The organism is Nitrosopumilaceae archaeon (assembly GCA_035631875.1).
Lineage (GTDB): Archaea > Thermoproteota > Nitrososphaeria > Nitrososphaerales > Nitrosopumilaceae > TA-20.
Genome location: DASQHX010000006.1, coordinates 1 through 57,671 on the forward strand (window position 1 = coordinate 1; position 57,671 = coordinate 57,671).

Sequence of the window (57,671 nt, forward strand, 5' to 3'; positions counted from 1 at the left end):
ATCCAAGTTTTCGATTCAGCTGGCAACATTCGCTTCCAGTTCGGAACACTTGGTACTGACATTGGGCAATTTACCAGTCCACAAAGTATAGCTGTAGACAGCTCTAACAGAATTATTGTTGCCGACACAAACAATAACCGCATCCAAGTTTTCAGCTCAGCTGGTAACCCTCTCTTCCAGTTTGGAACGTCTGGTACTGGCATTGGGCAATTTAATCATCCAGACGGCATAGCAGTAGACAGCTCTAATGAAATTATTGTTGCTGACACAAACAATAACCGCATCCAGGTTTTTGATTCAGCTGGCAATGTTCGTTTCCAGTTTGGAACAGCTGGTACTGGTGCTGGACAATTTACCAATCCACAAAGTGTAACAGTAGACAGCTCTAATGAAATTATTGTTGCTGATACAAACAACAACCGCGTCCAAGTCTTCAGCTCAGCTGGTAACTTTCTATTCAACTTTGGAACAGCTGGTACTGGAGATGGGCAATTTTCCAGTCCACAAAGTGTAGTAGACAGCTCTAATGAAATTATTGTTGCTGATACAAACAATAACCGCATCCAAGTTTTTTCAAGTCAAACACCTACTCTTACGGTAAATCCAACCTCTGGTCCTCCTGGAATGCAAGTTACACTTAATGGCGATGGTTACGATCCTGGTGTACAAGTTGAGATTGATTTAATCGAGCCTAATGTACTGGTTCTTGCTGATACAACTACAGATAATTTAGGACACCTTACAGCTACGGTTGTAATTCCAGCTAATGTGATTGCACCATTTTCAGCATCAATTAGTGCACATGAAATTGCAAATCCAAGTATGACTGCAAGCATTCCGTTTAATATTATATTACCAACCATACCTCCATCTGTTTCTATTACCATATTTCCAGCTCCTGCAGTGGTAGGTACACCAGAGACTCTAATTGCAAGCATAAATGATCCTGGGTGCCCGACATGTACAACATTTTCATATGCATGGACTCTGGTTTCTAGACCCGCAGGCTCTTCATCTGCTCTGTCAGATCCTAGTGTTTCAAGTCCATCGTTTACACCAGATCTGCCTGGCGCGTATCTAGCCAGTTTGACTGTTACAGACCAGCTTGGTGATGTCTCAGCACAAACATTTCTGACAATTTCAGCTTCATCATGTGGTACATGTGTACCAACTGTCTCACCTACCGCATCACCAAACCCAGATACAGTAGGAACTGTAGTAAATCTTGATGCAAATCCTGGTGACACTGGGTGTCCAGCTTGCATTCAATTCTTTACATATCAATGGACTCTGACAAGCCCTCCAGGCTCGTCATCTGTACTTTCAAATCCCACAATTCGCAATCCGACATTTGCACCTGATATGACTGGTACTTATCAGCTCAGCGTAATTGCAAAAGACTCGCAAGGTCAGAACTCATCACCAATGTTCATAACAGTCTCTGCTGTTCCATCAGCATCTAAGCTGGTCTATACAGCAGGTACGGCCCAGACACTTATTGCTGGTATGGTATCAAATGCAATAACAGTACAGATGCAAGATTCTGCCGGTAACCCAGTTAACGCACCTGCTGGCGGTACAACAGTAAACCTTGATAGCACATCAGGTGGCCAGTTCTCTGCCTCATCATCTCCATTTACTGCAGTTACGTCAGTTACAATACCAGTCGGCTCTAGTTCGATATCATTCTACTTTAAGCACACAGAATCAGGCCATCAAATTATAACTGCATCATCTCCAGGTCTGACATCAGCTTCTACAACATTTACAGTAATAGCACCACTCTCAGTCACACCTGCAATAGCGCCCACTCCTGTTATAGTAGGTACTACAGAAACTCTTTCTGCGAGCATAACTGATCCTAACTGTCCAACATGTAGCCCAACATCATTTTCATATGCATGGTCTCTGGTTTCTAGACCTGCGGGCTCTTTAGCTTCACTTTCAAGTACAACCTTTTTTAGTCCAACATCTATACCAGATGTACCTGGAACTTATGATTTCAGTCTGACTGTTACAGACGGACAGGGTTTTAGCTCAGCACCTAGTGTGCTGCATGTTTTAGCTTCGCCATGTGGTACATGTGTGCCAACTGTTTCACCTACTGCCTCACCAAATCCAGATACAGTAGGTACGGTGGTAAAACTTGATGCAAATCCAGGTGATGCTGGCTGCCCAGCTTGTATTTCATTATTTACATATCACTGGAGTTTGACAAGCCCGCCAAGCTCAACATCTGTACTTTCAGATCCTACTATACGCAATCCAACATTTGCACCTGATACGGCTGGTACTTATCAGCTTAGTGTGACTGCAACAGATTCAGTAGGTCATAGCTCAGTACCAATGTTCATAATAGTTTCAGGTGTTACAGCACCAATACCTCCAACGATTACAGCACCAATCACAGTCACTCCAGGACAATCCTATATCGCCTCGGTCACTGCAAGACCGGGAATGACATATGCTTGGACCATATCTGGAGGAACAATTCCTGGTTCTGCAAATACTCCATCGATAATATTTACTGCAGGTACGACAGGTACCTTGACGCTCTCTGCTACAGAGAAAAATGCAGCAGGTGATACTAGTGCTCCCGGATCGGTCAGTATTGCAGTTGTTGGTAATGATAATGAAAAAGGAAAAACTCTCAAAGCTAATATTTTAAAATATAATTTGGATGTAGACGTCAATGGTATCACAACTGGTAGCAGCTGGTTTCACGAAGTAACAGGCTTGGGTAAAGATACAGATATCACTGAATACAAAGAGGGAGGAAAAAATAATGGTCCTCCAAAGCATACCGGACCTGCAGTTATTACCAAAATAACTCTCAATGGAGAATTTGCTGCAACGACCAGCGTGCCAGATAATTATGTAAAGAATTTGTTCAAAGATACAAAACTAAAGAATGAGAAAAATAATAATCCAACTCAGCTAAGCTCAAATGTTTTGAATATATCACTAGATTGCAATTCCATCACAGCTGGGGGAGTAACCTTTCAGAGAGTAACAGATCAAAACAACTTGCAGGGTAATTTTGTGATAACAAAGTTTGTTTGGTCTAACTTACTGATAAATACTGATAAGGGCAAGAATGGTTTGTCTGATTGGATTTCTGATGTGACAAATGGGAAAAATATCCGCAAAAACATCTCAATTACACTTTTGAGTTCAAATCCAAACACCGCAGGGCATGATTATAATTTCCATGAGTGCTTTCCTTCCCAATTTAGCAACCCACGCTTTGATTCTAAAGCCTCAGATTTCGGAATGGAATCAATTACATTGCAACATGAAGGCGCAAGTAGGATTAAATAATAATTTAAAATTAATGATAAAATTCTAGATGGTCTGTAATTAAACCAAAATGATAACGTATCTTACAGGATTCGAATCATAGGGTTCAGACATGTGGGATTTGAATCTTACAGGATTTAACCTGATTCAAAATGCAAGTACAATATCTTAGAATCACAATTGATAATTTACAGTTACATAATATATGATCAAACAGTAAATCATTCATGGTAAATTATCAAGCCCTAAAGTCATGCCTAGAAAAGAACGGTGAAGTCATGATAAAAACTGATAACGGGCAACAAATAGAATTGCATAAACACAATGTCAAATTTGATGATTCTACAAAAGAGATCATTGTTGATGCTTCTAGCGAGACCTATTGGATTGATTCAGACAAAGTATCCTATTATTGGATACACAGAGAAGGATTCGAATCAAAAGAATAACTTCTACCTAATTCTTTTTAGATTATCTTTATCTGTAACTAGTCTTTTTTCTTAAAATAAAAAATTTGTAAAGTTTTGTAGCGAACCTTACAGGACCCAAACCTTCAGTGGGTTCAGACCTGTGAGAGTTTGTCAGAATATAACCCAGATCAAGTTGTACTCTGTGTCTGATTGTTCTTCTCTACTGTAAATAGCGCCAACATGCCAGCCTTGATGTGATCATTGACATGACAGTGGAATAACCAAATTCCTGTATCGTCAGGTACCATGTCTAAAACTTTCATGCTCATTGGAAGCAATTCCACCATGTCAGTCCTCATACCATTCATCAAGAGAGTCTGTCCATGCCAATGAGGAGTGTGAATGTCTGTTTCGGTACCCATCCCTGCTACATACCAGCGAACATGAGTATTTTCTTTCATTTCTAGTCCTGGAAGATTACCGAAAATGTAACCGTTGATCGAATGCTTTTTGTTGCTTTCAATAAAATCAGGATCATTTTGGTTTACACTTTTTGGATCCTGCGGAAATGTCTGACTGTTGTAATCAAGATAAGGACTACGGTTTTCATCAAAGATTGTAAACAGTGTTACAAATTCTTGATCAACATCCCTTGGAGTGCCGTCAGGATTTGCCATCCCATGTCGTGTGACAATTATAGGACCTACAAGTCCAGCATATGTGTCCCCCACTTCATCTACATGAGAATGATACATCCAAAGAACTGAGCTTGGATCGTTAGGTCCCGGACCAGCTCGTTGAGGCACCTGCCAAGTATAGGTATAGTTTTCTCCAGATAATACAACGGCACCACCTTTGTCTGAACCAAAAACATTGTCGTTGTATTGTGCCCCTTCTGATTCTTTCAAATAAAACAGACCGTGAGGATGCATGCTGGTTGGAATGCGACAATTATTCTTGAATACGACCTTGACTGTATCTCCAACTTCGGCATGAATCACTGGTCCCATCACACCAAGATGTTTCCATTTGTCAGTTACAGGTTGTAGTGTTGTAAAGGTGTCATCAGTATATCCTTGGTAAAGACATTTTAGATATACACTTCCGATGTGGTCTTTGGTGTTTTTTACATAAAGACCTGTATCGTTATCATAAGGTTTTCCAGTAATTAGATTGATTTGTGCTGGAGCAAAATTCCATTTTACTTCATCTGATGCAATATAGTATGTGCGAGTTGTACCTTGAAGTTGGGAAGGTGCTGATGTTTCCATCATGGTATTTTGATGTGAGTTTTCAGTAAACATGTAAACAACAACTCCTGTTAATGCTACAGCAAGTACGATAATTACGCTAAACATTATAGTAGAAGATACCATTGAAATTAGTTCAGCCTAACAAGAATATCTATGATGTGTCTTTTCTAATTTTTAATTCTTGTTTGATAGAATATGCTCTTGAAATTACTAATTCAAAAATAATGCAAAAACAGAACTGCGATCATGGTATTGGGTATTTGCACATTAAACTGTATCCATATCATAGAATAATGTTTAGCTTGTTCAGATCAGAATAATGTTAGCATATCCAAACCAGAATAATGTTAGCATATCCAAATCAGAATAATGTTAGCTTGTTCAGATAACCATTGAAAGCAATTAAGAAGTAACTTGAAAAAAGCATATCGGTATTTGATCCCAATTGTGATTTTTGTCCTTTTGATACCATCATTTGCGAGTCTGTATTCTGTAAATGCACAACTTTTACCTGTAGCACCTAGTCCTCCAACAAATCTAGTTGCAAACGCAGTTTCATCATCTGAGATTGATCTGAGCTGGGCTGCTCCATCTAACCTTGGTGGCTTGATACTATCAGGCTACCAGATTGAGAGATCAGCCAATGGCGGCATCAGCTGGTCTACTATTGTGCCAAATACTGGCTCTACAGCTACAACATATTCTGATACTGGACTGAATCCAAGCACCAGTTACATGTACAGAGTATCTGCAATTAATGCAGTAGGAACAAGCTCACCATCAAACACTGCATCTGCTACAACCAAAGCTCCGCCAGCTACAGCTCCTCAACCGCCAACCAGTCTTACAGCTACAGGTATATCATCATCGCAGATCAACCTATCATGGACTGCTCCAAGCAATAACGGCGGCTCTGCAATAACTGGTTACAAGATAGAGAGATCAACTGATAGTGGAACTACCTGGTCTACTGTTCAATCAAATACAGCAAACACAGCTACAACTTATTCTGATACTGGACTTGCTGCAACTACAACCTACACATACAGAGTATCAGCGATAAACTCAGTTGGTACAAGCTCTCCATCAAACACAGCCTCTGCAACTACAGGTACCACATCTACAGCACCACAACCACCAACTGGATTAACAGCCACAGCTGCATCATCATCACAAATTAATCTAAGCTGGACTGCTCCTGCAAACAACGGAGGTTCAGCAATCACAGGTTACAAGATTGAAAGATCAACTGACAGTGGTACAACATGGAGTACAGTAATAGCAAATACTGGCTCTACAGCTACGACATATTCAGATAATGGACTTGCAGCAAGTACCACATACACCTACAGAGTTTCAGCAATTAATAGTGTAGGTGCCAGTCCTCCATCTAACACTGCATCTGCAACTACATCTAGTGCAACTATATCTGGTTCTAGTATCTCACTTAATACAAACTCTGTTAATGTAGGCACATCAGTTAGAATCACAGGTGCCAAGTTTGCACCAAACTCTCCAATTACCATATCGTATGATTCCTATACATATGCATTCAACTCTGCAAGCGACGCACCGACTCCATCTAATATTCAAACCGATTCTAATGGTGGTTTTGTTGGAATAATTTCAGTACAGCATTCTGTTGCAGGAACTCACACCATAATAGTTCAGGATGCAGCAAAAAATACTGCTACTGCCAGTGTCACAATGACACCTCATGTATTTACCTATCCGACATCAGGAGCTGCCGGCTCCCAAGTACTGATTCCAGATTCCAACGGTAATGGCTTTGCAGCTAGTTCTCCAATTACCATATCATTTGATGGTGCGACAGTTGCGACTTCAAGTACCATAACTACTGATACCACTGGTAACTTTGGAGGAACCTTCACCATACCCAGTGCAGCTTCACTTGGCACACACCAGATTCAAGTATCAGATGGTATGGGTAACGTCTATCCTATTTCATTTACTGTAGTCAGCTCGTCTACTCCTACATTTAACATTCAACCTATAGCAACAGGGCTCAGTATTCCAGACAGAATGGCCTTTATTCCAGATAACGGACCTGGCGTAGATGGCACTGGAACATTTATGGTTCTTGAAAAAAATACTGGAAATGTAATCGTATATAAAAATACAGGTAGCCAATTTGCAAAACAGGCAACACCATTTGTAACAATACCGAATCTTCTAACAGGATTTGAAGACAATGGACTATTGGGAATTGCATTTGATCCAAACTGGACAAACTCAAAACTAGTTTACTTTTATGTTACAAGAACTGTATCAGGATCTCCAGTAAATGAGGTTATCAGATATCATGCTACAACAGATTCATCTGGAAATATAGTAGCAGATTCTTCTGTAGGTGAGCAGCTCATACTTAGTTCTCCAGGTTGGCAGGATGGTCATAACGGAGGCTGTCTCAAGTTTGACTCTGCAGGAAACCTCTACATTACTGATAGTGACGGATGGACATTCAAGGGACAGGACTTGACAATATTGCAAGCAAAGATGCTTAGAATCACTCCACTTGCATCCCCTGACGCTAGTGGAAAACTATATTCAATTCCAAGTACAAATCCATTTGCATCAAGTACTGATACATCAATCAAAAAAGAGATCTGGGGTTATGGAGTAAGAAATCCATATACATTTGATATTGATTCAAAGTCAGGCAGAATTTACGCATCAGATGTGGGTTACAATGCATGGGAGAGCATAAAGGACTTTACTACTGCTGGTGCAAATGCTGGATGGTCAAACTATGAGAGCCCACCATTTGGTAATCCACAAAACTTGGCAAGCTATACACCACCTGTATACTGGTATCCACACGAAGGAGTAGAATCGCAGACAGCGCCAGAGGGTCTTCAGGCTATCACAGGGGCAGCCTTTTACCATGGTACCTATTATCCAAATCTCGAAGGTGCCTACTTTTTTGCAGATTATGGAGTGCACATGATTTCTGCACTCTTGCCATCAAGTACAGCTCCACCTACAATTGATCCTGCAAGTGGAGTTCCAAAAGGACAGGTTGTACCAATATACTTTGATAAATCTACTTTGCCAATTGATCTTGAAGTCTGGAACGGAGCACTATACTTTGTTGACCTTAGTGGAAGCATCAATGTACTAAACTATGGATCTAGTCAACCACCTAGTGGAGGAGGTTCTGGAAGTACACTCTCTCCAACAAGCCTTACAGCTACTGCAGTATCATCATCGCAGATCAATCTATCCTTGACAGCACCAAATAACATTGGTGGTTTGGTAGCAGGATACAAGATAGAAAGAGTAACTGGTAGTAATACAAATTGGGTCACTATCGTACCCAGCACTGGTTCCACAGCAACAACATATTCAGATACTGGACTTTCTCAAAGTACAATCTACACCTACAGAGTATCTGCACTGTATGTTGGTGGAGTAACAAGTGACCCGTCTAACACTGCATCTGCAACAACACAATGTGCCATATGCAAGTTGACCGTGACAACCAAACTGACAACAGGAGTATCTCTTGATGGGATGTATTCAGAGTTACGCAATTCCACTGGAGGATTGGTCTCATCAGGATTCACTCCTATTGTGTTTGATCTAAAGACTGGAGAGCAGTATACAGTTGGGATGGGAGATTACAACACATTTGTGTTTGATCATTGGAGTGATACTGGTTCATCAGTGAATCCAAGATCAGTATCTATAACAAACAACACTCAGATTACTGCTGTTTATCGCGATACAGCACCGCTAGTTCTCAGTCCATCACAAGGACCTGCAGGTACCACTGTGACTGTAACTGGTACTGCATTCTCACCTAATCAAACAATTACCATATCCTATGATGGTGGTACAATTGCCACAAATCCAGCTACTATTACTTCAAATCCAACAGGAGGTTTTACAGCTACATTCCAAGTACCTCTAGGATCAATTGGTAAACATACAGTTCTAGCAACAGATGGTATCAATACCCACTCTGCTACATTTATGGACACTCAAGGCCCCTAAATAATATCTTGATTGTAATTGTTTATCAGAAGGTTGATACAGAGAAAACCTACACCAATTTTTTAATCAAGATAATCAGCATTAAAGCAAATTGAAAACTCTACATCTTTCAATAATCATAGTACTTGTAATAATAATTTCAGGTACTGTGAAGGAAGTATACGCGTATGGATCGGATGGAGGAAACATGATACCATCTCCACAACCTATTCAAAATAATACAAACAATATAGAGATTCAAAATATCGGAGTCCAGCCTTCAACCATTAAGGTTGGAGATACCTTTACAGTCACTGCAACTTTGGTCAACAACTCTCCAAACCCAATATTTGTGGATCATGGTGCATGCGAGGCTCCCTTCTCTGTAACCTTTGATAACTACGTTCTAGTCAGCGAAAATAACATAAATTGTACTACTCAAATGATATTGCAAAAACTAGATGTAGGTACAAAGATCACTGCGACAAGCCCATATCTAGATCTTGTTTATCACGCAATAGATGTTGGAAATACAAATGCTACAATAACTTTCCGATATGGTATGTGGGATCTAGCTACACAAGGAAATATTGAAAAGACAATTTCAAAATCGTTTCAATTTATGATATACGATCACAATACAGGAATTCCATCTCTTAATTATGTAGAACATCCTGTCATGATTCTAATAGATTCACCATTAAAACAGGTTCAATCTGGAATTGCTGCAAACGATGTCAAGTGCAATGCAGGATTTCAGTTAATTTTCAAGGCAGAAGACTATACTACTCCAGCTTGCGTCCAACCTGAAACTGCAACCAAACTTATTCAAAGAGGTTGGGCTCTGGACACAACTTCACCAGTGCCTTTTATCAAGAAAATGGAGATAGAAGGATTACAACAAACTTACACGGTCGGTCAGCCAATTAATGCTACAGTAAAGTATACTGGATATTCTTGGTATCGAGAGCCTGATGTAAAAATCTTGGATGCAAACGGTACTCAGATCTGGTTCAATTGTGCATATTGTTATACCCGTTCAGAAGCAATACAATCTCCTTCACTTGGAACTTTTATCTATCATGTGAGAGAATATAGCAGCAATAATCCTCCAGTGATTAACAAAACAGGGACTTACACTATGGTTGCCACACTTGACAACAAAACAGCAGAAGCAAAGTTTGACATTATTCCGGCAAGCTTACAGCAAACAATTCCAAATCCAATCTACAATTCAACCTCTTCTAATGGTCCAGAGTTCAAGGTCGGTCCAGATCTTCTAGGTCCATTACCACACCAATTGGTATTTTTTATGAAATCCAATTCAACTGCAAAGATATTTGTCGAATATACATCCAATGAACCAAACACAGGAACACTTCCAAGTTATTCTAGCGTTTATGTTGGTAAGGGGGGAAACTTTACTCCACTTATGACATCGGATGTAACCATAATTGCAGATCCATCATCAATTCCTAAGAACAAAGGTTCGGATACTAGAGTTGTGTACACTGTAACTGCAAAGGAAGGAGTCAAGGGAGTTTATTGGATATTTCTGGTACAATTTTGCAGAGTAATGCCTCTTGCCATTGATATCAATAGTTTGACTATTAGTCCATTTGACATACCAGTCCAGACGGGAATAATGCATTGTCCAGCTCAATTTCTTGAAGGAAAAATTCTTGGAATTTCAGGGGGAACTGCAGAATACAAGATAGGACAACCTGTGCAATAAGAAAAATGAAAACTTTACATCTTTCAATTATTCTAATTGTTTCAAAAATTTAGTGGTTTAAAATAATACAAATTATTTTGATAAAAACGCAATCTAATCCAAGATCTTTTAAAATTTCCAAAATGGGAAAGATCGGTTTTATATATTTGCAGAACTAATATCATCACGGGTTTGGGGTTTGAATAGAGTTCTTGTTATTCCGATAATTATATCTCTAGGGCTGATTGCAGGACTACATACACCTGCATTTGCAAATCCTACCATCTCCACTTTTAATGACAAGACAACTTTTCTTACCGCAACTGGGGCCACACCTGCAACGGGCCCATTGCCAGATCTAGGACGAATTCCTGGAGGAGCTGCTGCAAGCCAGACAGTTGGGAGTGCGACATTTAGCATAGCAGCTCCTAGCAGCGAATTGTTCATAGGAACATCTGGAGTAGGTGGCATCACTAATAATGATTGGACACTACGACTTCCAGGTCCTGACATTGCAATCTCTGATGTTGAAAATCTCAATATTGATCTTGCTAGCCCTGTTTTTTCGCTTGGTTTTGACTTTGTCAAACCTCAAACAGATCCTAACATTAATGCACCTTTCGGTCCTTCAGTGTTTACAATCACGCTCAAAAACGGTGCCACGTTTGTTGACTCTTTTACAGTTACCTCGCCATCTGCTGCTTTTCCAACTGACTCTGCTGATTTTGTTGGAGTATCAAGTGATACGGCCTTTAACAGAGTAGAAATCAGAGAGACCACTGGAGGAATCGACAATGAATTCTTCGGCCAAGTATATACAGGAACAACCCCACTACATGGTCCATCAATTCCAGACTTTCCATTCTCGTATAGCTTGGTAATCATGTTTGTTGCAGTAGCTGCGGTGTATGTTGCAATAAGACAAGGAATGGTTCCAAACTTCAAGCGTTTTTAACTAGATTAATTTTTAAAATAAAAAATTTGAAAAGTAGTTTTGTAGCAAGCCTATCTCGCTAAATCACTTTACAATCCAAGAACTTTTAATTTCAAGCAAGTCTATGGTATGATGTGACAAAAACTTCAGAAAAACTTTCAGAGAAGGTAAGCGATTATTACTTTTTAGATTCCGAAAATCAAAAAATTAATCTCTCTAAATTATTTGGCAAAAAGAACGATCTAATTCTTATCCATAACATGGGCAAAACCTGTCCTTACTGTACAATGTGGGCTGATGGCTTTAATGGCCTGTTGCCTCATCTGGAGGATCGTGCTACGTTTGTAGTCTCATCACCAGACGAGCCTGCAACCCAAAAAGAATTTGCAAACTCACGAAGATGGAAGTTTAAGATGGTCTCTACCAAAGGAACATCCTTTGCAAAAGATATGGGATTTGAAAAAGATGGAATGCCACAACCTGGAGTTTCCGTATTCTACAAAGACGGTGACAAAATAATACGTGTTGGCCATGATAACTTTGGGCCAGGAGATAGATTTTGTCCAACTTTCCCTTTGTTTGATCTATTAAAAGACGGTACAAATAACTGGCAAGCGAAATTCAAATACTAGTGTTATTCAAATTTCTAGTGCATGCAGTTCAAAAACCATTCAAACTAGAACTCTGTTAGTGACTGGATTCATAGCTGTCAATAATTAAATACGAAAGCATGAATTATCAATCAAGGAGAAAAAAATAATGAAAGTTAATGGGTATGCAGCACAAAAAGCAAAGGCATCTCTTGCACCATACTCATTTGAAAGACGCGAGCCAGGACCCTTTGATGTTCTAATCGATATTAATTACTGCGGAATCTGCCATACCGATATACACCAAGTAGGTGACGAATGGGGAGGCTCGCAATTTCCAATGGTTCCAGGTCATGAGATTACTGGAATAGTGTCACAAGTTGGTCCCAAAGTGACTAGATACAAAAAAGGCGACAGGGTGGGAGTAGGATGCTTTGTAGATTCGTGTCGCAAGTGCGAGCCCTGCAAAAAAAACCTAGAGCAGTATTGTACGGGTGGAATGGTAACAACATACAACGGATTTGAAAGAGATGGAACTCCAACCCAAGGCGGATATTCAAACAATATAGTTGTAGATGAAAACTATGTGCTAAAAATTCCAGACAATCTTCCACTGGATAGGACAGCGCCACTTTTGTGTGCTGGAATAACACTCTACTCTCCTTTAATGCACTGGAAGGCAGGACCAGGAAAAAAAGTTGCAATAATTGGTCTTGGTGGCATAGGCCACATGGGAGTAAAAATTGCACATGCATTGGGTGCCGAAGTTACAGTTCTTAGTCACTCACTAAAAAAACAAGAGGACGGAAAAAAACTTGGAGCTGATTATTTTTATGCCACATCTGATCCTGCAACGTTTGAAAAACTAAAAGGACATTTTGATCTTATCATAAATACCGTATCAGCAGAGCTTGACTGGAACCAGTACCTGGAACTTTTAGCCCTTGATGGTGCAATGGTTGTAGTTGGAATTCCAGAAAAGCAAACACCTGTTGGTTCGTTTCCACTGGTTGCAGGCCGCCGCAGTCTTGCAGGTTCATTAATTGGTGGAATAAAAGAGACACAAGAGATGCTTGATTTTTGCTCTAAACATAACATTGCAAGCGAGATAGAAATAATACCAATTGAAAAGGTAAATGAAGCTTACAAGCGCGTACTAAACAGCGATGTTCGATACAGATTTGTCATTGATATTAAATCACTTGAAAAACAGTGATCCAAAACAAGACCCTGATGGTTTTGTTCCTTAAACTATTCGAATCTAAAAAATATATCAACTAGATTTTTGTGGATCCGGGCCTTGTGGCTTCATTGGTGCTGCCATGACTACCTCGGTAATCCACTCGCACTTGATGTCAGCTTTGGTATGATGGTCCTCAACCATCTCTTTGTTAGGAGCCTCAAGTAAACAAAAACATACACGTGATTCTCTGTTGTAGAACAGGTTGATGTGTCTGACACCAAACTCATCGCGCGGTGATTGACATAGTTCTTTTAGATTGTCTTCTGAAAATGGTACCTTGTGAACATCAAGAAATATTGGCAATATGTTGTGAGAGATTCTTCTAGTTTATATTATTTATTATCATTTTTTCATTTTCATTTAATTTTTGAATTTTAAATTATTTTGTTAAAAAATAGGCGTCTGTGTTTATATTTATGAATTTTATAACATATGTGAATTTGGAAGCCCCAACAAACATGAATTCTGAAAAATTAGAAATTGAGCATGGTGCTGAAAATTCAGAAGAGCAAGCATTACAAATAATTTCAAAGATAAAGGAAAAACTTGATTGCTGTTATGATAAGAATGGCCCAGCAGCCCAAATAGGCAGCGAACCGCTATGGAATGCAATAGCACAGCTCAAGTATAAAGGAACAAAATTAAGATTGATCACAGAGATTACCAAAGAAAACATTGCCTACTGCAAAACCATGATGAGATATTTTGATGTCCGTCACATGGATGGCGTTAAAGGAAACTTTGGAATATCTGATGGAGTGGAATATGTTGGCAATATGCTTGCATTTGATGGCAAGCCAGAAACGCAACTTATCCACATGAATGATAAACCATTCATAGAGTTACAACAATTTCTGTTTGATACTCTATGGAGTAAGGCAATTCAAGCTAGAGAAAAAATTAAGGAAATCGAACTAGGCCTTGATAAAGAGTTTATTGAAACAATTAAAGATCCTTTAGAGATACAACAGCTTGTTCACAATCTTTTAAAATCTGCCACATATGAGATACTAATATTATTTTCCTCAATCAACTCGTTTTATCGTGCAAAACAGGAAAACATTTTAGAAATGCTAAAAGAATCTGTAGAGCGCGGCGTTAATGTAAGATTGCTAGCACCAGCAGAAGAAGATACCATAAAAGAAATATCTGAAAGAAAATTAAAGGAAAGGCGAAAGCAAATTCACATCCAACACATTCGAAAGCCTTTACAAACTAATATTATTACTCTGATAATAGATCAGACAATTTCACTTTCTATAGAAATTAATGATGACACCAAAGAAACACTCAAAGAATCTACGGGACTTGCCACCTATTCAAACAGCGAATCAAATGTTTCCTCATGCGCATCCATATTTGAGAGCCTTTGGATACAATCAGAACTGGATAAACAGAACAAAATAAAGCAAGTCTATTTTCAGGTGTTCAAGGGGTTTGGGCTCAAAGACGAAACTTACAAGCGTAGTTGGCAGAATGAAAACAGCTAGATCAAAAAATCTAATCTTTATATCATATTATGATTTGAATTAATTATGCTAAAAATTACATGGGACGATAAAATTTGTACACATTCAGGTAATTGTGTAAAAAGTCTTCCTTCTGTATTTCAAGTAAAGGATGGAAAATTTGTTATCATTCCAGACGGTGCACCTGAGGATCAAATTCGTAAAACTGTACATGCATGTCCATCTGGTGCCTTGCAAATTCGAGAATAATGATTAATTACAATAATATTAAAAAATAAGGACAGAGGACGATGCAAAATGATGAGCAGAAAAATACATGTGCGATGTGTGGAAAAAAAATTGACGAACCAAAAAAACAAGTTTTAGTCGAGAAAATTGATAATGCAAATTATATTTTTGATAGTGAAGATTGCGCATTGATCTTCAAGAGATTTAGAAGCTTGTATGGAAGCAGTTTCGGATAATGTTTTGATTTTCATATTTTCCAAATACTCTTTAGAAATTCCTAAATACATATGACACAATTTTAGAACGATGGCCAAGTGCATTGCTTTTCATTCATACAAGGGCGGTACTGGAAAAACAACAATAGCATGCAATTTTGCAGCTGCATTGGTAAAAAAAGGATACAAAGTATTTCTGCTCGATCTAGATGTTTCTGCCCCTAGCATACAGGCCTATTTTGAGAAATCACCAAAGAGATGGGTTAATGACTTTTTAATTAATGAAGCAGATGTTGATGATTTAGCCACTGATATGACAAATGTCATTACTGAACATGACAAACAAAATGCTTCATCAAATGAAAATAGTAAGAAAGGAAAACTATGGGTTGGTTTTTGCAATCCAAAAAAAGAAGAGATATACAAACTTGAGGGTGGAAAAGAAGAAATTTCAAAGATGCAACTGCTTCGCAAGTTTATACTTTTAAGAGAACAACTGATTTCGGAATTTGGAGTAGACTATATAATAATTGATACTAGTCCTGGCATAAGATATTGGTCAATTAACGCATTGGCAGTAGCTGACATATTATTTCTAACACTCAAGATGGGTGATTTGGATATTGATGGCACAAAAAAGATGGCAGATGATATCTATGGCTCCTTAACAAAGTTTGGCGCCAAATCATATCTAATTTTAAACAGAGTTGCAGGCTTTTGTGTCCCTAATATAATAACCAAATCCTTGTCTGAAAATAATCCAAGTGTTCTAGTTCAGCAAGGATCTGATGTTAATGATAGGATTTCTAAAACGGTAGGAATGGACGTGATATCTGCAATTCCATGCTATTGTGATATTCAATTTAGCAGAAAGGAATTTCTGACCGTACTAAAACATCCTGATCATCCTTTTGCGGATCAAATCAAACGTCTCTCCGAAGATGCTCAAGTTAAAGTTTAAGCATATCTTTTTTCACTAGCAAGTATCTTTGACATCGATTACTTGCATGTTATGCGGAAACACAATTTTAGGTGAACCAATATTAGATTCTGATCTTGTTTTTGATACCGAACAATGCAGGCAAACATATAGAAAATTATCAGGAGTATACGGGCATAATATTTCAGATATGGGATTGCCAGACGTACTTAATGCCAATTTTTTCTTTATTGATGTGATTGGTCTTTCAGACCCATCTTTATCAGTAAAGAAACAGATAACAAAGATAGATGTTCTTAACAAATTAATTGGTTCTTGTAACGTTTTTTTTACAACGCCAAAAAGCAGAAAAATTATTTTACCAACTGGAGATGGAATGGCCATCGGATTCCTTTTGAATCCTGAATTACCACTACAACTTGGCATACAATTTCAACAAAAACTTGCTGAATATAATAAAGACAAACCTGCAGAGGATATAATTGGTGTACGAATCGGCTTGAGCTCTGGTCCTGTGTTTGTACATAATGACATTAACAATAACAAAAATTTGTGGGGACCTGGAATGGTATTGGCTCGGCGTGTCATGGATTTAGGTGATAATCTGCATATATTGATTGCAGACAGACTAGCTGAAGAATTAATTGGATTAAAAGACGAGTATAGAGAGATTATAACACCAATAGCGGAATATGAAATTAAACATGGACAAATAATAAAGCTATATTCTGTGCATTCTAAAGAATTTGGCAATCCAAAATTGCCTGAAAAAGTTATTGCGTATATTGCTAAAAAAAATCAAGGATAATTTTTAAAAGATATTTTTTATAAAAAAATTGGAAAGGAGTTTTGTAGTGAACCTTACAGGACGCGATTCAAAAACTATGAATGAATCAACATCTATTTCTATGAATTATTTTGAGAAAAATGAGATTTAAATTATAAAATTTTAACACCTTCCAAAAATGGAAAGATCATCTATAAATATATACAAAATATTGTAGATCTGGGTTTGGAATTAAAGTATACATCAATTAGAATAATTTTTCCATCTACGATAATTAGCATGATTGGATTTCCAACTCATGACACTGATACAATGGTGATATTATGAAGGGTATAAATTCAATAACTAAACTAAAGGGTAGAAAAACAACTATTCTGTTTTCAATACTTGTGATATCATTGCTTACTTTGATAATTCCAGGAAAAGCACTTGCGACTACTCCAGGGGGTATTTATTTAACAGGTCACGACCCAGACTTTCATGCTTACTTTGGTGCAAGCAATCCAGCAGGTGCACAACACATCATCCAAGATGCCATAAAATATGTAACCTTTAACAAAGTCAATCCAAAAATTTTGCTTGTAATGGATGTGAGCGATCCAGGTGGTGGGTTTAGTGACCCGCGATTTGGTATGGTTGCTTCTGGATTTGTTTCATTTGATGTTGCAGACTATGGTTCAGGTGCACCAGGAATTAAAGATCTGCATACGGTTGTTTTTAGCAATTATGATGTCGTGGTTGTGGCCTCTGACTTTGGCGGTTGGCTCAGACAATCGGAGTTGGATGTTTTGAATTCTCGCTCTGCTGATATTATCAATTTCTTAAATGCAGGTGGAGGTGTTGTAGCTTTTGCCGAGTCAGGACAAGGAGGCCTTACAACACATAACCAATTCAAATTCCTTCCATTTGTAGTAAGTACTCTTCCAGTTAATGCTTTTGAATCTGGAAACACAGTCACCCCACTTGGAACTTCAATAGGATTGACAAACGGTGATATTAACGGTAATTTTTTTCATAACGTCTTTACTTCAGGTGGGGGGATGGGCATTGTTGATCTAGATCCAAATAATGAAATTCTTAGCCTTGCAGAACGAGGTGATGCCGTTGGAAATGGAGGTGTAACACCACCAACATCAATTCCAGACTTTCCATTCTCGTACAGCTTGGTAATCATGTTTGTTGCAGTAGCTGCGGTGTATGTTGCAATAAGACAAGGAATGATTCCAAACTTCAAGCGATTTTAAAATCTCAGCACCAAATCTTACAGGACTCGGATCTTTAGATTAATTATTGATCTGAAATAAATCATATCCAATGTATGAATCTGAATTCTACTACGATCATATTTTTATATGTCTGAGCAGAATAAGAGCCGATTACGTGGATTGAGAAAAATGTTTACGATGAATGACAAGAGAATTCTTATTGCAGGTGTAGCAATAGGAGCAGTCTTGTTTATTGGCGGCTTTTTGGCATACCCATTTTTCACACATTCATCTGGACCAAGTCAGTCAGAAAAGTTTGGTGTTAGTGGATATGCAGTCATCAAAGCATATCATAGCGATGGAACACTTTATGCAACTTGGGAGGGCCACAACTCTTTGACTGATAGTGCACGAAGTTTTATTGCAGACTGTGCTTCAGGGCTGGCTACTAGCTTTCCCTTTTCACCACCTGTTGGTTGCTCGTCTTGGATGACGGCAATTGACCTGAGGGATTCAGGAGGATCTCGTGTGGGACAATCAACTACAACCAATGCTGGTCTTCCAACTGGCTGTGTTCCTGGAAGCTTTCCTGCTTGCACTGGATGGAAGAGCACTGCTACGTTTGATTTTAATACTTATCTTGGTGGGTCGGGAAATAGTGCTGGCTGTACAACCTATCCATGTAACATTGGACAGGTACTTGGAGGTTCTAGTGTTCAGGCCGAAAATTGGGATCTGATAAATGTGAGCCCAGCTATAACTGTCAATTCAGGAGACAGGCTGATAACAACTATAACATTCACAATATCCTAGTAGATGAAATCATCAATATGAAGCACAAAGTAGCCAAACTAGTGCTAATTACCTTACTTGTTCCCTTGTTTGGAATAGCATACGCTGTTGTTACAAGCCAGAGTTTTGATGAGACATTTGGTATAAACGAATCTCTTAGTACACAATTACTTGCAACAATAAAGCAACCATTTGGTGAAATTATTGGCGTGGGTGATTCCCTTAGTACACAATTGCTTGCAACAATAAAGCAGCCATTTGGTGAAATATTTGTTGTAGGTGATTCTCTTAATGCACAACTCTTAGCAGCTATAAGGCCAGCAATGGGAGAACCGCTTGGAATAGGTGATCAACTTACGGCACTGGTTGTTTCAAATGTAATTTCAGGAACATCTTCTACCGCAGTCACAACTGATAGTGCCGGGCATACAATTTTGACAGGAAAAGATAGCACAGGCAAAGTTCTTGCGCAGATAGTTCTTCCTCTAGGAACAATAGGAACTCCAAGCATAACTTTTACTACAAGTGGTGCAGACATGATGACCCAGACAACTGGTATTACCGTGCCATATCCACCAGGAAAATCAATAAAGATGAATAGCAATCCGGGATCTACTAAAGCTTGCATTGTTGATAGCCCAACTAGCGTTTCATTGCAAACTGTTTCCTGCATAGAGAATAAAAGTACATCAACGATTGTTTTGGATTGTAGCACAACTGGTATTACCAGAACAGTTTCAGGCTTCCCAAATACTCCAGCTTCTCGTACCTATACCTGCACCATTTCAAACGAGGGTGGGCAGAACTACATCAAAGTCGATGGTCTAGCTTTTAGCACTGTAATCATAGATAACACACCACCAGAAGCTTACAACCAATTTGATCCTCTAACCAAGAATGACCTAGTCTTTGGTCGTGATGCTCTCTCTGGTGTGCAACCAGGATCAGTAACGCCGCTTTCTGTGATTCCAACTAGATGGGGTGATGATGGAGATAAGCAAGAATCAAGTGATCAAAACGAGAACCAGAATGGACCAAATAATCAAGGTAATGCTGAACTAAGAACATATCTTGTTTCTGATCTTTTAGGAAATACAATTAGTCTTGTAGAAAAGGTCAAAAAACAAGATCATGAAATAGATGTAAAGATGGTTAGTGTAAAATACAATAATGGTGTAGTGATTAAACTTGGAGAAAATGAGAAACAGTTCAAGTGGTCACTTGGCAAAGACGGCACGCTAAAAGAACTAGATCAAGAAATGAAAATAGGACGCGATGGAAACAAACAAACTGTAAAGGCAGAATTTGACTCTAAGAAAAATAAGACCACAGTCACAGTAGAAAAGCCAAGACATGAAACAAAGAAAGACTTTGCAGGATTGGTGTTGTTAAGGATGGCTACAAGCAATGGAAATCTTGGTATAGAATTCCCATAGAATTTTTCAAATAATTCCTTTAATGCTATTAGAGTTAAGATCTACTTTTTATTACAAGTTTTGTCTTGTGATAAAGACACAATAGTTTATGAAGAGTCCAAAATTCAAATCATGATGGTATCTGGGTCTCCATAAGGACTCGAACCTATTTTCTATCTTTGAGAATTTTATAATCATTAATATTGCATAAATCTCAAAAACTACAATGCGTCAAATACAATCGTTAGACAAACTGATGAATAGTAAATTTATCGCAATTACACTTGCCATAATTATATCAATTATTGCACTCGATCAATTTCATTCTGTTAATGCCGAACTTCAGACGGGAAAAAGCTATATCATATATGCAAACGGGCATGACGTTGGAAATAACATAGCATACACACTAGAACTGCAATTATTGATCGGATCAGGATCTTCCAATAAAATTCCGATCTACTTGGTAGAGGGATTGATAATTCATGATGGTCAAGATTTTATAACTTCTAGTAATTGGAAAGGCACTCTTCTAAAAAATGACGGATTAATTATGCTTTCAGGAAATGCTACCACTTATGATGGAACTCAACTATCCATGATATTATTTGGAAAATTGGTTAATAACACAGAAGATGGTGCAAATTATAAACTCGTAGGGCGTTTGATTCATAAAAAACAACCCATTATTTTAACTCAAATTACTGAAATAATAGACGTCCACTCTTTAACTCAAAAACAAATTTACAAAGAAATGCCGCACATATTTATAAATCAAAATAAAGATTTGCAAAGACTTGAAGTGCAACCAACAAAAAAAATTGATGCTATTACTGTTATAGTAAAGCAACCAGGAAGGGTGTATACTCACAATTATATTTATAGTGTTACAGCAAAAGTTTACCTGCTCAAAGAAAACCCAAAAGACGATTTTTATCTACATGGAGGTGAAGTACAAGGCGCACATATCAATATCAGTATAATAAATCAAAATGATGAAATAGTAGAATCATTTGACGGCATAACTGATAGGTTTGGATTTTTTTCTAATCTATTTATCATACCCGACGACTTTACTGCTGGCACATATGTGGTTCATGTAACTGCAGAAAAAGATGGAATTAATGATACTGATGATAGTGTGTTGTACGTATTTCATCCACCAATACGCGAGGCAGCTAAAACTGTGGCACCTGTAATTTCGCCAGATTCACCAACAGGATTGGCTGCAACTACCCAAAACAAAAATAAAATAGATCTATCATGGATTGCTCCAACTACTGTTAATGTCCGAGGTTATGAAATAGATCGGGAATCACCTGTCGGCGCTGGATGGATAATATTGACAACTGTTATGGATAAAAAAACAAATTATTCAGATAAGGGTTTGCAATCAAAAACAGAATACAATTACAGAGTTTCTGCAATCTATGTAGATCATACAAGTGGACCATCAAATGCTGCAAGTGCAATAACAAAATAAAAAAACTGGAAAGGAGTTTGTAGCTACTCCAAATTAGCTTACTGCGCACTTTTTGTTGAATTTTTTTCACAAAAATTTCTGGTTCTCGCACCCACTGTCAGTCCAAAAACCATTGGGTCCGCGGAATTTTTTATGAAAAGATTGGGCTGAAATTATTACAGAACAGTATCTGGATCCCTACAAGATTCGATATTGATCTAGTTTGAAGGTTTAAAAAATAAAAAAGAAGGTGGGTCTCCTTTATGGTCCCACATGTACGCACTCTGCTTCTGCAGCCCAACCAGGTGGTGAATTGGTGCCCTGCATCGCTACCGTCCATCCTGGAGGATAGGCTAGTGAATTTGACCATAAAATCTGTACATTTGGTGGATTATCAATGGACCAAGAAAATCCTCCACCAGTTGCCACATCACCCAAGTGACAAAATGCACGAGAAGTAGAGATGTTTGAATGGTCAGGTTCTGGAGTAGCACTTAAGTCTTGAACCCGGTAAAATGTCACAGCGGTACTTCCTGTCCCAGGTGGACCTGCTGGACCCACTGGGCCTGCTGGACCTGTTGCACCTGTTGCACCCACTGGACCAGCTGGACCTATTGCACCTGCTGGACCTGTTGCACCAGCCTGGCCTTGTGGACCTGTTTGACCGCAAGTTACTGTTTCGTACTTGTCATCAATGATTTTTATCTTGACAACCTGCACTTCGGCTGGGATCAAAGGGTATTGTGAAACAAATGATTGCAGTACTTGTTGGTTCAGATCTACTACTGTGTTGGGTTGATCAACGACTTTGAGATCAAATTGGTGGTGATTTAAATTTGAGAACCTCTTGGGCAGATCTTCTACGGTAAATATGATCTTGTCCCAGTGTTCAACTTGACCAATTGGAGGACAATCAGATGTTGGAGTTGTAGGCGCATTTGTTACTTGGGCCAATGCCGTAGTAAGTGTGCTTGATGTAAGAAAAACCCCACTTAGAACTAGTGTTGTTGCTATGCTCAGAGCGAGTATTGTTTTGTTTTTATTAATAGTCATTAGTAAAGCGGATAAGCTCGCATGTATTTGTACATGATCTCTATAGAATTCAAATTTCCAAATTTGAAAAGACAGTCTTGGTCCAGACCTATGATAGTCTGGACAAAAATAAAAGACATTGATTCAAAGCGAGATTTTTAATTTTGTATGCCGAGAAGTTTTGCTAATTCATTAGGAATTTCGTTTTTTTCTTGCTTGGATTTCATGTTTAATTCCTTTGCAAATTTTTGTATTGGATTAAATTCTTTTTCTATTGTTTTTTGTTCTACATTAATTATTTTCAATATTGCATCTCTAATCAATGTGGATGAAGTACAGCCTACTACGTTGCAAACATCTAGCAATCTACTATGTTCCTCTTCGGTCAGCTTTGTGGAGACTACTCTAAAGTAGACCATGGTATACATAGGTACGACTAGGTAGATTAGTAGCGCTAAAGTTTAGCATGAGACATACCATTTTTTAGGCATCTAAAGTGGGTGAATATTTTATTCTTTGTCGGTGAGCTCATTTAGGGAATCAAAATAAAAAATTAGATGATCATACCACTAGTAGTAATCTACTAATTATATGGATCATCGCTCTCTTTTGGTTTGTTATAATATTCTCCTAAATGATTTTCATCACATGTACAAGATCCAAGAGTCTTTTTACAGAATCTACAACGCTCTGTCAATTCACTGATTTAAAAATACAAGATATTAAAATCATTATTTTCAACAAATCATAATGTAAGCGAGCTTGACAGAACTTGCACTCTTGCTTATCTAGATTAATTCTTTTAAGAAAAACGATATTTAAAGTACAAAGTTTGGAGCGTTTTCCAAAAGTGAAAAGATCATTTTATATACATTAGCGATCTGTCGATCATCGGGTTAGGGGTTTGGGGATGAAAATAAATGGTAAATATCTTTCATTTGTATTGATAGCAGTAATTCTTATTGGCACTTCAGTTTTATCGATTCCTCAAAATGCATTTGCAACAACAAACCTTGCATCTAACGGAAGCTTTGAGAATCCAAATTCATGTAGTTCCCCATTCACCACATTAAACTCTCCTAGTACTACTATAACAGGTTGGACAGTTGGAGGTCAAAGCATTGACTGGATATGTGGTTATTGGGCGGCCTCAGATGGCACTAAAAGCATTGATTTGAGCGGTAATGCAGCAGGTTCTGTCAGTCAAGATCTTACTACCATACCAGGGGCAACATACGCCGTAACTTTTGACATGTCAGGAAACACTGATGGTGGTAATACCATCAAACAATTGACAGCTACTGCACCTGGTTACTCTCAGCCACATACCTATGATACAACTGGTCACCATAGTGGTACAAATTGGGTACAGCACTCTTTTTCATTTACTGCAACAGGTACTATATCCACACTATCGTTTACAAGTAATGAATTAAATCCATATGGTCCAGCTCTAGACAATGTCAATGTAGTTTTATCTAAATGTCCTGCTGGATTTGTACCTGGAGAACGGGATAATACATGTGTTCCATCTAATACTTCAATTCCAGAATTTCCATTTTCATTTAGCTTGGTAATAATATTTGTTGCAGTAACAGCAGTGTATCTTGGTATAAGACAAAAGATGATACCGGGCTTTAAGAGTTTTTAGCTTGAAGAATTTTACATATATTTCCATTTTTGCAGTTACAATAATTGCCCTAATTGGATTTTCCAGTCATGATGCTCACGCTACCCCTTTTACTGCAGTAGCAAATGGAAACTGGAATGATCCTGGCACATGGGGAGGTGCAGTTCCCGGTCCGTCTGATGCTGTTATCATTCCAAACGGATTTACAGTAACCATTCCAAGCGGACTCCTAGTAACAGTTGCACCCGGCGGCACCATCACTAACTCAGGTACCATCAACATCAACACCAGCGGCGCCATCGGCAACCTAGGCATCATCACCAACTCCGGCACCATCACCCTCATCAATGGCGGCACGCTTGACAACTCCGGCACCGTCTACAACTCCGGCACCATCACCCTTAACTTCGGCACCATCTACAACAACTCTGGCGGCACAATTACCAACAACTCTGGCGGCACCATCAACAACAACGGCGGCATCGTCAACGAGGCTGGTGGTAACATTACCAACAACGGCAACATTACCAACAACGGCAACCTCACCAACTACAGCACCATCACCAACAACGGCACGATCACCAACAACGCATACATCTTCAACACCGATGGCACCATCAATGAAAATTGTGGAAGTACTTTTACAGGTAATTCTGTTTTAGGCCATGCTCCAATTAACATACCATGTCCACCATCAATTCCAGAATTCCCAATTCCATTTAGCTTGGTAATTATTTTTGTTGCAGTAGCGGCAGTGTATATGGGTATAAGACAAAAGATGATACCCGGCTTTAAGATTTAGAAACAATTTCCAACAAATCATAATGTAAGCGAGCCTTACAGGACTCGAATCTTTATGCTCAAATATTAATCCGAAAATAGTTATTTCATATTGACTAAAGACATGCCTATGAGATTATTTCTCAAATTCGATCAATTTATCAGATGTACCATTAATTACTCTAATCGATTCGGAATTAATACTTCCTAAATATACCAAATTCGAATCAGGGTTTGTGATAATACTTGATTCCCCTAAACTATCCCCTATGAGAATTTCTGCTTTTATCTTATCCGTCTGACCATCAATCACTGAAACTGTTTTAGGATCTGAATTTATAACATAAATCTTATTTGATATTGGGTTTACTGTCAGACCAATTGGTTTACCTGCAACCTCTATGGTTTTCAATATTTTATCGGAACTTCCATTGATTACAGAAATGGTTGAGCTGCCATTTACCCAAGAACCTAAACTTGTAACATAAATAATATTTGTTATAGGGTTAACATCTATTTCCCAAGGTCTTTTTCCAACTTGAATGATATTTGAGACTTGAAGAGATTTACCATCAATAACAAAAATTCTATCGTCATAGGGGTCACCCCTTCCTGAATTATTATTTGTGACATAGATTTTGTTTGTTGTTGAATCGACAGCGATTGAGGTCGGATTTTTGCCAACCATGATTGTTTTTACAACCTTATTTGTTAATCCATCAATAACCGAAACTGAATCTGACCAGAAATTTGCAACATAAACCATGTTGGTATTAGTGTTGATCGCAATGTCTTTAGCTGATTCACCAACCTCTATGGAAGAAATAATCTGATAATTTGCACCATTAATCACATCAACGACACTTTTGTATGAATGAATTTCATCAGACATCCTGCCCACATATATGAGATTTGTATTTGGATTTACGGCAACAGATAGTGGTAAATGAGAAAACCTTATTTGCTGAATTAATTCATTTTTTGAGCTGTCTATTACTAAAAGTCCAGCATAACCAGTTCCGATACTTGGATTAGTTATTGCATATAGCTTGTTTGTGACAGAATTGAATGCCATATCTCCGACTGGTTTGTTAACTTTGATACCAACAGTAGAAGCTGAATATGTCGCATGGTTATTTGATGGTGCTGGCGTGATAGCACCCATAAAGGCGTTAGAACCAAGTAGAGAACTCAGAATTATTACAATTGCAATTATGGCAATAATTAAACCCGAGATCAAAAAAGTCGCAATAGATCTTCCAGTACTAAACCCGTGAGCTTCCCTGCATGCTATAATTGAAAGTATTATTGACCAAACGAATACTGGTAACATCGCAGAACCGACAAATAATAATTTAATTAATCCATGTGATTCGTGATTCGTAACAGAAGGAAGTATTGAGGTATTCATGTACGAAATTATTGTACTCATTAGAATTGCTGGAATGACCCCTGCATATTGAAACGAAGAAAACAATCCCCTAAAGTTTGCTTTTCCTTTAAGAAATCGTCCTACGTATAACACTAGACCAGTAATAAGAAATTCTACACCTATGGAAGCCCCAATTAAAAAAAACTGTAAAGTTTTTTCAAAAGTTGAACCAGTCAATTTTGATAATTGATTGTCAACCTGTAGTAATTCAGAACCAATCGATAATGCGACTAATATGGCAATTGCGGCAAAGAAATAACTTTTACCATTTTCGTTAATTTCTCTGAGGGCAGACTTGGGATGTATGACAACATCCTTCAAAATAGTCAGTCGTCTATCTATCAATTATTCTCGCCTATTGAAATGATCGAATTTAGAACTAATAACCTGCGTATGTTTTAATTTAGTACAAACTCGCTATCTCATGATTCCAACAAATCAAAACTCAAGTAATGAAATAGTTATCTTCTATTTTACAACGATGACTTCGCATGGAACGTTTTGTGATACACCTTCTGACACACTTCCAAGTAGTTTTTTCTTCAGACCTGTCAATCCCCGAGAACCCATTACTATGAGATCAACCTCATGATCCTTTGCATATGATGCGATTGACTCATGCATAGGTTTTCCTGAAAGAACCATCGGACCAATCTGTCCAAGAATACGACCATAAAATGCAAATAATTCCAAAGTGGAATCTTAATTTTGTAAAAACTTCCTCAACTTTTATCATCAATTAATCAATATGACCTAACATGTCACAACATGATGATTGTAAAACACTGAACTTTACACTCCTCAAGGCAGATATAGACAAAATCCTTGGCTCTATTGACAAATCTGCATCAAAACAGTTAACCAACTTGCTTGGGAAGAATTATCTTGAATCAAATTACTGTTATCAACGTCCTGATGTTCTATGTGTTCTCTTAAAGATGATATATGGTAAATCATATGTTGAAATGATAAAATCAATTTAGAAAATTTTCTTTGATTAAAGATCATTTTTAATTTTAAACTAATATAATCTTGTTTTAAAGAAGGTACTAAACCAAATGAACAAAACAACTAATGGGCCCAAGACAAGATTATAGATTCGTATCAGCTAGACATGTGAAAGACCTTGTCTGGTTTTATTTTCAGAATGATTCGCTTTTCACTAGGTGCTCTAAATGGATACTTGTCTACTCCAAGATATTTTTTTGCAAGCTTGTCAATATGCTCATCTGCGCCGTTTCTAGTCTGCTCTACAACTTTGCCCCTAATGGTAACTGTGTTGTAGGGATTGTCCTTATCAACTATTGATAGTGCCACTCGCGAGTCTCGCTCAAAATTCTTTTGCTTTGTTCTTCCCTCTGCAGTGTTGACCAGAAAGAACTGGCCGTCATAATCAATCCAGACGGGGGTTATGTGAGGGGAGCCGTCATTCATTAGCGATGCAATGAATGCAAAATTCTTTCCCCTAAAAAGGCTGATTGCAGAATCTGTAAGCTCTCGGCTGACTTGCATGGACATACTAGGACTTCAAATTACTTAAGGATTAAAAGAAAACAAAAATTAATTTTTCTGAACGCTTATTTATTAGCCAGATAGTCTTGCCAGAAATTGGTGTGTGTAGATAATGCCGTTTGTGAGCGTCGGTAAGGAAAACTCGAGTTCAATTGATCTCTATTATGAAGATCATGGATCTGGAAAGCCAGTTGTGCTTATACACGGGTACCCGCTTAGCGGAGCTTCATGGGAAAAGCAAATTCCAATCTTGCTTGATGCAGGGTTTCGCGTCATCACATATGATCGCAGAGGCTTTGGTAACTCTAGCAAGCCGACAACAGGCTATAACTATGATAACTTTGCCGAGGACCTTCATAAACTTGTGAAACATCTGGGGCTACATGATTTTTCTCTGGTTGGATTTTCGATGGGAGGTGGAGAAATTGCTCGATACTTTGGAAAGTACGGATCCAAAGGCGTGAAAAAAGCAGTCTTCATAAGTGCTGTTCCACCTTTCTTGCTTAAAACGCAAGACAATCCTGAAGGGGTGGATAAAGCTATCTTTGATGGGATTCAAAAAGCAATAGCAGCTGATCGTTATGCATTCTTTACAGAGTTCTTCAAGAATTTCTTCAATACTGATTTGCTTTTAGGCAAGAAAGTGAGCGAACAGACAGTCCAAGCATGCTGGAATCTAGCTGCTAGTGCGTCTGCCATTGCAAGCTATGCTTGCGTACCTACTTGGCATGAAGATTTCAGAAAAGATCTTTCCCGAGTCGATGTGCCAACTCTAATCATTCACGGTGATGCAGATCGTATTGTCCCCCTATCAGCATCAGGGGAAAAAACAGCAAAGTTAGTCAAAGAGGCACGGCTGGTGATAGTAAAGGATGGGCCTCATTGTATATCATGGACACACGCAGATGAAGTAAACTCTGCATTACTGGACTTTCTCAAATCCTAATTTGTTCTTTGATTTATTCTAATAAAAATAAAAATTGAAGTACCAAATTTAGAAGCTTTCCAAAAATGAAAAGATCATATGTAAATATGTCAATATTGTCTTCTTTTTTAATGCACAAAATACTTTTAGGTGCAATAATTGCAGCGGCATTTTTGCTGGCTTATCCCAGCTTGATGATACCGCAACAAAGTATTGCCCAAACAACAGATCAGAGTACAAGTACAGGCGGGACAACAGGTAGTGTACTGCAATGCAACACATCAACTCGCGCAGGGGTATCTATGACAATAGATGGATTAAATGGAGTAAATGGAAGCCCATGCGTATTTGAGATAAAGGATTGGAGCTTTGGTGTAGAAAATCCAACTACAATAGGCTCTGCAACAGGAGGTGCTGGTGCTGGCAAGGTCAGCTTCCATGATATTCACATCACAAAGACGACGGATAGCGCATCACCAACTTTGTTTCTAAATTCTGCAACTGGCGCACACTACAAAACAGTTACCATCCAAATGCGAAAGGCTGGCGGTGATCAACACTCAGCATTCTTAAAGTTCACCTTTGGTACTGTCTTTACTACAAAAATCGACTGGAGTGGACCTGGAGATGAAGGGCCGGAGGAATCAATCACCTTTGTCTATGGATCACTTGGAGTACAATACATACCACAAAGTACTGATGGTACAGTTGGTACGCCTATAACAAATTGCTTTGATTCTGTACGAAACACAATTTGTTAGCTTACACTTCCCCTTTTATTTTTTAAATCCTAACTTTTGGGTGCGGACATATCAGTCCTAGTCTTACATGACTCGAAAATTTGAATTCGGGCCAGTCAAAGTCTGACATTTGTTCTGGTTTGTCACACTTGTTCAAAATGGCGTAAATCAGGAGAAGTAACATCTTCCTTTTTCCATAGTTTTCTATCTTTTAGACATTGTCTCTGTTCGTCGTTTACTGGAAGATCATGTTCAATGAACACAGGAATATCTTTTACACCTAGTTCATCTGCTGCAACAGCTCTGTGTCTGCCATCATGATAAACAAACCGGCATTTTACCAAATCCAATTTTAGAAATGTGGCATCTTGCGGCTTGCATTTTTCAATTCTTTTTCGTTTGTGTTTTACAATCAATTCAGTAGTTCGTACTTCATCTTCTGTTCTCTTTTCAATAATTTCTCCCGCAAAAGCATAGTTGAGAAACTCGGATGGTTTCATTGTGGTATAAAGCAGTCTACCTGCACCAGCGTCTTTGGGGAAATTGGCATGAAACCCACCTGTCCTACTTCCTTCTTCGATGAAATAATTGGGATCATTTCTTTTTATTGCAGGAACTGGAATGCTTGGGGTCCATACGTGATTTTTTCTCTTCTTTCCTTTCTTTTTGCACATTCCATCAAGCCTTCTCTGAAACATTTCAGTAATAGATGATGGAGAGGATTCTAATGTTTCTAGCATACGTTCTGCCTCTGATCGTAATGGAACTGTTGCAAGATATCTTTTAGAAGAAAGACCGTATTTCTTTTTGTAAATCTTTTCCATAACATCAAGTAACTTACAATCATTTAGCCGGTTAAGAAAAACATCATTACGCTTTTTGGTTATTTTTGCTTTTTTCTTTCTCTTTGTACCATCAGCCACATTTCATAACCATCGCATCTATCTTATATTTTCTCCAATAAATCATTGAGCGAGTCTTACAGGACTTGCCTTGTTTGGAATTTGTAGTCTGACAAATTGCAAAAACTAAACTATTATGATGCCATTATCAATCAAATACTGAATTCCTTTTACAAATTCATCATCAGATATCTGATCATTTGCCCACCAACCAGCATCATTTTTTATCCACTGTGGTATTTGGCCAGGTTGTAATGATGTGTACTGAACAGTTTGAGGAATTTTGATTATTTTCTGTTGAATAAGGTATTGTATTCCTTTCATAAAATCAGAATTTCCAACATGTCCGTATGCCCACCATCCTGCAGTGAGTTTTACCCATGCTGGAATGGAAATAGTCTTTGATTCTTGGGATGTTTTGCTTGGAAAGACTGGTATTGATGGTTCATTATTGGTATGTGCTGTATTATTTGCAAGTTTCGTAAATTGTGCAACTGTCATGTTTGAAAATATATCGTAGAAGACACGGATTGGAAGAACTTTTCCATTTTTAAATATTAAATATTGTGCAGCATCGTATGTGTTATTAAAATACGGAGAATATGATGGAGACATTACTGTTACCATCTCTCCATATGGATTTTGCTGCATGATATTTGAAACAGTCGGCGGAACTAACATGTTAAGATAGAATTGTTTATGCAATTGGACTCCGTTAACTGAGAAGGTAATCGTTCCATTGTGCCAACCACTTGATGCGTTAGGTAAAATCACAAGCGATATTGGGAGTGTTTGATCACCTTGTTGAATATTTATGGCCGAACCTGATTGTAAAACAAGCCAATCTAGTTGATTTGAGATATTAACTAAAACTCCATTCAAGTTCTGGTTGCTGCTAAAATTTAGAGGGAGAGAAGCACCTGGAAATGCCCCAACGCTAAATGATGGTGGATTCCAAATAATTGCTGTTGATGCAATTGTTGTGTTATTAGCCTGAATTTCCTTTGCAACAGGCTCGATAGTTGATATTGTATAATTCTCATCTACAGTATTCTTAATAATTGAGATTGAATCATTATAGTTGTTAACCACATATTCCAAATTTCTTTCTGTATCAACAGCTACCTTGGAAGGGGCCATATCCATCTTGATTGTAGCCACAACAGTATTCTTGAATCCATCAATTACTGATACACCATCATATGAGGAAGATACATAGATTGTATTTGTTATGGGATTAACGGTTATTTCATGTGGATAGCCAGTCACTTGGATATTTCCAACTACCTTATTGGTATTACCATCTATGACGGAAACAGAATTATCATTTTGATTTGCAACATATATCTTGTCTGTTGTGGGATTTACAGATATTCCATAAGCTCCTTTGCCCACAAAGACTTCGTCTACAATCTTATTCGTGGTTCCATTAATTACATAAACTGAATCTGTCTTTCCTTGTAATGCGCCAGTTCTTGAATTTGTAACGTAAATCATATTGGTATTTGGATTGACAGTTACAAAAACTGGGTTGATTGCCTTAATCTTATCCACTATCTGGTTTGTCGTTCCCTTTATGATGTAAATTGATACATCTGAGACAGGATTGACGACATAAACCGTATTGGTAATTGGATTGACAGCAACATCACATGAACATAAACCAGTTTCAAATTGGCCTGTTACAGCATTCTTGTTTCCATCTATGACAGATACCTTATTTGTCAAATCATCAACGTAAATGGTATTTGTTTTTTCATTGATTGCTATTCTGTTGGCATCGTAACCAACATCGATTTTACTAATTATGTTAGTGGTACTTCCATTAATTACGTATACTTGACCAGAATGAGTACTCATGTAAATTAAATGAGTTTTTGAATTAACGGCAATTCCAGATGCTTGCTCATCTGTATGCCCCATAGTGTCTAAAGTATACGCAAATACATTATCTGCAAACAAAGAAACTAGTATGAGATTCAGGATAACCAAGGTTACCAACGAAAGATATGGCATATTTTTTGATTCGATTTGAAGACTAATACTATGAGTATGTCCTGATTTAGTACAAACGTATCATCTCATGCGATTCCAACAAATCATAACGGGTGAGTCTTACAGGACTCAGAGACTTTCTGAATAAATCTGAATCTTGTTGAAAATATTATTACACCAACCGAATCAGCCAAACTGTGATAGATAGTTACCGTTAGAATCAAACTTTTCTATTCTGTTATTGGTTAAATCTGTAACGTAAATATTTCCTGAACTGTCAATAGTGATTCCTTCTGGATTTATGAACTGGGCATGGCCTGAACCTAGTGAGCCAAACTGTGATAGATAGTTACCGTTAGAATCAAACTTCACTATTCTGCTGTTGCCTTGATCTATGACATAGATATTGCCAGATCTGTCAACTGTAATCGCATTTGGACCTTTGAGCTGACCATTACCTGAACCTGCAGTACCAAACTGTGATAGATAGTTACCGTTAGAATCGAACTTTTCTACTCTGCCGTTTGAGGGGCTATTAAAATCTGTAACGTAAATGTTTCCAGAGTGGTCAAGTGCAATCCCAAATGAACCAGCAATCTGGCCCTGACCTGAACCAGCAGTACCAAACTGTGATAGATAGTTACCGTTAGAATCGAATATCTCAATCCTGCAATTGGTCTCATCTGAGACGTAAATTTTTCCAGAGCTGTCAATTGCAATGGCAGTTGGATTTTGGAACTGGCCGTTGCCGTAGCCTGCAGTACCAAACTGTGAGAGATAGTTACCATTTGAATCGAACTTTTCTATTCTATTATTGCCAGAATCTGTGATGTAAATGTTATTTGCTTTGTCAATTGCTATATTTTGTGGAAAATGCGTCTGTCCGTTGCCTGATCCTTGCGAGCCAAAATACAACTGAAATACTCCTGCGGAATTGAATTTTTCTACTCTATCATTATCTAGGACGTAAATGTTGTCTGAGCTGTCAATTGCAATGCCAGATGGAAGGTTGATTTGGCGGGAATTGGTACTAAAATGATTTGAACTGTACATATTATTGAGTATTACACCAAATAATACACCATAAATAATTATTACAAGTGCAATTCCAACTGCACCTATTACTATTCCCAGAGTGAGTCCTTTTTTTGCCATTCTCTTATCTTCGTCTTTTATGACAAGATACATTATCAGACCACCCATGATTCCAAAGAAAATTGGTACCAAGTACCACGCTTTAGATGGCCTTTTGGCTGGTTCGGAAAAACTTTCGGTTGCTTTTGATTTTTCTAAAAGCTTTCCACAATTTATACAGATATCGGCATCAGGTGACGGTAATTCTTTACCACAATTTTTACAGTACAATAAACTCCGTCTCTTTTAACATCATATGAGTGTAGATTGTTGCTGTAAGACCAGTTGGTGGATCTGGTAGCGGTGGTGTTTGTGCTATTGCTTGCGAATTGAAAGCAAAAAGACTACATATTACAAATATTGAAATTGTTAACAAGAAAGACTTTTTGAGTTTACTGTCATCTTTCGATTTTTCCATTGTGTATTTTGTTCCTATTGAGATGGTGATCTATTCTGTTGCAGATAAAATGTTGCAGAATTTTCCCACTCGTTGCCGTCATATGATGATGTTACTACTGCTTGATATGAACCTGATTGGGCAGACGACGGTAAGTTGAATTGCAAACTTGCAACACCTGTGATATCGGTTGTAGCAGTCTTTGAGACAACGGTGATTCCCGTTGGGTCTTTGATGTCTACTTGAATATTTTGGTGTTGATTTATACCCGAGAAAACTACTGTAAGCGTTACCGTATCTCCTGAAAAGTATGATGATTTATCAGTCGAGATTGTAAGGCTGATGTGGGACGATGGTTGAGTAGATGATGAAGGTATTTGTGCAGTTGACTGACCAGATAAGGGTTGAGGAGATGGTGGAGGTGTTTGTGCAGTTGACTGATCATATGAGGGTTGAGGGGATGGTGTACAACCGCCATCAGCCATTAGTTTTCTAGTTGCAGTCATTGGCCATGCAGATTTAGCCACTTCTGCTTTATACATATCACACTCTGCAGCAGACAACTTTGGTGTAAATGGATGTAATAGTACCATCAATACTCCTGCAACAACTGAAATTGCAAATATTGCCACAGTCAAAATTATGCTCAAAATAATGCCCTTCTTGGCCATTTTTCTATCAGTATCTTTTAGGACAAGATACATGACTAGACCTCCTATGATTCCAAAGAAAATTGGTACTAGGTACCACGCTTTAGATGGTCTTTTGGCTGGTTCGGAAAAACTTTCGGTTGCTTTTGGCTCATTTGCCATGTTTGATGATGTTAATTTGAGACTATGAAGCTGTGTATGTTACAATTCCCCACAAACATGCTATCTCATCATTCCAACAAATCATAATTCACGATATTACGGTGTAGAGGAAATTTGTGTGTATGCAGAAGGTTGTACTAAATTAGAACACACTCATCGTATTAATCAATAAATCGTAAGCTCAGAAGGTGCAGGTGATCAATTAATGAAATTTGTGGATTCTGACTTTATAGCAGACATGCATCCAAAATCGTGGTTATCACAATATCGACAAAAATCTGTCTTTTATTTAACAAAAATGGCAATGTTCTATTCCTTACTTGGTGTGGGACTTTATTTTATTGGTCTGACGATGGCAACGCTGCTCATTCCAGGATATCAAGAACCAGTAACCAAGTTTTCACTCTTTGATGCAATCGTTGGAGGACCTGCAGAAGAACCTTTGTTTTTTGGAATACCATTTTACGCCATAGGAAACCAATTTGTAGTTTTGGGAACAGGAGCAGTATTTGTACTGTATGAGCTTGTAAATTCTAGTCAAACCGTTTTCACATTTCAAAATTTAAAGTACGGAAATTCATTGTTTGATATTTCTATACTTTTTTTTAGTCTGCGTACGTGGAAAAGTGGAAAAGGATGGTTTGCAGTAGTCTTTCTATCTTGCAATTTTATTGTAGAATTCTTCATACGATATGCCATTGGGCAACTTCCTTTGTCATTCTTTGGAGACAGCCAATCATTCATACTAACAATAGTAAATGATGTCACATATCTTATAGGTGTAGGAATTTTGTTAGTAATAACGTTCTTGCTATACAGATACCGTTCCAAAAAAGAAAGTGCGAGTAAAATGCAATCAATTAATAATTTACCATTTGAAAAAAATGAAAGTGCTTTATGGTATTTAGTGCCATTCTTTTTTGGAATCATAGGAGGACTAGTCATGTATCTTGTCCTAAAAGACGAAGATAAGAGAATGGCAAAAAAAGGCCTAGTACTAGGTATTGTAATGTCGGTGATTCATAGCATAGTTTACGTTATCATCATCTTTGTTGGACTATACAGTCTTGGTTTGAATCATCATCAGTTACACTGAGATCTAGATTTTTCAATTGTTTTCAGATCTTAATAGACTCTACAACAAATCATAACGCGAACCCTACAGGACCCAAATCTTCAGTAGATTCAGATCTGTGAGGGTTTGTATCCATATCCTGGGGGGGAGGATACTCTTTTTAGGAACTGATTTTCTATCATGATATAAGGAAAAGCGTGTTTTGAATGGTTAGCCTTCTTCCCTATGTAATCGGAGCCGCCGTGGTTGGAATACTGCACATGTCAGCCCCTGACCATTGGGTTACGATTTGCATGCTTGGAAGAAGTGCAAAATGGACTCGCACAAGGCTCTTTGGAACATCACTTGCAACCGCAATTGGTCATGTGGTTCTTTCCGTTGCACTGGGTCTTGGGGTTGTAGCAGTAGGACTAGTGTTTTCTCATCTGATTTCATTTTACCTGGATACTGGAATAGCAATAATTATGATCACTGTTGGCTTGATTGTTGGAATAAGACCTCTTGTAAGAAAAAATGAACATCATCACAAACATGACCATGATGAAGGTAATAAGAAAAACAGTGACAAACTAAATCGTGGCGTTGGATATTTTGCTGTACTAGGAGCGGCGCTTTCTCCAGACCTTAGCATAACGCCAATCTATCTTTCTGCAATAAAAGCTGGATTCTACTTTGCAATAGAGTTATCTGTCATCTTTGCGGCTGCTTCCATTTTGACACTCTTACTTTTAGTTCAGCTTGGTACAGTGGGACTTGCAAAAACTTTTGAGAAAATACCAGAAAAGTACAACGATTCAATGGTAGGCTTTGTAATTGCTGCTATAGGAATTTACATTCTTGTTGCAAGGTAGAGTTGGATAAACCATCCAACGAGATAAATATCACAAAGAGATGAAAAACATACCATGACTCATCATAAACTGCCTGAAGTAGAAAAAAGACTGGCGAGGATAGAGGGTCATGTTAAAGGCATAAGGAAAATGATTGATGAAGGAAAAAGCTATCCAGAAATTGTGCAGCAAATTACCGCAGTAAGAGCAGCTCTGGACGGTGCATTGGGAGTAATAGTTGAAGATCTGCTTGACCACATAAGTAAAACATCAAATGCTAAAGGAAAGAAAGCAGCCATTGAGCTAAAAGATACTGTATCAAAGATTCTTTAAAATAAAAAATTTGTAAAGTTTTGTAGCGAGCCTTACAGGACTCGGACTTTAGCGAGCTGTAGGTTTCTGTGAGGTATGTAAAATACATGTGTATAGTTTAAAGATAAGTAAATTTTATATTTCTAAAAATCTCTGATGTAAGACATTTTTCTATAAAATAATTATGTAATTTTTATTTTCATGAAATTAATATATTGTTGTACATCCTGCAATTGTCTGCAAAATGCTTTTTAATTCTAAAAGAATTACAAATTCAATGACTTTGAAGAAAATCTTCACAGCTTCGTTGGTTGTGGCCCTTGCAGCCTTTATGATCATACCTGCACTGGCAACAGGACCGGCAAGCTGGCAACATGTTGTTTCAAGTTCAGTCAATTCAAAAAATAGCCAGACTTCAACTCTCGGTGTTGTAGCTTCAGACAATATTCCAAGACACACTGATGTCCTTGGAGGCTTTGCATGGATCTATTCAAGTGGTCCAAGCACAGTCTTTGTAGCAGTAACACACAACGGAGTAAGAGACTGCTCAGAATCCAGATAGCTGGCATGCTCACAATGTAAATCTTGCATTTGGAGCATCTCCTGGCAGTAATGCATGCATCACAGGACTCTCTGATGCAAATGTAGGACTGTCCATCAATGGAAATACAATTTCAGTGAATGTCAGAAATTCTGAATTGACAGGAACGTTGTCAAGTACTGCAGTTGCATTTACTATAGTTCCAGACCCAGGTTGTGCGGGAACTGGACTGGGTGTAAATGTAAGCTAACTGCAACCACAATTTTTTTATTTTTAGAATCTTGTCATAACGAGTCTTACAGGACTCTAACCTTCAGTGGATTCAGATATGTAAGAGTCTGGAAAATACAAATTTTATCCTAATCTTGTGGATTTGTACTCAATGATATGAATACGTAAAATGTATTACCAATGTACTCAATATTGTTTATAATCAGACATATCAAATCAAGATCTCTAGTAAAATGGGGTATAGAATAAACCAACTAACTGTAGCCAAAATATTGTCAATTATTGTAATAGCTGTAGGTATAGCAGTGACATTTGGTTGGATTTTTGACATTGTTATCTTAAAGTCAATCTTCCCAAATTACGTGACGATGAAGTTTAGCTCTAGCATCTGTTTTATCTTCAGCGGAATTACACTCTACTTTATTGCAAGATTCAAGGAAGGAAAAGGAGCCATTGCTCATGTAGCTGTACCTACGTCAGGACTAGTCATTTTTCTCTTTATGGGAACATTTTTGATATCTAATTTTATCTCGTTTCAAACTGGCATAGAGAGTATTTTTGTCAAGGAATCAGGCAAAGTAATAGCAACAACAATTCCTGGCAGGCCATCGATTGCCACCATGGTGAATTTTATTTTGATAATAGCGTATGGAATTTTCTCAATGTCAAATTCTGTCAAACTTAGAAAATCAGCTGTCTGGATTGGCTACATTGTTACAGGAATCGGTTCTGTATCTCTTGTAGGCTATGTCACTAACTTGCCATTGCTCTATTATGCTAGTCCCGGAATCAGCACCGCTATGGCAATTCATACAGGTGTGTTATTTGTTATCTTGGGTTCCATAATGATTCTTTTACGATCTTACTACCAAGAGGTGAGCATTGAATCCCTAAAGATTGGAAAAAAACTAGTATCTTTATTCCTAATTGCATCAATTACTCCCATTATTTTTGTAGGTAGCCTATTCTATGGCATTACAAAACAGTCAGTTTCAGCAGATTCTTTTGGAGTTAGTATTTTCATAGTAGGTGCAATATCTGCTATAACCATAGGGATTTTTTCTATTTCCATATCAAGATCAATAATAAATCCCATTTTGAAGATCAAAGCTGTTGCTTCACAAATATCAACTGGTCACCTAGATCTACAAGCTGATGAAAATTCTAAAGATGAGTTGGGCGATCTTGCTAAAGCTTTCAATCAAATGACTAACAGGATCAAACAAAATGAAGAGACGAAGATTAAAAATGAAAAATTAATTTCGATTGGAGAATTAACATCTAGGCTGGCACATGATTTGAGAAACCCACTTTCTGTAATCAAAAGCTCTCTTAACATATTAAAATTAAGAAATCCAAATATGGATGAAAAATCTCTTGAGAACTTGAACAGACTAGATAGAGCAGTTTCAAGAATGACACATCAAATTGATGATGTCTTGGATTATGTCAAACCCAAGCCCTTGGCTCTAATTGATTCCTCATTATTAGAAATATTACATTCATCGCTCGAACGAATGATTACTTCTGATGATGTGATCATTCGATTACCAAAATATGACATAAAATTAGTTTGTGATAACGAAAAGATGGAGGTTGTTTTTGTAAACCTAATCTCCAACGCAGCTCAAGCAATGAATAACAAAGGTGAAATCATCATAGATGCAACAGAAACACAAGATCAAATCTTAATAGAAGTAAAGGACAATGGACCCGGAATACCAGATCGCATTATTCCAAAAATATTTGACCCATTATTTACAACAAGGCAGATTGGAACAGGTCTAGGTCTAGTAAGCTGTAAAAGTATTGTTGAAAAACACGGAGGAAAAATTGAAGTGAAGACAGAAATTGGCAAGGGCACTACTTTTATTATAAAATTACCCAAATCTAAACTTGATTAGTAAATAGAATAAAAATTCATCCAATCAACCTTTACCGGATTATACTCATCAGATTCAGACCTGTGAGAGTCTGGACAAGAATAAAAGACATTGATTCAAAAATTATGAATGATTCTGGGTCTATTTCGCCAAGTCATTTTAAGATGTTAGTTTAGTGTCAATTATAAATTTCAAAGTATTTGGAGTGATTGCATAATCAGTTCTTAAACCCAATTCCTCAAAAACAGATTTGTATCGACTTGCCAAATAAATTGACCATTTTTTACTCATATCGTGTTGAATTACAAAGGTATGTTTTGTATCTTCCACGATGTGTTTGAACTTCCATTCCGATATTTTTGCTCTTGCCTCAATTAGGTCTATTACCGCTTTAGCGTCAAACTCGTCTTTTAGCAATAATGCAATGTCTCGAAATTCACTGCTTTGTACGTCTTGAGCAATATTTTGTATATCCTTCTCTGGTATCTTGTCGAGAAGCTTGATGAGCAATCCCTTCGTAGCTGGTACATAGCCTGCTTTTGCAGCATTGGCATGCCAATCTACATGATGTTTTAGAACTTGATTTACAAGTGTGCTAAGAGAGACCTCGCTTTGATTTGATTCCGTTTTTAACAGGCTCATAACGCGCTTATCTATCCTAAAGGTTGCACTTTCAGTATGAGAGCCCACTTTTGTGTCCAACTTGGTTTCTACACGTAATACTAGCAAATAAGACTGTCTTACACTGTAATAATCCTATTACAAGTAAAACGGTATCAAATCAAAATTACAATGCATTCCTACTTTTAAAATATACTGTTCAGCACTCTTTATTTAATGTCAAAAAATGAAATCATTTCTTGTGAGCAAATTGATAGTGATCTAATAATCTGTACTGTAGAAAAGCATCTCATTATTAACGGAAATTCATTATACAATAAAATTATTGAGGAATTATCCATAAATGGTTACACACTGGACAATTGTTACATGACTCCTGAAATATTAGCAAATGTACTCAAGAAATATTTTGGAATTAGAAGTCACGATATTATGCTGTCTATAGAAAAAGACTTGAGGAAAGGTACATCTTCTAAAACAATAAATGGATTTCTTGATAAATTATGTTCATCTTTTTATCTCACAATTAATCTATTGCGACAACACGGCGTTGTAGGATATTAAAACCATTCAGGGGAATAATATTTTGGCAATAGAGTTCAAATGTTCTGATGTAGGATTAGATTGTAGATGGTCTGTAATTGCATCTACTGACGATATCATTATGGAAACCATATCGGATCATCTTGCTAGTGAACACAATATGAAAGAAATTCCTCATGCATTGAGGGATAAAATAAAAAACTCCATCAACCATACGGGATTCAATTGATCCTAAAGATTCTCCAACAAATCATATGCGAAACTTACAGAACTTGTGTATCACAATGATACTAGATTAAAACTCATCATTCCATATAACAAATGGAATTGTTCATCACTAGAATTTTTGATGCTCGACGTGATCGTGTGTGGAAAACTTGGACCAATCCAGAGATGTTTATGAAATGGGTAGGGTCCAAAATAGTCCCGTTATATAGCCACTTTAACAAAGAATTGATTATAACCTAACTTCCATATCATTTACATACTTGAGGCCAATTTTTACCATGAAATCATGTATCTTCTCATAATCGACTAGAAACTCTTTGCCTTTGTCTGTTAGTACAAGTGGTTTTTTTATGATCATTTTACTATCTTCAAGCTCATCAAAATATTTGTTAATCTTATCATATGACATGTTACTAAGAAATTGTATTCTGGTAGGTCTGACGTCGCCGTATGTAGCTTCAGACTTGATAGCGGTCAAAATAGAATAATAGATCTCTAGTTTGTTCCTACGTGAATGGACAGCCATATTATTTCTATTATGGTGACAAACGTATGTAGATGTATGTAATATTTTTTACTTACAATTAAAATTTCGTTTTATTGTATATGATAATGCTGTTTTTAAATAATTTAATGCAGATATTTCAAAATAGGTTGTAAAATCTAATGTTTTCGTAATGGGCTTTAAAATCACGCCCGTTGTACTATTCTAATGATTGTATGACAAGTACCATGATACACATCTTGTTACTCACCCAAGTGCACGAGTGTTTTATATAAAAAAATTCATTTAGAATATAATGACAATCTCACACAAAAATGACGAACCAACAACTGCTATAGTCATAGATGATGATCACGATGCAGCAGATGCCTTCTCTGAATACCTTGAACTAATGAAAATCCGTGTTTTAGGCAAGGGCTACAATGGCAAGGATGCCGTAGATATGTATCTTAAATTCAGACCCAGCATTGTCTTTTTGGATGTAATGATGCCAGATTACGACGGCATCTATGCGCTTGAAAAGATCAAAGAGATTAATCCTCGTGCTAGCATAATAATAATAACAGCTGATCAAACTGAAGAGAGAGAAAACAAACTAGTCAAGCTTGGTGCGTCAGAAATTATCTACAAGCCTATTGAGTTTGATAGTATGAGATTAGTCACAGGACATAACTGATGACCATCTCAGATAACAAAAACAAAATAAAACAAAAAACAGCAATAGTAGTTGATGATGACATTGATACACTTGATGTCTTTTGTGAGTGTCTGGAGCTTTACCAATTTAGAATTGTAGGTAAAGCATACAATGGTGAAAAGGTAGCAGAGTTGTATTCAACCTTCAAGCCAGATGTGGTTTTTCTTGATGTGATGATGGATAAATATGACGGCATTTATGCACTAGAGCAAATAAGAAAAGTGGATCCAAATGCCATAGTGATAATGGTTACTGCTGATCTTACAAAAGATACATCTGATAATATAGAACGTTTGAAGGCATCTGCTTTAATTTACAAGCCATTTGATCTAAAAAATGTAATAAATATTGTAGAGAACATGATTGGTTCAGAGAGAAATAATGCACCTGTTTTTGAGCAGCCAGAATTACTAGTACCGCATACTGAATTGACTTTCAATGCATATCCAAAAGAAACAAGGGTGGTTGAAAAATGAAATCAGAGCTAATCCACGACTTGGAGCAACAGAAAATTTTTCTAAAAGAGATAAACTCAACTTTACGAATGCAAAACCAAGAGTTACAAAACAAGAACGCGGTTAATGCTCAATTAGTTAAACAAAAAGCTCTATCACAGCTACAATCTGAGCACAAAATCAAACAGATTATGGTAATCAATGGTTTTCAAAGAAAACATGCGTCACTAGCAGGCATTATTGCAGTTGTAGGGTTGACCATATTTGGATATTCATTTCATGAGAATCAGGTTCTCATAAATACAATACCAAATCAACTTGCAAACTACAACTCTAACTATGTCATACAAAACCTACAAGGTAATACAGTAAACACATGGCTTGCATGGCACCTTGTTACTGGACAGGTCTTGCATGTTGATATCATAAATGAAGCCGGTATATCGCCAGACAAGATATTTGCTGTAAAAGATTCCATTTTATCAACACAGACAGTAACCCTTGATAATTCATTATTAAACAAAGGTCCCTCAGGTACATCAGTATATTACAAAGGGTGGGCGGGGGCATTAACTGCTGCAACTGCACAGAAAACACACTTTTACATTCCAGAAAAATTTGAGGTAAGTGATTCACCAAATGGTGCAGGCGAGATTATAATCACGCTTACCAGAGATGAAAACCCAGATGGACTATCAGGATATACAAAATCAATCGCAGATGGCAACCAGATACTAAAGACTACAATAACAATATACAATGCAGACCAGCTTTCTGCAAATCAGATTGGTGCCATTGTAAGACATGAGTTTGGACACGCTATGGGCCTTGCACATTCATCTGCTCCAGAAGATCTGATGCATGCAACCATTCAGACAGATTATCCATACATTTCTGGCTGTGACATTCATGCAATAACTTCACTATACAATGACAAACAATCAAGCCAAGTGGTGTGTCAGACGTGATGCATATAGAAAATCACGTAGAGCAAATCAGAGTACACAACTATCTACTCCAAATATGTACATGTTGCAAAAAGGAATTACAACTATCCGAAGGCGATATAATTTATGGTAATAATTGGTATCATAAAGATTGTTTTAAGGGATTGGAACAAAACTCAAAGATTCCAAGTGATACATAAAATGACATTGCATATGATTGACACGTCACTACAAAGAAAAACGGTTTAATAATAAATGAGTAATCAAACCAAAAAGATTTCACATAAAATCTTTTTTCTTGTAGGAATTCAGATTACAATAATGGTTACAAGCTTTATTCTTATTGAATCACTTGAATCAAAACAGGCATTTGACGGAAATTCTATTAACACTGCTGGAAAAAATAGATTTCTTACTGAAATGGTACTCAACGCTGTAAAAGATAACTACATAGGGGAAAAGTCAAGTGGAGATCCTATTTCGGCATTGGCAGTTTATGAAAATAACTTGCAGCTATTAAAAACAGGAGGTACTCAAATGGGCGCCCCTATATCTCCACTGCCTAAAGAATTTCAGGGACAGTGGGAAAACATTCACAATTTGTATTTAGATTACCAAGCAAAGATACAAAGTTTTGTAAAATCTGATTCTGCCAACTATAGAAAAACAACATTAGTAGAAATTTCCTCACTTGCTGACAAATTGGTACAACAAAATGATATTTTGACAGTTAAGATGGCATCAGTTACTCAAAACTCGCATACCATGCAAATGTTGCTGCAGGCTTTTCTTGTCATAATAAACATTGTTGCCCTTCTTTTCATGATAAAAATGATCTATAATAGTTTGAAAAACAAGGCAGAACAATTGGTAAAAGCAGAAAAAGACATGGCTGTAGATAGAAAATACAGGAAACTTTACGATGGATTACCAGATCTTTGTCGTACCATAAATGAAGACGGGATCATATTGGATTGTAATGTGGTTTATGCAAATAGTCTTGGATATTCAAAAGAGGAAGTTATAGGAAAATCAATATTTGAGCACGTTGCTGACAAAAGCTTTTCCAGTCTTCATGATTCGTTTGTAGCATGGAGAAGTTATGGACATGTGCAAAGTAGAGATATATGGTTTAAAAGAAAAGATGGCAGTATCTTTCCAGCACTTCTTAATGCAACCAAACTTATCGATGAAAATTACAAATGTGTGATAAGCAATACGGTAATAAGAGATATGTCAGATATTTATAATATAAGAAAAGAATTAGAAGATCAAAAGCTAAAACGATTATCTGCAATTGGTGAAATAGCATCTAGACTTGCCCATGATTTACGAAATCCTCTTTCAATCTTGAAAAACACAGTTGAGATAATAAAAATCAAATATTCAAACAACACATTAGATCCAGTTCCCTTTAACACACATTGTGCAAAAATCGATAATGCAATTTCTCGCATGTCCCATCAGTTAGATGACGTACTTGATTTTGTAAGAATATCTCCTCTTAATCTAACTGAAGTGTCACTGTTACCTTTTGTAAGAAGCATATGTGAAAAAATTCCTCATTCCAAAAATATTAAGATTGAGTTGCCAACCAATTATTATCATATAACATGCGATGAGAAAAAACTTGAAGTCGTTCTTACAAATCTTCTTGTAAATGCCGTAGATGCAATAGGTGATAATGCGGGCAAGATCACTATCAGATTTATTATGAATGATGAGAATATGAAAATAGAAATAACTGATACAGGTTCAGGCATTCCAGAGGATATCAAAGATAAGATATTTGAGCCATTATTTACGACAAAACAGAAAGGAACCGGTCTTGGACTGGTTAGCTGTAAAAACATAATAGAACAACATGGAGGGAAAATATGGGCTGAAAGTAAAGTGGGCAGTGGTACTACCATGTATATGTCCTTACCAACAAAAATCAATACCCAACAACAGATAGTTGAATCAATTCCCAAGTAGTTTTATTTATTTTTTTAAAAGAGAACTAAACTAACTGAACAATTCCATGATGTCTTATAGGATTCATGGTGATTCTACTATGAACTGTCCTTTCATAGTAGGCTGGTGAAACGTGCAGATAAATGGAAATATTCCTGCAGTGTCTGCATCAAAAGTTATAGTTTTATTTTCTCCAGGGCCTAGTGCCACGTTTATGTTGTATGCATTATCTGATATTGTAAATGAGTGATGGTCCCCTCCCTGGGGTTCAGTATTAAAGAAATGAATTACTACCGTATCGCCTTTGTTAACTGTCATAGTAGGCATGCTGTATACATCATGTGGCATTGCCATTTTTGTTTCGTTAAAGTCTGGTATGTTACTATTGAATAACCAAAATTCTCTTGTAACTCCAATGTAATGAAGATCAGATTGAGTATGTGATTGATAAGGTACTATTAATGCAACCAAGGCAATGGCAACTGAAGATATTGCTATAGCTGCTACAATCTTTGTATTTTCCATAACAACATCGCTTGGTTTTATTCATTTAATCTTTATCTCCCATTCTCATCAGATGATAATGGCAATTATCATTTTAAGTATGACAAAGCACTGTCACCTGTGAACAAAAAAAGTGTAATTATCGCTGCAGTAATTGTACTAGTTGCAATTGCCATAGGTACAGTTACTATTTCCAAGGCGATTCTAGGAGATGTTAAAACAAAACTTCCAGGTGAGGAAGGTACAGAAAACATACTGCACGTACAAGAATCAAACAACACATCTCATGTACAAACGTCAAACAATACAGAATCTACTGAATCGGGGCCATGACACATTTCCAAATTTTTTATTTAATTAATTTAATCTCGCGCATAAACTATAATTCCATTTTTATTATATCCCAGTCGCATTCATACAGTCAAGTTTCATCAAAACACTTTATATCGATAGATACTACAATTTTTTGAAATGGATCAAGTTCATTACATACTTCTTGTAGCGCATCTGATTGTTGGTTTCATACTGGTTTTTTATGCAGCAAAGGCATTCAAGAAAACAAAATATGCTCCCATGATGCTTCTTGCAATAGGATTTACCCTGCTTGTTATAGGCGAGACTCTAATAGAGAATGCATTTTCGTTTCTAAATAATGGAGATATGCAGAAGATTATTGAAGAAGGCTTTGAAATAGCTGGATTTATTGTACTCATTTTAGCCGTCAAAAAAAGCTGAAATGGAAAGTGATGATGACATTTTATCTGTACTTGGAGACAAGTACAGTAGGGAAATAATAATACTGTTAAGCAGTAGTGAATTATCAGCACAACAAATATCATCCAAGCTTGGAATTCCAATTTCAACCACTTATCGGAAGATAAAGTTTCTTGAATTTCTCAAAATAATAAAAAAGACAAAGGTTGTAAGAACCTTAGAGGGACTAGACGAGAGCTATTACAAATGCATAGTATTAGAGATTAACATAAAATTCAAGGATGGCAAGATATTATACGCGATAGAACAGGCTAACATGAGTGACAAAATAGTTCGACTCTGGGAAAAATTTTCAGAAAAATGAGTTGATTTTATTGTGATACTGCTATTTTTTCTTTCTTCCATTTTCGTAAAAGCAGCAAAGATACCACAACTATGGCACCCTGAGTGATTTTAGCCAATACGTCTATCATGCCGATATCATTTTGGATTCCAACTAGTGGAAGATTGATAGTCCTTGATGTCACATAGAGTCCAACCAACGCTACTGAGATTAGGCTTGCGATGACATACGGTGCCCTGCTATGAAGCCTGTTTTTGATCATCCATATGCCTAGTGGAAGATATGTTATAGCTGCAGTTGTAAATAACATAGTTTGGATCTGGCTCCCAGCATCTCCAGATTCTTTCATTTGCGAGTAAGCTGTAACAAAATAGATTCCGCTATTTGCAAGTACTAGGATTACTGCAATCATAATGAATCGTTGTGTAGATTTTTTCATCATATGTGTTTTAGATTCTCTATTTAATTGCCTAACTACCATTCTCATTAGATGAAAATGGCAGAACCGGTTTTATTCTAATTTGCATATTAGTTATTTAATGAAATTATCTTCATACGTACTAATGGCACTTGTCATACTTGCCACTAGTGCTCCAACATTAGCTCTTGCACAATATGAAAACGATGGAAATGATCAAGGAGGCATGATGATCATGACAATTTTTAGTTTAACATTATACATTACCATATCCGCAATACTTGGCGTAGTTGGATATTCGATTTGGCGAGTATATCAAATTAGAAGAAAGACTGTAAAGAAACTGGCGTAATCTTTATGCAAATTTTTTCTACCACCTTGTACTTGAAAATATCAGTAATAGCAGCACTAGTATTTGTTCCTACCATGGCCTACGCTGATGATGGTATGGGATTTAACACCGCATCTACTCTTGGCTGGTTAGCCATTGGATGTGGGATGGCAGCAAATCTCTCGCTTGTCATATTCAAAATGGTAAGAAAGATTCCTGTCATGAAATTAGTTGGTGGTTCTTGTACCTCACAGGGTTTGACATCCATGTACCAACCGGTGCTGAATTTCCATATCATGTTAAATTCAGTAGGATTCTTTGCTGGTTTATCACATGGGTTTATGCTGATTGGAGGACTGGACTACATCTCACTTTCGCTAGTTATAGTCATGACAGTTTCAATGATCAGCGGCATAATACTCAGACTCGCATCTGGTAAAAATCTGAAATTCTTCAGTAGACTAGTTCATGGTCAAGCTATCCTTGCAGCATTACTAGTAACACTCGTAGTTTTACACGTAATTACAAGATGGCATCATGGAATTATTATGAATTACATATGAAGCAATTCATCTATAACCAAAAGATCACATGCAAACAATGCGATTACAGTTCTTAGCAATCACATGGGTTTTGAATTATAATTAAAAAACTCATCAAAGATTCATTATCTACGACCAAGTCCCAACAAGGAGATTGTCTCACCATCAGTGTCTTGTGCAACTGGATGACCAGATTCCTCTTTTGGATCAAGTGAATAGATAGCCTTAGCTGTAAACATTAGTACGTCAGGAGTTTTATTCTGACTTAATCTTTCAAATATCTTTGATGACGTCTTGCCAGTGACTGAGCGAGTAATTATGTCTGTAATTTTTAATTTCTGTTTTTCATCTGTTACAAAGCTAACTTTGCCTTTTAGTTGGAATCCTTTCAATTCCTTTTTATCAAAGACAACTACACTCACCCATGGAATTGTTTTAAAATTTCCTTGTGATTTGTGTTTGAAAAAGTCAAGCCAGTAAATTATATCGTTTGAATAATAAAATGAGGTTCGTGGAGACAGGTTACACACACCATTTGCATCGACAGAGCCAACGACAATGAATTTTTGGTTGCGAAGCATCTCTTGAACTGCGGTCGTTAATGTTACCATGATGAATCTGTCTTCTTGTTACTATTAAAGGTAAAATATGATTATCTGAAATAGGAATATTACCGACATAATAATCGAATAACTTTCAATTCTAATCTAAAATGTACTTAATAAGAAACAATTATCATAACTGATAATTTATGACGTCATTATATACGCCCTAGACATTTTACAATTTCGTTGAAGATCTTTATTATAATGATTGGACTTGTTTTAGGCAGCATAGTTGTTTTTAGCACTGCGTATGCATCTTCATCACTATTAGAGATAAAGGGTACTGGCGGTGCTGTGATAAATGGACAGGTTCCAAAACTATACACTACCACATTTCAAATGATATTAGCTGATAAATCTACAATTTTAATGGGTTCTGTAATGATGTGGGGAAATGATGCACACATTTATGCAAAATTCATGACTGACAAATGGACATTTTCATATGCAGAAGACGGTTCGTTCCACGGTGAAGGTCCAGTACAAACACAACAAGGAGAGATTTACAATGTTGTTCTGGATGGAGAAAGAGTATTTGCCACAAACTTTGGTTCCATGTGGAAGATTAGTGCAACAATGCAAGGAAATGACAAAAATTTTGTTATAAATTATCTTGTGACAGGAAAAGACCCGTATCCAACAGTTAATGTTTCAACAAGTTCCAAGGTATTGATCCCAAACGGAAACTCGGCTCTTGCAAATACTGGCTTCTTTATCCCATTAAACTTGGAAGCAATTAGGGGTACAACAGTAGTATGGCAAAATGAAGATAACATAGGCCACACTGTTCAAAGCCAGGACGACAAAGGCAACGTCATCTCATTGTTTAACAGCAACTTGCTAAAGACTGGTGATACTTTTAGCTACAAATTCGATAAACCAGGAGTATATCATTATTTCTGTACAATACATCCTTGGAGAATAGGCATTGTAACAGTATCATAGATTTTTCTAAAATTCCATAATTTCTTATGAAACTCTGATTATCAAAATTGATAATTCACTTTTCGCTTTAAATAATATAATTATACTTAGGATATCATGCCTCAAACAATCGAAACTCAGTACGATAATTTTATTTCAGAGGTAAGTAATGAATTACAAAAAGTTGATCCGCAACTGGCAATGCAGGTGATGTATTATGAAAGGCGATTTACTGATGTTGATCCTCACGTGGAATTACACATACATTACAAAGAGGGAACAAATTTGGATAAAAAGAAAGACGAACTAGATGAAAGGTATGGACTTCTACTTGGAAAGGAAGGAAATCATGGCATGAGAGCTGTTGGCATAATGAATTTGAATAGGATTTACGAGATTTCGACAGACGATGACGTAGAAGAAGTCAGTGGATTTGCTTCCTGCGCATCATATTAGATTCGTGACATAAAATGGAAGAACCAAAATTGCCAAAATTTTCATGGGGTAAGACTTTCGAGTATAATTCTGGACATAACAAGAGCGAATGGGGAATGTCTGACAATGACAAAGAATCTAATACCAAATTCGTTGTTGCATATACAATCAAGGGAGACTTGGCAAACGTAGATACTCGTGGATTTTTAACTTCTCATTGATGAAAAAAATTCTACTAATTAGATAATTAGCTAGTGTTGGCATGTCCTCACAAAAGAGAAAATGATTTTTTGTATTTATTCTCTAATTTTTCATTCGTAATAAAATCTGGTCACATAATTTGCTCATTTCTGAATCAGACCCGATACTACATAGTCTTGTTAGATCAGCTGTTGATACCATTCCTACCAATCTACCTTTGTCTACCACAGGTACTCTGTGAATTCGTCTTACCTTCATAAGTTGAGCAAGCTCCCAAACAGTTTCATCAGGATTGATTACAATTAATGGAGAAGACATTGTTTCCTTTATTTTAGTAGATAACGACTTTCCCTGTGCGACAATTTTTCTAACAAAATCTCTTTCTGTTAGGATTCCAACTACGGTATTTTTTTCAGTCACAATTATTGAGCCTATTTTTGCATCTTCCATCATTTTTGCGGCATCCTTTACAGTCATAGATGAGTCAATTGACAAAACGGGTTTTTTCATAATGTCTTTTACAAAACTTCCGACCATGCAAATGGTTGCAGTTTTATACTTAAAAACTCAAAATTAGATTATCAAGTGTGATAATTAAAAAAGAAATTCACTGTGTGAGACTAGTAAACATGCTCGCTAAACTCAGATCCTAAAGCAATGCTTGCTATTGTAGTATTAGGAGTGGTACGTGATTTCATTGTAAGATTAGGCAAAAATTGGTGAAAGATTTGTTTTAGCAACATTTCTGTAAAAAGGGACCACTTTATACCCAGATTGTGCTGGATGATAAAATGATGAATCTCTCCTTCAATTCTATGATCCGATGTCATGCCAGATGCTTTCATATAATCCTCAAATGCTTCGATCGCTCTTTTGAGATCATAACTACCTTTCATGAACATAACCCAGTCTTTTATCAGTGGCAATATGGCATCGATTATTTTGTTTATCACATCTCCTTCCATCTCATCACCTAGTGTTTTGAGAATGTCTTTTGGAACAGGTATCATCCCAATTTTATCTGCAAATCTATCCCATTTGACGTATTTTTCTAAAATTTGTTTTACAAGAACATTTTGAGATATCTCTCTTTGCATGGCCTCTGTCTCAAGCTCGTCGACAATAAAACTTGGTAATCTGTAACTAATACTCCTGGTCTGTTCATGCTTTGGAGGGTGTGGCTGCCTTTTTACTACCATCGGTGACTCTAGCTGACGTAAACTATTAAAACTATTGAAATTTTCTTTTATGTTATTTTTTACCGTGAGTGATATGAACCCTGTCTATGTGGTCACAAAGCAATTTATTATTCTTGAATTTTGCCGAACAGTAAGGACAAAACGTCTTGTCCACAATTTCTAATTCTGGTAACAAAATATTACTTTCTTTCAAATTTCCACATACCTGTTTTTGTGTAATTAGTCCAACTGGACGCTTATCCATGACAACCAATCTGCGTATGTCGTTTTTCTTCATGATCTCAAGGGCTTCTCTAACTAGTGCACTCTTGTTTATCGATATGATAGGACTTTTTGTTATCTCTTTAAGCGTGGTCTTTGTAGGATCAAGTCCTTTTGCTACGACATCATAAAGAATGTCTTTTTCTGTAACCATTCCAATTATTTTATTTTTTTCAAAAACTAGAATACTGTCTACTTTTGACTCTACCATAGATTTTGCCGCATCTTGAATTGTAAGATTGCTTGAAATGGTAGTCATTTTGGGGTTTGTAAATTTTGAGACAGGCTCATTGAGAAGATCTAATGCCATTATGTTATTTCCCTACATGATGAATTTAACTGAAGGGTTGTTTCTCATTTGTGGTAATAATGTGTAAATTGGATTATTTGCAATTTAATATATTGTCAATACAAAGTAGATCAAAGACTGTTAAAATTATCAGACCTGATTATCAGTCTTGATATTTTTAAAAGGCCTCTTATTTACTTGGAACAGCATATAAAAAATGCAGTTAAAAAATGCTAGTCTTAACCAGGTAATCAAGAGAACAATCACAATTTCACCAAAAATAACACTTCTTGATGCAAGGCAAATATTGTTGAGGCATAAAATTAGTAGGTTAATAGTATTACAAAATGAGAAACCGGTTGGAATAATAACGGAAAAAGATGTTGTTCGTGCAATTTATCAATTGGGAGGTAAACCAATTGAAGCCATTCGTGTAGACGAGTTCATGTCAAAAAAACTAGTCTCGATAACAGAAAAAGATACAATTTATGATTGTGCAAAACTGATGTTATCCCACCGGATTAGTTCCATCATAGTATTAAAAAAAGATGGCAGTTTAGCTGGAATAATAACAAAAACCGATTTAGCGTCTATATTTTTGACGCAAGCATCATCCCCACTACAAATATCAAAAGTCATGACAAAAGATGTCATTACAGTCAAACCTGCTGATTCGCTTCTTTATGTAGAAAGCGTACTTGTGAATAATAGAATATCAAGAGTGGTGGTTGAAAGAAAAAAAATACCAGTAGGGATTATTACTCATCGAGATTTTATACCTGCAAAAATGCCGTTATGGATAAAACAATATGCAGATCCAAAAGAAACTGAAGAATTTACTTTAGGGGCGCATCCTCACGAGTACAAATCGAATCAACTAAGCTATCTTCTTACATTCATAGCAGCAGACATCATGACCTCAAACCCTGTGATAGTAGATGTGAAAGAGGACGTTTCTACTGCCGCCTTGCTTATGATTAGGCACGGAATAAGCGGATTGCCTGTAGTAAGAAATTCGTTGCTTGCCGGAATAATAACAAAAACTGACATTGTAAAAGCAATTACGTTTGAGAAATAATCTCTAATAGATCAAAATCTACATTCTATAAATAAGAACTAGAATTAGAAATATACAATAAATCGAAACTGATTTTAATTATCCCAGTATTCGTAATCGTCTAATAAATTCTGATAAAGTTCAGCTTTGTAGTTTTCAGAATCTGATAATATCGTATTGAAATGTTTTACAAAATCTGTAACTGTAATGATTCCAAGTGGTTGATTGTTGTCTGTAACAACCACTCTTCTTATCTTCTTATCAAGCATTTTTCTAGCTATCTCATCTGCGGGAGTATGGGATGATACCATTGTAATAGGAGAAGTCATGATTTCTGTTGCAGCAAGTTCAGAAGCTCTTTTGTTTAGTACAATAACTTTGGATAACAAATCTCTTTCTGTTACTATGCCTTGAGGTATTTCATTTTTTGTAAGAACTACACAACTGACGTTATTTTTGCCCATTATTTTTGCAATCTCAAATGCAGAAACAGTTGAATCAAGAGTAATGAGCTTCTTGCTCATTATGTCACGTGCAATACTCATAGAGTTCATGCTCTTTTTTGATATAAATCACCTAGTAAAATTATCAGGGTTGATAATGATGAAAAACCATTTTTGATAATTAACGAAGCATCTTTAATATAACAAGTTCTACCTTAATTGATAAAAGTTTGAAAAACGAATTTCTCTTTCAAGATCTCTATCTTAAAAATAATAAAAGCATAATCAAGTCTGTTGTTGTTCCGCTTTCATGTTGTGTGTGCAAAAAAGAACTAAATGGAATTTCATTGACTGCGAAAGAAATCAACGGAAAAACAGTCTTTCTTTGTTCACACCATTATCAGGCAGAACCTTATAAAATCGCCTTTAGGAAGCAATGAATGATGACGATACAGCCTGAGATAAAAGAAATTATAGAAAATCAGATGGACTTGATGATAAAACAGACAAAAGCCTATCTACCATTTATCAAACTGGCCTTTCCTGGAGTAAAAGACCTGTCAGAAATGTGCTTTAATTTGATCGTTGGAAATGTACTCACCACATTTGTATCTCAGTATGCCATGAGAATGCAATATCCTAAAGAGCCGGATTTTATAGAATTTGGTATGATTACACAAAGCTACAAAGAAAAAATCAAGGAAATGTTCTAGATGATGATCCGAAACATTCTGGTTCCATACGAGGGGTCACCAATGTCGAAAAAGGCACTAGAGTTGGGAAAAGAAATTGCGCGAAATTTTAACGCAACACTGAATATTTTGATGGTAGTTCCACTCTATTATCCTATTAGTGATTCAATATACGTGGGTGCGATGGCTACTAATTATCAAAAAATTGTAAAAGAGCTAACAACTCAAGGAGAAAAAGATCTTGGTAAGGTGACAGAAAAATGTCGTGAAGAGGGTGCAAAGGCATCTTACAAGATAGTTCATGATGATGTCTCTAATGCAATTTTAAAACAAGCCAAGAAAAATAAGACTGATCTTATAATAATGGGTAGCAGGCGCATGAAAGGTCTTGCAGCAATCAAAAGAATTGGTAGCACAGCTAGATATGTTTCTGAACATGCTACATGCCCTGTAACTATAGTACACTAACACATTTTGTTATAGAAACTAATCTATTCGTATTTTCTTTCCAGTACTTATTTTAGGCAAAGAAATTCTAAGTATGCCATTTTTGAATTTAGAAGAAATTCGTTTTATATTAATTGCTGGTGGGAGAGGAAGTGTTTTTTTGAAATAATCAAATTCTGTTACACAATTAAACTTGGAAACACAATATATTTTTTCAAGCTTAGCTTTGATAATCAAATGATGTGTAGTAAGAATTACGCATATATTCTTCTTATTTACAAAAGGCAGATCTATTTCTAAAATCCATTCTGCATCTTTTTCCTCAAGGCGAGAAAGCGGCATGAGCTCTTTGTTGAGAAAATCATCAATTTCTTTGCCTAATGTGTTAACCTGCCTTCCAAACATTGAGAGAAAATTGCTTGTCATGTCCTATTTGTAAATTTGTGGTGGTACTGTGGGTTGTTCTTTTCCTTGCTGTAGGACGCCCAAGGTTTCTTCCATTAGTTGTCTATTGTGTAGTCGTAAAAAGTCAATCTGGTCTTTAAATTCGGTCAATTCTATCTCGATCTTGAGCATTCGCGAAATCGTCTTTATGGTATGCATTGCAGATTCGGGATCTGGAAAGAAAAAATTACATTCTGTATAAAGAACCATTACAGGAATTGGTGAGTTTTTTAAGATGGATAGTATGGTCGCATCAGGCCCAGTAATCATTCCAGAGAGAAATTTTGGTATTTCGTTTTCATACAGTGTTTTTTCAAGACTTTGTTTTGTTACAAGACCATACGTCGATAGTTTAGACGAATTTCTTTCCGGAACATGAATACCATTAAAAATTATGATGTAATCAATGTTATTTTTTTTAGAAAATTCGATTATTGATTCGGTAAATCCTGGAGCTAGTTCATAATCAATTGGAATGTCGGAAAGCACTGCAAAAAGTGTTCCTTTTTTATATAGCCTTACCGGACCCAAAAGTTCACCGTTTTCGATAAACATTATTGAAGATAAATCAGGATTATCTATTTCCCCAACTAATTCCATTTTGAGTGAATGAATTATGTATGTGAGTGAGAGAGTACCTATTAAACCAGGACCAGGAATTCCTACTAGTAAAACTGATGGTACAGTGTTGACCTTTTCCAGTTTTTTGAGTTTGGTCTTGCCCATTTTGTAAACAATTGTTTAGATGTTTATTCTGTTAGAAAACAACTGCTACCATTACCATAGATGATAATCATGTATGAAATTCAGGTGCATGTAATAATAAGAAATATCATAAATTACAAACAAATGGCTTCGGTTCAAACCACTGCGGAAGGGATCCCTGTAATTGTTTTAAAAGAGGGCTCTAAACAATCCAGAGGTCGTGAAGCACAACGAAATAACATTGCTGCTGCTAAACTAGTGGCAGAGATAATTACTACCAGCCTTGGTCCGCGGGGAATGGATAAGATGCTTGTTGACTCAATCGGAGATATAACAATTACAAATGATGGCGCCACAATTTTAAAAGAAATTGATGTTCAACATCCTGCAGCCAAGATGATGGTAGAAGTTGCAAAGGCAACCGATAGTGAGGTAGGAGATGGAACCACATCTGCAGTTGTATTTGCAGGAGCATTATTAGAAAAAGCTGAGGTACTTATTGATAATGATATTCATCCTGTAATTGTTGCAGATGGATACAAGAAGGCATCAATGAAAGCCATATCATTTTTGAGTGATATTGCACAAAAAGTAGACACAAAGGATAGAAAAATACTAGAAAAAATTGCAGTAACATCAATGTCTACAAAACTTGTTTCCATAGAAGCCCCAGATCTTGCAAAACTTGTTGTTGACGCTGCACTTTCTGTTGTAACACAAAAAGATGTGGGTTATAATGTTGATCTAAATAATATCAAAGTCGAGAAAAAAGCAGGTGGGTCTATTGAAGACAGCAAAATGATAAACGGAATTGTTTTGGACAAAGAAATTGTTCACAGTGGAATGCCAAAAAAGATTGAAAATGCAAAGATAGCTCTTATCAGTGCCCCACTTGAAATAGAAAAAACTGAGTTTGAAGCAAAAATAAACATCTCAAGCCCAGACCAAATAAAATCATTCATGGAAGAAGAAGATAGTATTATCAAAGGAATGGTTGATAAAATAAAATCTACTAACGCAAATGTGATTTTATGCCAGAAAGGCATTGA

At 36.8% G+C, this 57,671-nt stretch carries 68 protein-coding genes (1 of these 68 running past the window's edge); 45 read left to right on the forward strand and 23 right to left on the reverse strand.

The window, feature by feature from the left end; all coding sequences use genetic code 11:
- Window positions 1–3,321, forward strand: a 3,321-nt coding sequence (locus tag VEU72_00930; GenBank protein HYL65696.1) for a phage tail protein, incomplete at its 5' end; no start/stop codon positions are given.
- Window positions 3,322–3,527: 206 nt separating this feature from the next.
- Entirely contained in the window at window positions 3,528–3,749 is a 222-nt protein-coding gene (locus VEU72_00935; protein HYL65697.1) for a hypothetical protein, read from the forward strand.
- A 149-nt stretch (window positions 3,750–3,898) separates the two neighbouring features.
- Here VEU72_00935 and VEU72_00940 read toward each other — a convergent pair whose 3' ends face one another.
- Window positions 3,899–5,086 carry a multicopper oxidase domain-containing protein gene (locus tag VEU72_00940; GenBank protein ID HYL65698.1) on the reverse strand — a complete coding sequence of 396 codons (1,188 nt, stop codon included), beginning with the start codon at window positions 5,084–5,086 and terminating at the stop codon, window positions 3,899–3,901.
- A 291-nt stretch (window positions 5,087–5,377) separates the two neighbouring features.
- On the opposite strand from VEU72_00940, the gene VEU72_00945 reads away from it, so the two are divergent.
- The 5 genes from VEU72_00945 (at window position 5,378) to VEU72_00965 (ending at window position 13,413) form a co-directional block, all read left to right on the forward strand.
- The gene (locus VEU72_00945) at window positions 5,378–8,980 is read left to right on the forward strand and encodes a fibronectin type III domain-containing protein (GenBank protein HYL65699.1); all 3,603 of its coding nucleotides are present in this window, start codon (window positions 5,378–5,380) and stop codon (window positions 8,978–8,980) included.
- Between the two features lie 91 nt (window positions 8,981–9,071).
- Window positions 9,072–10,694, forward strand: coding sequence for a hypothetical protein (locus VEU72_00950; GenBank protein ID HYL65700.1), 1,623 nt, complete (start codon window positions 9,072–9,074; stop codon window positions 10,692–10,694).
- Between the two features lie 178 nt (window positions 10,695–10,872).
- Entirely contained in the window at window positions 10,873–11,628 is a 756-nt protein-coding gene (locus VEU72_00955; GenBank protein HYL65701.1) for a hypothetical protein, read from the forward strand.
- A 113-nt stretch (window positions 11,629–11,741) separates the two neighbouring features.
- Window positions 11,742–12,239 (forward strand): DUF899 family protein, encoded by a 498-nt coding sequence (locus VEU72_00960; GenBank protein ID HYL65702.1) that lies wholly within the window; start codon window positions 11,742–11,744, stop codon window positions 12,237–12,239.
- 127 nt (window positions 12,240–12,366) lie between these two features.
- Window positions 12,367–13,413 (forward strand): NAD(P)-dependent alcohol dehydrogenase, encoded by a 1,047-nt coding sequence (locus VEU72_00965; GenBank protein ID HYL65703.1) that lies wholly within the window; start codon window positions 12,367–12,369, stop codon window positions 13,411–13,413.
- A 57-nt stretch (window positions 13,414–13,470) separates the two neighbouring features.
- On the opposite strand, the gene VEU72_00970 is transcribed toward VEU72_00965, so the two are convergent.
- Complete coding sequence (locus tag VEU72_00970; protein HYL65704.1) at window positions 13,471–13,743, reverse strand: nickel-binding protein; 273 nt, start codon at window positions 13,741–13,743, stop codon at window positions 13,471–13,473.
- Window positions 13,744–13,856: 113 nt separating this feature from the next.
- On the opposite strand from VEU72_00970, the gene VEU72_00975 reads away from it, so the two are divergent.
- The 9 genes from VEU72_00975 to VEU72_01015 all read left to right on the forward strand — a co-directional run bounded on the left by VEU72_00975 (window position 13,857) and on the right by VEU72_01015 (window position 21,974).
- The gene (locus VEU72_00975) at window positions 13,857–14,930 is read left to right on the forward strand and encodes a hypothetical protein (GenBank protein ID HYL65705.1); all 1,074 of its coding nucleotides are present in this window, start codon (window positions 13,857–13,859) and stop codon (window positions 14,928–14,930) included.
- Window positions 14,931–14,975: 45 nt separating this feature from the next.
- Entirely contained in the window at window positions 14,976–15,158 is a 183-nt protein-coding gene (locus tag VEU72_00980; GenBank protein ID HYL65706.1) for a (4Fe-4S)-binding protein, read from the forward strand.
- 41 nt (window positions 15,159–15,199) lie between these two features.
- On the forward strand, window positions 15,200–15,373 hold the full coding sequence (locus VEU72_00985) for a hypothetical protein (GenBank protein ID HYL65707.1): 174 nt from the start codon (window positions 15,200–15,202) through the stop codon (window positions 15,371–15,373).
- Between the two features lie 70 nt (window positions 15,374–15,443).
- Window positions 15,444–16,313 (forward strand): ParA family protein, encoded by an 870-nt coding sequence (locus VEU72_00990; GenBank protein HYL65708.1) that lies wholly within the window; start codon window positions 15,444–15,446, stop codon window positions 16,311–16,313.
- A gap of 46 nt (window positions 16,314–16,359) precedes the next feature.
- Window positions 16,360–17,100 (forward strand): hypothetical protein, encoded by a 741-nt coding sequence (locus VEU72_00995; protein HYL65709.1) that lies wholly within the window; start codon window positions 16,360–16,362, stop codon window positions 17,098–17,100.
- A gap of 302 nt (window positions 17,101–17,402) precedes the next feature.
- On the forward strand, window positions 17,403–18,323 hold the full coding sequence (locus VEU72_01000; protein ID HYL65710.1) for a hypothetical protein: 921 nt from the start codon (window positions 17,403–17,405) through the stop codon (window positions 18,321–18,323).
- A gap of 108 nt (window positions 18,324–18,431) precedes the next feature.
- Window positions 18,432–19,097, forward strand: a complete 666-nt coding sequence (locus VEU72_01005; GenBank protein HYL65711.1) for a hypothetical protein — start codon at window positions 18,432–18,434, stop codon at window positions 19,095–19,097.
- 17 nt (window positions 19,098–19,114) lie between these two features.
- The gene (locus tag VEU72_01010; GenBank protein HYL65712.1) at window positions 19,115–20,512 is read left to right on the forward strand and encodes a hypothetical protein; all 1,398 of its coding nucleotides are present in this window, start codon (window positions 19,115–19,117) and stop codon (window positions 20,510–20,512) included.
- A gap of 205 nt (window positions 20,513–20,717) precedes the next feature.
- Window positions 20,718–21,974, forward strand: a complete 1,257-nt coding sequence (locus VEU72_01015) for a fibronectin type III domain-containing protein (protein ID HYL65713.1) — start codon at window positions 20,718–20,720, stop codon at window positions 21,972–21,974.
- A 240-nt stretch (window positions 21,975–22,214) separates the two neighbouring features.
- Here the strand turns inward: VEU72_01015 and VEU72_01020 are convergent, their stop codons facing one another.
- On the reverse strand, window positions 22,215–23,006 hold the full coding sequence (locus VEU72_01020; protein HYL65714.1) for a collagen-like protein: 792 nt from the start codon (window positions 23,004–23,006) through the stop codon (window positions 22,215–22,217).
- Between the two features lie 137 nt (window positions 23,007–23,143).
- Window positions 23,144–23,404: a hypothetical protein gene (locus VEU72_01025; GenBank protein ID HYL65715.1), complete on the reverse strand. Its 261-nt coding sequence runs from the start codon at window positions 23,402–23,404 to the stop codon at window positions 23,144–23,146.
- 491 nt (window positions 23,405–23,895) lie between these two features.
- On the opposite strand from VEU72_01025, the gene VEU72_01030 reads away from it, so the two are divergent.
- Entirely contained in the window at window positions 23,896–24,636 is a 741-nt protein-coding gene (locus VEU72_01030) for a choice-of-anchor C family protein (GenBank protein ID HYL65716.1), read from the forward strand.
- A 1-nt stretch (window position 24,637) separates the two neighbouring features.
- On the forward strand, window positions 24,638–25,417 hold the full coding sequence (locus tag VEU72_01035) for a hypothetical protein (GenBank protein ID HYL65717.1): 780 nt from the start codon (window positions 24,638–24,640) through the stop codon (window positions 25,415–25,417).
- Window positions 25,418–25,531: 114 nt separating this feature from the next.
- On the opposite strand, the gene VEU72_01040 is transcribed toward VEU72_01035, so the two are convergent.
- Window positions 25,532–27,172, reverse strand: a complete 1,641-nt coding sequence (locus tag VEU72_01040) for a YIP1 family protein (GenBank protein HYL65718.1) — start codon at window positions 27,170–27,172, stop codon at window positions 25,532–25,534.
- Between the two features lie 123 nt (window positions 27,173–27,295).
- On the reverse strand, window positions 27,296–27,520 hold the full coding sequence (locus tag VEU72_01045) for a universal stress protein (GenBank protein ID HYL65719.1): 225 nt from the start codon (window positions 27,518–27,520) through the stop codon (window positions 27,296–27,298).
- A gap of 65 nt (window positions 27,521–27,585) precedes the next feature.
- Here VEU72_01045 and VEU72_01050 point away from each other — a divergent pair, with 65 nt between their 5' ends.
- A complete protein-coding gene (locus VEU72_01050; protein ID HYL65720.1) occupies window positions 27,586–27,810 on the forward strand; it encodes a hypothetical protein in 225 nt (74 codons plus the stop codon).
- A 121-nt stretch (window positions 27,811–27,931) separates the two neighbouring features.
- Here the strand turns inward: VEU72_01050 and VEU72_01055 are convergent, their stop codons facing one another.
- On the reverse strand, window positions 27,932–28,345 hold the full coding sequence (locus VEU72_01055; protein HYL65721.1) for a PPOX class F420-dependent oxidoreductase: 414 nt from the start codon (window positions 28,343–28,345) through the stop codon (window positions 27,932–27,934).
- A gap of 106 nt (window positions 28,346–28,451) precedes the next feature.
- On the opposite strand from VEU72_01055, the gene VEU72_01060 reads away from it, so the two are divergent.
- Both VEU72_01060 and VEU72_01065 read left to right on the forward strand, forming a co-directional pair.
- A complete protein-coding gene (locus VEU72_01060) occupies window positions 28,452–29,285 on the forward strand; it encodes an alpha/beta hydrolase (GenBank protein ID HYL65722.1) in 834 nt (277 codons plus the stop codon).
- A 110-nt stretch (window positions 29,286–29,395) separates the two neighbouring features.
- A complete protein-coding gene (locus VEU72_01065; protein HYL65723.1) occupies window positions 29,396–30,025 on the forward strand; it encodes a type VI secretion system tube protein Hcp in 630 nt (209 codons plus the stop codon).
- A gap of 122 nt (window positions 30,026–30,147) precedes the next feature.
- Here VEU72_01065 and VEU72_01070 read toward each other — a convergent pair whose 3' ends face one another.
- The 5 genes from VEU72_01070 to VEU72_01090 all read right to left on the reverse strand — a co-directional run bounded on the left by VEU72_01070 (window position 30,148) and on the right by VEU72_01090 (window position 35,244).
- Window positions 30,148–30,927 carry a hypothetical protein gene (locus VEU72_01070; GenBank protein ID HYL65724.1) on the reverse strand — a complete coding sequence of 260 codons (780 nt, stop codon included), beginning with the start codon at window positions 30,925–30,927 and terminating at the stop codon, window positions 30,148–30,150.
- Window positions 30,928–31,032: 105 nt separating this feature from the next.
- Window positions 31,033–32,898 carry a YncE family protein gene (locus tag VEU72_01075; protein HYL65725.1) on the reverse strand — a complete coding sequence of 622 codons (1,866 nt, stop codon included), beginning with the start codon at window positions 32,896–32,898 and terminating at the stop codon, window positions 31,033–31,035.
- 189 nt (window positions 32,899–33,087) lie between these two features.
- Window positions 33,088–34,266, reverse strand: a complete 1,179-nt coding sequence (locus tag VEU72_01080; GenBank protein ID HYL65726.1) for a 6-bladed beta-propeller — start codon at window positions 34,264–34,266, stop codon at window positions 33,088–33,090.
- Window positions 34,256–34,453, reverse strand: coding sequence for a hypothetical protein (locus VEU72_01085; protein ID HYL65727.1), 198 nt, complete (start codon window positions 34,451–34,453; stop codon window positions 34,256–34,258). The genes VEU72_01080 and VEU72_01085 overlap by 11 nt, the downstream gene beginning before the upstream one ends.
- A gap of 14 nt (window positions 34,454–34,467) precedes the next feature.
- Complete coding sequence (locus VEU72_01090) at window positions 34,468–35,244, reverse strand: MG2 domain-containing protein (protein ID HYL65728.1); 777 nt, start codon at window positions 35,242–35,244, stop codon at window positions 34,468–34,470.
- A gap of 205 nt (window positions 35,245–35,449) precedes the next feature.
- Between VEU72_01090 and VEU72_01095 the strand changes: the two genes are divergently transcribed.
- From VEU72_01095 to VEU72_01115, 5 genes are all read left to right on the forward strand, one after another.
- Entirely contained in the window at window positions 35,450–36,340 is an 891-nt protein-coding gene (locus tag VEU72_01095) for a hypothetical protein (GenBank protein ID HYL65729.1), read from the forward strand.
- Window positions 36,341–36,525: 185 nt separating this feature from the next.
- The gene (locus tag VEU72_01100) at window positions 36,526–37,170 is read left to right on the forward strand and encodes a hypothetical protein (protein ID HYL65730.1); all 645 of its coding nucleotides are present in this window, start codon (window positions 36,526–36,528) and stop codon (window positions 37,168–37,170) included.
- 54 nt (window positions 37,171–37,224) lie between these two features.
- Complete coding sequence (locus tag VEU72_01105) at window positions 37,225–37,482, forward strand: metal-sensitive transcriptional regulator (GenBank protein ID HYL65731.1); 258 nt, start codon at window positions 37,225–37,227, stop codon at window positions 37,480–37,482.
- 256 nt (window positions 37,483–37,738) lie between these two features.
- Window positions 37,739–38,023, forward strand: coding sequence for a hypothetical protein (locus VEU72_01110; protein HYL65732.1), 285 nt, complete (start codon window positions 37,739–37,741; stop codon window positions 38,021–38,023).
- A gap of 443 nt (window positions 38,024–38,466) precedes the next feature.
- Entirely contained in the window at window positions 38,467–40,137 is a 1,671-nt protein-coding gene (locus tag VEU72_01115; protein ID HYL65733.1) for a HAMP domain-containing sensor histidine kinase, read from the forward strand.
- 138 nt (window positions 40,138–40,275) lie between these two features.
- On the opposite strand, the gene VEU72_01120 is transcribed toward VEU72_01115, so the two are convergent.
- Entirely contained in the window at window positions 40,276–40,818 is a 543-nt protein-coding gene (locus tag VEU72_01120) for a hypothetical protein (protein HYL65734.1), read from the reverse strand.
- A gap of 135 nt (window positions 40,819–40,953) precedes the next feature.
- Between VEU72_01120 and VEU72_01125 the strand changes: the two genes are divergently transcribed.
- Both VEU72_01125 and VEU72_01130 read left to right on the forward strand, forming a co-directional pair.
- Window positions 40,954–41,301: a hypothetical protein gene (locus VEU72_01125; protein HYL65735.1), complete on the forward strand. Its 348-nt coding sequence runs from the start codon at window positions 40,954–40,956 to the stop codon at window positions 41,299–41,301.
- A 22-nt stretch (window positions 41,302–41,323) separates the two neighbouring features.
- Window positions 41,324–41,509 (forward strand): DUF1059 domain-containing protein, encoded by a 186-nt coding sequence (locus tag VEU72_01130; GenBank protein ID HYL65736.1) that lies wholly within the window; start codon window positions 41,324–41,326, stop codon window positions 41,507–41,509.
- Between the two features lie 228 nt (window positions 41,510–41,737).
- On the opposite strand, the gene VEU72_01135 is transcribed toward VEU72_01130, so the two are convergent.
- Window positions 41,738–42,034: a winged helix-turn-helix domain-containing protein gene (locus VEU72_01135; GenBank protein HYL65737.1), complete on the reverse strand. Its 297-nt coding sequence runs from the start codon at window positions 42,032–42,034 to the stop codon at window positions 41,738–41,740.
- A gap of 274 nt (window positions 42,035–42,308) precedes the next feature.
- Here VEU72_01135 and VEU72_01140 point away from each other — a divergent pair, with 274 nt between their 5' ends.
- The 5 genes from VEU72_01140 (at window position 42,309) to VEU72_01160 (ending at window position 46,089) form a co-directional block, all read left to right on the forward strand.
- Window positions 42,309–42,689 carry a response regulator gene (locus VEU72_01140; GenBank protein ID HYL65738.1) on the forward strand — a complete coding sequence of 127 codons (381 nt, stop codon included), beginning with the start codon at window positions 42,309–42,311 and terminating at the stop codon, window positions 42,687–42,689.
- Complete coding sequence (locus VEU72_01145; GenBank protein HYL65739.1) at window positions 42,689–43,186, forward strand: response regulator; 498 nt, start codon at window positions 42,689–42,691, stop codon at window positions 43,184–43,186. Before VEU72_01140 ends, VEU72_01145 begins: the two co-directional genes overlap by 1 nt.
- Window positions 43,183–44,133 carry a matrixin family metalloprotease gene (locus VEU72_01150; GenBank protein HYL65740.1) on the forward strand — a complete coding sequence of 317 codons (951 nt, stop codon included), beginning with the start codon at window positions 43,183–43,185 and terminating at the stop codon, window positions 44,131–44,133. Before VEU72_01145 ends, VEU72_01150 begins: the two co-directional genes overlap by 4 nt.
- Window positions 44,130–44,312 (forward strand): hypothetical protein, encoded by a 183-nt coding sequence (locus VEU72_01155; protein ID HYL65741.1) that lies wholly within the window; start codon window positions 44,130–44,132, stop codon window positions 44,310–44,312. The genes VEU72_01150 and VEU72_01155 overlap by 4 nt, the downstream gene beginning before the upstream one ends.
- A gap of 121 nt (window positions 44,313–44,433) precedes the next feature.
- Window positions 44,434–46,089, forward strand: a complete 1,656-nt coding sequence (locus tag VEU72_01160) for an ATP-binding protein (protein HYL65742.1) — start codon at window positions 44,434–44,436, stop codon at window positions 46,087–46,089.
- 63 nt (window positions 46,090–46,152) lie between these two features.
- Here the strand turns inward: VEU72_01160 and VEU72_01165 are convergent, their stop codons facing one another.
- Window positions 46,153–46,593 (reverse strand): cupredoxin domain-containing protein, encoded by a 441-nt coding sequence (locus VEU72_01165; GenBank protein ID HYL65743.1) that lies wholly within the window; start codon window positions 46,591–46,593, stop codon window positions 46,153–46,155.
- A gap of 99 nt (window positions 46,594–46,692) precedes the next feature.
- Between VEU72_01165 and VEU72_01170 the strand changes: the two genes are divergently transcribed.
- From VEU72_01170 to VEU72_01180, 3 genes are all read left to right on the forward strand, one after another.
- Window positions 46,693–46,905 (forward strand): hypothetical protein, encoded by a 213-nt coding sequence (locus VEU72_01170; GenBank protein ID HYL65744.1) that lies wholly within the window; start codon window positions 46,693–46,695, stop codon window positions 46,903–46,905.
- A gap of 138 nt (window positions 46,906–47,043) precedes the next feature.
- The gene (locus VEU72_01175; GenBank protein ID HYL65745.1) at window positions 47,044–47,307 is read left to right on the forward strand and encodes a hypothetical protein; all 264 of its coding nucleotides are present in this window, start codon (window positions 47,044–47,046) and stop codon (window positions 47,305–47,307) included.
- A gap of 1 nt (window position 47,308) precedes the next feature.
- On the forward strand, window positions 47,309–47,650 hold the full coding sequence (locus VEU72_01180; GenBank protein HYL65746.1) for a helix-turn-helix domain-containing protein: 342 nt from the start codon (window positions 47,309–47,311) through the stop codon (window positions 47,648–47,650).
- A gap of 7 nt (window positions 47,651–47,657) precedes the next feature.
- On the opposite strand, the gene VEU72_01185 is transcribed toward VEU72_01180, so the two are convergent.
- Window positions 47,658–48,116, reverse strand: coding sequence for a hypothetical protein (locus tag VEU72_01185; GenBank protein ID HYL65747.1), 459 nt, complete (start codon window positions 48,114–48,116; stop codon window positions 47,658–47,660).
- A 52-nt stretch (window positions 48,117–48,168) separates the two neighbouring features.
- Here VEU72_01185 and VEU72_01190 point away from each other — a divergent pair, with 52 nt between their 5' ends.
- Window positions 48,169–48,399, forward strand: coding sequence for a hypothetical protein (locus VEU72_01190; GenBank protein ID HYL65748.1), 231 nt, complete (start codon window positions 48,169–48,171; stop codon window positions 48,397–48,399).
- Window positions 48,400–48,404: 5 nt separating this feature from the next.
- Window positions 48,405–48,941: a hypothetical protein gene (locus tag VEU72_01195; GenBank protein HYL65749.1), complete on the forward strand. Its 537-nt coding sequence runs from the start codon at window positions 48,405–48,407 to the stop codon at window positions 48,939–48,941.
- Window positions 48,942–49,045: 104 nt separating this feature from the next.
- Here VEU72_01195 and VEU72_01200 read toward each other — a convergent pair whose 3' ends face one another.
- Entirely contained in the window at window positions 49,046–49,531 is a 486-nt protein-coding gene (locus VEU72_01200; GenBank protein ID HYL65750.1) for a pyridoxamine 5'-phosphate oxidase family protein, read from the reverse strand.
- A 198-nt stretch (window positions 49,532–49,729) separates the two neighbouring features.
- Between VEU72_01200 and VEU72_01205 the strand changes: the two genes are divergently transcribed.
- The 3 genes from VEU72_01205 to VEU72_01215 all read left to right on the forward strand — a co-directional run bounded on the left by VEU72_01205 (window position 49,730) and on the right by VEU72_01215 (window position 51,105).
- Window positions 49,730–50,470 carry a plastocyanin/azurin family copper-binding protein gene (locus tag VEU72_01205; GenBank protein ID HYL65751.1) on the forward strand — a complete coding sequence of 247 codons (741 nt, stop codon included), beginning with the start codon at window positions 49,730–49,732 and terminating at the stop codon, window positions 50,468–50,470.
- Window positions 50,471–50,566: 96 nt separating this feature from the next.
- Entirely contained in the window at window positions 50,567–50,905 is a 339-nt protein-coding gene (locus tag VEU72_01210) for a hypothetical protein (GenBank protein HYL65752.1), read from the forward strand.
- 14 nt (window positions 50,906–50,919) lie between these two features.
- Window positions 50,920–51,105 (forward strand): hypothetical protein, encoded by a 186-nt coding sequence (locus VEU72_01215; GenBank protein ID HYL65753.1) that lies wholly within the window; start codon window positions 50,920–50,922, stop codon window positions 51,103–51,105.
- A gap of 82 nt (window positions 51,106–51,187) precedes the next feature.
- Here the strand turns inward: VEU72_01215 and VEU72_01220 are convergent, their stop codons facing one another.
- The 3 genes from VEU72_01220 to VEU72_01230 form a co-directional block, all read right to left on the reverse strand.
- Complete coding sequence (locus VEU72_01220; protein HYL65754.1) at window positions 51,188–51,622, reverse strand: CBS domain-containing protein; 435 nt, start codon at window positions 51,620–51,622, stop codon at window positions 51,188–51,190.
- A gap of 83 nt (window positions 51,623–51,705) precedes the next feature.
- Complete coding sequence (locus VEU72_01225; protein HYL65755.1) at window positions 51,706–52,284, reverse strand: hypothetical protein; 579 nt, start codon at window positions 52,282–52,284, stop codon at window positions 51,706–51,708.
- A gap of 52 nt (window positions 52,285–52,336) precedes the next feature.
- Entirely contained in the window at window positions 52,337–52,855 is a 519-nt protein-coding gene (locus tag VEU72_01230; protein ID HYL65756.1) for a CBS domain-containing protein, read from the reverse strand.
- A 196-nt stretch (window positions 52,856–53,051) separates the two neighbouring features.
- On the opposite strand from VEU72_01230, the gene VEU72_01235 reads away from it, so the two are divergent.
- Window positions 53,052–53,912, forward strand: coding sequence for a CBS domain-containing protein (locus VEU72_01235; GenBank protein HYL65757.1), 861 nt, complete (start codon window positions 53,052–53,054; stop codon window positions 53,910–53,912).
- A 74-nt stretch (window positions 53,913–53,986) separates the two neighbouring features.
- Here VEU72_01235 and VEU72_01240 read toward each other — a convergent pair whose 3' ends face one another.
- Window positions 53,987–54,445 carry a CBS domain-containing protein gene (locus VEU72_01240; GenBank protein HYL65758.1) on the reverse strand — a complete coding sequence of 153 codons (459 nt, stop codon included), beginning with the start codon at window positions 54,443–54,445 and terminating at the stop codon, window positions 53,987–53,989.
- A gap of 332 nt (window positions 54,446–54,777) precedes the next feature.
- Here VEU72_01240 and VEU72_01245 point away from each other — a divergent pair, with 332 nt between their 5' ends.
- Together VEU72_01245 and VEU72_01250 are read left to right on the forward strand one after the other, a co-directional pair.
- On the forward strand, window positions 54,778–55,047 hold the full coding sequence (locus tag VEU72_01245; protein ID HYL65759.1) for a hypothetical protein: 270 nt from the start codon (window positions 54,778–54,780) through the stop codon (window positions 55,045–55,047).
- Window positions 55,048–55,494 carry a universal stress protein gene (locus tag VEU72_01250; protein HYL65760.1) on the forward strand — a complete coding sequence of 149 codons (447 nt, stop codon included), beginning with the start codon at window positions 55,048–55,050 and terminating at the stop codon, window positions 55,492–55,494.
- An 18-nt stretch (window positions 55,495–55,512) separates the two neighbouring features.
- On the opposite strand, the gene VEU72_01255 is transcribed toward VEU72_01250, so the two are convergent.
- Window positions 55,513–55,899 (reverse strand): Hsp20/alpha crystallin family protein, encoded by a 387-nt coding sequence (locus VEU72_01255; GenBank protein HYL65761.1) that lies wholly within the window; start codon window positions 55,897–55,899, stop codon window positions 55,513–55,515.
- Window positions 55,900–55,902: 3 nt separating this feature from the next.
- Window positions 55,903–56,643 carry a PAC2 family protein gene (locus VEU72_01260; GenBank protein ID HYL65762.1) on the reverse strand — a complete coding sequence of 247 codons (741 nt, stop codon included), beginning with the start codon at window positions 56,641–56,643 and terminating at the stop codon, window positions 55,903–55,905.
- A 123-nt stretch (window positions 56,644–56,766) separates the two neighbouring features.
- Here VEU72_01260 and thsB point away from each other — a divergent pair, with 123 nt between their 5' ends.
- Window positions 56,767–57,671, forward strand: partial view of a thermosome subunit beta gene (gene thsB / locus VEU72_01265; GenBank protein ID HYL65763.1) — the 5' portion only. It continues 739 nt past the right edge of the window; only the first 905 of its 1,644 coding nucleotides appear in the window; the start codon lies at window positions 56,767–56,769; the stop codon falls past the right edge of the window.

Coding starts and splice junctions, on each gene's coding strand:
- VEU72_00935 (HYL65697.1), top strand. CDS start 3,528: ATGGTAAATTATCAAGCCCTAAAGTCATGCCTAGAAAAGAACGGTGAA.
- VEU72_00940 (HYL65698.1), bottom strand. CDS start 5,086: ATGGTATCTTCTACTATAATGTTTAGCGTAATTATCGTACTTGCTGTA.
- VEU72_00965 (HYL65703.1), top strand. CDS start 12,367: ATGAAAGTTAATGGGTATGCAGCACAAAAAGCAAAGGCATCTCTTGCA.
- VEU72_00975 (HYL65705.1), top strand. CDS start 13,857: ATGAATTTTATAACATATGTGAATTTGGAAGCCCCAACAAACATGAAT.
- VEU72_00980 (HYL65706.1), top strand. CDS start 14,976: ATGCTAAAAATTACATGGGACGATAAAATTTGTACACATTCAGGTAAT.
- VEU72_00985 (HYL65707.1), top strand. CDS start 15,200: ATGCAAAATGATGAGCAGAAAAATACATGTGCGATGTGTGGAAAAAAA.
- VEU72_00990 (HYL65708.1), top strand. CDS start 15,444: ATGGCCAAGTGCATTGCTTTTCATTCATACAAGGGCGGTACTGGAAAA.
- VEU72_00995 (HYL65709.1), top strand. CDS start 16,360: ATGTTATGCGGAAACACAATTTTAGGTGAACCAATATTAGATTCTGAT.
- VEU72_01000 (HYL65710.1), top strand. CDS start 17,403: ATGAAGGGTATAAATTCAATAACTAAACTAAAGGGTAGAAAAACAACT.
- VEU72_01005 (HYL65711.1), top strand. CDS start 18,432: ATGTCTGAGCAGAATAAGAGCCGATTACGTGGATTGAGAAAAATGTTT.
- VEU72_01010 (HYL65712.1), top strand. CDS start 19,115: ATGAAGCACAAAGTAGCCAAACTAGTGCTAATTACCTTACTTGTTCCC.
- VEU72_01015 (HYL65713.1), top strand. CDS start 20,718: ATGCGTCAAATACAATCGTTAGACAAACTGATGAATAGTAAATTTATC.
- VEU72_01020 (HYL65714.1), bottom strand. CDS start 23,006: ATGACTATTAATAAAAACAAAACAATACTCGCTCTGAGCATAGCAACA.
- VEU72_01025 (HYL65715.1), bottom strand. CDS start 23,404: ATGGTCTACTTTAGAGTAGTCTCCACAAAGCTGACCGAAGAGGAACAT.
- VEU72_01030 (HYL65716.1), top strand. CDS start 23,896: ATGAAAATAAATGGTAAATATCTTTCATTTGTATTGATAGCAGTAATT.
- VEU72_01050 (HYL65720.1), top strand. CDS start 27,586: ATGTCACAACATGATGATTGTAAAACACTGAACTTTACACTCCTCAAG.
- VEU72_01055 (HYL65721.1), bottom strand. CDS start 28,345: ATGTCCATGCAAGTCAGCCGAGAGCTTACAGATTCTGCAATCAGCCTT.
- VEU72_01060 (HYL65722.1), top strand. CDS start 28,452: ATGCCGTTTGTGAGCGTCGGTAAGGAAAACTCGAGTTCAATTGATCTC.
- VEU72_01065 (HYL65723.1), top strand. CDS start 29,396: ATGCACAAAATACTTTTAGGTGCAATAATTGCAGCGGCATTTTTGCTG.
- VEU72_01085 (HYL65727.1), bottom strand. CDS start 34,453: ATGGAAAAATCGAAAGATGACAGTAAACTCAAAAAGTCTTTCTTGTTA.
- VEU72_01090 (HYL65728.1), bottom strand. CDS start 35,244: ATGGCAAATGAGCCAAAAGCAACCGAAAGTTTTTCCGAACCAGCCAAA.
- VEU72_01095 (HYL65729.1), top strand. CDS start 35,450: ATGAAATTTGTGGATTCTGACTTTATAGCAGACATGCATCCAAAATCG.
- VEU72_01100 (HYL65730.1), top strand. CDS start 36,526: ATGGTTAGCCTTCTTCCCTATGTAATCGGAGCCGCCGTGGTTGGAATA.
- VEU72_01105 (HYL65731.1), top strand. CDS start 37,225: ATGACTCATCATAAACTGCCTGAAGTAGAAAAAAGACTGGCGAGGATA.
- VEU72_01110 (HYL65732.1), top strand. CDS start 37,739: ATGACTTTGAAGAAAATCTTCACAGCTTCGTTGGTTGTGGCCCTTGCA.
- VEU72_01115 (HYL65733.1), top strand. CDS start 38,467: ATGGGGTATAGAATAAACCAACTAACTGTAGCCAAAATATTGTCAATT.
- VEU72_01125 (HYL65735.1), top strand. CDS start 40,954: ATGTCAAAAAATGAAATCATTTCTTGTGAGCAAATTGATAGTGATCTA.
- VEU72_01135 (HYL65737.1), bottom strand. CDS start 42,034: ATGGCTGTCCATTCACGTAGGAACAAACTAGAGATCTATTATTCTATT.
- VEU72_01140 (HYL65738.1), top strand. CDS start 42,309: ATGACAATCTCACACAAAAATGACGAACCAACAACTGCTATAGTCATA.
- VEU72_01145 (HYL65739.1), top strand. CDS start 42,689: ATGACCATCTCAGATAACAAAAACAAAATAAAACAAAAAACAGCAATA.
- VEU72_01150 (HYL65740.1), top strand. CDS start 43,183: ATGAAATCAGAGCTAATCCACGACTTGGAGCAACAGAAAATTTTTCTA.
- VEU72_01160 (HYL65742.1), top strand. CDS start 44,434: ATGGTTACAAGCTTTATTCTTATTGAATCACTTGAATCAAAACAGGCA.
- VEU72_01165 (HYL65743.1), bottom strand. CDS start 46,593: ATGGAAAATACAAAGATTGTAGCAGCTATAGCAATATCTTCAGTTGCC.
- VEU72_01175 (HYL65745.1), top strand. CDS start 47,044: ATGGATCAAGTTCATTACATACTTCTTGTAGCGCATCTGATTGTTGGT.
- VEU72_01180 (HYL65746.1), top strand. CDS start 47,309: ATGGAAAGTGATGATGACATTTTATCTGTACTTGGAGACAAGTACAGT.
- VEU72_01185 (HYL65747.1), bottom strand. CDS start 48,116: ATGAGAATGGTAGTTAGGCAATTAAATAGAGAATCTAAAACACATATG.
- VEU72_01190 (HYL65748.1), top strand. CDS start 48,169: ATGAAATTATCTTCATACGTACTAATGGCACTTGTCATACTTGCCACT.
- VEU72_01195 (HYL65749.1), top strand. CDS start 48,405: ATGCAAATTTTTTCTACCACCTTGTACTTGAAAATATCAGTAATAGCA.
- VEU72_01200 (HYL65750.1), bottom strand. CDS start 49,531: ATGGTAACATTAACGACCGCAGTTCAAGAGATGCTTCGCAACCAAAAA.
- VEU72_01205 (HYL65751.1), top strand. CDS start 49,730: ATGATTGGACTTGTTTTAGGCAGCATAGTTGTTTTTAGCACTGCGTAT.
- VEU72_01210 (HYL65752.1), top strand. CDS start 50,567: ATGCCTCAAACAATCGAAACTCAGTACGATAATTTTATTTCAGAGGTA.
- VEU72_01215 (HYL65753.1), top strand. CDS start 50,920: ATGGAAGAACCAAAATTGCCAAAATTTTCATGGGGTAAGACTTTCGAG.
- VEU72_01220 (HYL65754.1), bottom strand. CDS start 51,622: ATGGTCGGAAGTTTTGTAAAAGACATTATGAAAAAACCCGTTTTGTCA.
- VEU72_01225 (HYL65755.1), bottom strand. CDS start 52,284: ATGGTAGTAAAAAGGCAGCCACACCCTCCAAAGCATGAACAGACCAGG.
- VEU72_01230 (HYL65756.1), bottom strand. CDS start 52,855: ATGGCATTAGATCTTCTCAATGAGCCTGTCTCAAAATTTACAAACCCC.
- VEU72_01235 (HYL65757.1), top strand. CDS start 53,052: ATGCAGTTAAAAAATGCTAGTCTTAACCAGGTAATCAAGAGAACAATC.
- VEU72_01240 (HYL65758.1), bottom strand. CDS start 54,445: ATGAACTCTATGAGTATTGCACGTGACATAATGAGCAAGAAGCTCATT.
- VEU72_01245 (HYL65759.1), top strand. CDS start 54,778: ATGACGATACAGCCTGAGATAAAAGAAATTATAGAAAATCAGATGGAC.
- VEU72_01250 (HYL65760.1), top strand. CDS start 55,048: ATGATGATCCGAAACATTCTGGTTCCATACGAGGGGTCACCAATGTCG.
- VEU72_01255 (HYL65761.1), bottom strand. CDS start 55,899: ATGACAAGCAATTTTCTCTCAATGTTTGGAAGGCAGGTTAACACATTA.
- VEU72_01260 (HYL65762.1), bottom strand. CDS start 56,643: ATGGGCAAGACCAAACTCAAAAAACTGGAAAAGGTCAACACTGTACCA.